The 57671-nt window shown below is 41.9% G+C and carries 58 protein-coding genes and 5 pseudogenes (2 of these 63 cut by a window edge); 43 read left to right on the forward strand and 20 right to left on the reverse strand.

The window, feature by feature from the left end:
• The 7 genes from C1721_RS12910 to C1721_RS12940 all read left to right on the forward strand — a co-directional run.
• A protein-coding gene (locus C1721_RS12910) for a PCMD domain-containing protein (RefSeq protein ID WP_102408654.1) crosses the window boundary here: on the forward strand, nt 1-699 show its 3' portion. 255 nt of this gene lie to the left of the window's left edge; only the last 699 of its 954 coding nucleotides appear in the window; its start codon lies beyond the left edge, outside the window; its stop codon occupies nt 697-699.
• Between the two features lie 81 nt (nt 700-780).
• Complete coding sequence (ligA, locus tag C1721_RS12915) at nt 781-2784, forward strand: NAD-dependent DNA ligase LigA (protein ID WP_102408655.1); 2004 nt, start codon at nt 781-783, stop codon at nt 2782-2784.
• Complete coding sequence (locus C1721_RS12920) at nt 2781-3293, forward strand: DUF6913 domain-containing protein (RefSeq protein WP_102408656.1); 513 nt, start codon at nt 2781-2783, stop codon at nt 3291-3293. Before ligA ends, C1721_RS12920 begins: the two co-directional genes overlap by 4 nt.
• A 52-nt stretch (nt 3294-3345) precedes the next feature.
• On the forward strand, nt 3346-4239 hold the full coding sequence (gene dapA, locus C1721_RS12925; protein WP_102408657.1) for a 4-hydroxy-tetrahydrodipicolinate synthase: 894 nt from the start codon (nt 3346-3348) through the stop codon (nt 4237-4239).
• Nucleotides 4240-4361: 122 nt separating this feature from the next.
• Nucleotides 4362-4844 (forward strand): RNA polymerase sigma-70 factor, encoded by a 483-nt coding sequence (locus C1721_RS12930; RefSeq protein WP_159063585.1) that lies wholly within the window; start codon nt 4362-4364, stop codon nt 4842-4844.
• Between the two features lie 49 nt (nt 4845-4893).
• Nucleotides 4894-5940 (forward strand): FecR family protein, encoded by a 1047-nt coding sequence (locus C1721_RS12935; RefSeq protein ID WP_102408659.1) that lies wholly within the window; start codon nt 4894-4896, stop codon nt 5938-5940.
• Between the two features lie 64 nt (nt 5941-6004).
• Nucleotides 6005-8713 carry a TonB-dependent receptor gene (locus C1721_RS12940; RefSeq protein WP_159063586.1) on the forward strand — a complete coding sequence of 903 codons (2709 nt, stop codon included), beginning with the start codon at nt 6005-6007 and terminating at the stop codon, nt 8711-8713.
• 13 nt (nt 8714-8726) lie between these two features.
• On the opposite strand, the gene C1721_RS12945 is transcribed toward C1721_RS12940, so the two are convergent.
• Complete coding sequence (locus C1721_RS12945; RefSeq protein ID WP_102408661.1) at nt 8727-10388, reverse strand: AMP-binding protein; 1662 nt, start codon at nt 10386-10388, stop codon at nt 8727-8729.
• A 78-nt stretch (nt 10389-10466) separates the two neighbouring features.
• Nucleotides 10467-10931 carry a NanQ anomerase/TabA/YiaL family protein gene (locus C1721_RS12950; RefSeq protein WP_102408662.1) on the reverse strand — a complete coding sequence of 155 codons (465 nt, stop codon included), beginning with the start codon at nt 10929-10931 and terminating at the stop codon, nt 10467-10469.
• A gap of 207 nt (nt 10932-11138) precedes the next feature.
• Here C1721_RS12950 and C1721_RS12955 point away from each other — a divergent pair, with 207 nt between their 5' ends.
• The 4 genes from C1721_RS12955 (at nt 11139) to C1721_RS12970 (ending at nt 16762) form a co-directional block, all read left to right on the forward strand.
• Nucleotides 11139-13352 carry a heavy metal translocating P-type ATPase gene (locus C1721_RS12955; protein WP_102408663.1) on the forward strand — a complete coding sequence of 738 codons (2214 nt, stop codon included), beginning with the start codon at nt 11139-11141 and terminating at the stop codon, nt 13350-13352.
• 18 nt (nt 13353-13370) lie between these two features.
• Entirely contained in the window at nt 13371-13580 is a 210-nt protein-coding gene (locus tag C1721_RS12960) for a heavy-metal-associated domain-containing protein (RefSeq protein ID WP_102408664.1), read from the forward strand.
• 3 nt (nt 13581-13583) lie between these two features.
• Nucleotides 13584-14234, forward strand: a complete 651-nt coding sequence (gene trhA / locus C1721_RS12965; RefSeq protein WP_102408665.1) for a PAQR family membrane homeostasis protein TrhA — start codon at nt 13584-13586, stop codon at nt 14232-14234.
• A 128-nt stretch (nt 14235-14362) separates the two neighbouring features.
• Entirely contained in the window at nt 14363-16762 is a 2400-nt protein-coding gene (locus C1721_RS12970; RefSeq protein ID WP_102408666.1) for a S9 family peptidase, read from the forward strand.
• Nucleotides 16763-16948: 186 nt separating this feature from the next.
• Here the strand turns inward: C1721_RS12970 and C1721_RS12975 are convergent, their stop codons facing one another.
• Genes C1721_RS12975 through C1721_RS12985 form a run of 3 tightly spaced genes read right to left on the reverse strand, consistent with a single transcriptional unit; the run spans nt 16949 to nt 21085 of the window.
• The gene (locus C1721_RS12975) at nt 16949-18268 is read right to left on the reverse strand and encodes a TldD/PmbA family protein (protein WP_102408667.1); all 1320 of its coding nucleotides are present in this window, start codon (nt 18266-18268) and stop codon (nt 16949-16951) included.
• A 35-nt stretch (nt 18269-18303) separates the two neighbouring features.
• Entirely contained in the window at nt 18304-19836 is a 1533-nt protein-coding gene (locus C1721_RS12980; RefSeq protein WP_102408668.1) for a TldD/PmbA family protein, read from the reverse strand.
• A gap of 7 nt (nt 19837-19843) precedes the next feature.
• Entirely contained in the window at nt 19844-21085 is a 1242-nt protein-coding gene (locus tag C1721_RS12985) for an anaerobic sulfatase-maturation protein (protein ID WP_102407430.1), read from the reverse strand.
• 215 nt (nt 21086-21300) lie between these two features.
• Between C1721_RS12985 and C1721_RS16125 the strand changes: the two genes are divergently transcribed.
• Nucleotides 21301-21807, forward strand: coding sequence for a site-specific integrase (locus tag C1721_RS16125; RefSeq protein ID WP_234347319.1), 507 nt, complete (start codon nt 21301-21303; stop codon nt 21805-21807).
• Nucleotides 21808-21948: 141 nt separating this feature from the next.
• A complete protein-coding gene (locus tag C1721_RS12995) occupies nt 21949-22215 on the forward strand; it encodes a DUF3575 domain-containing protein (RefSeq protein WP_234347649.1) in 267 nt (88 codons plus the stop codon).
• On the opposite strand, the pseudogene C1721_RS13000 reads toward C1721_RS12995, so the two are convergent.
• A pseudogene (locus C1721_RS13000) lies at nt 22178-22819 on the reverse strand (radical SAM protein); the annotation flags it as partial. The gene C1721_RS12995 and the pseudogene C1721_RS13000 overlap by 38 nt on opposite strands.
• A gap of 215 nt (nt 22820-23034) precedes the next feature.
• Between C1721_RS13000 and C1721_RS16335 the strand changes: the two are divergent.
• From C1721_RS16335 to C1721_RS13010, 3 genes and pseudogenes are all read left to right on the forward strand, one after another.
• Nucleotides 23035-23160 (forward strand): annotated as a pseudogene (locus C1721_RS16335) (hypothetical protein); the annotation flags it as partial.
• Nucleotides 23161-23337: 177 nt separating this feature from the next.
• A complete protein-coding gene (locus tag C1721_RS16340; protein ID WP_234347672.1) occupies nt 23338-23595 on the forward strand; it encodes a hypothetical protein in 258 nt (85 codons plus the stop codon).
• A gap of 86 nt (nt 23596-23681) precedes the next feature.
• Complete coding sequence (locus C1721_RS13010; protein ID WP_234347650.1) at nt 23682-23939, forward strand: DUF3575 domain-containing protein; 258 nt, start codon at nt 23682-23684, stop codon at nt 23937-23939.
• Here the strand turns inward: C1721_RS13010 and C1721_RS13015 are convergent.
• Nucleotides 23911-25011 (reverse strand): annotated as a pseudogene (locus C1721_RS13015) (anaerobic sulfatase-maturation protein); the annotation flags it as partial. The gene C1721_RS13010 and the pseudogene C1721_RS13015 overlap by 29 nt on opposite strands.
• A gap of 215 nt (nt 25012-25226) precedes the next feature.
• On the opposite strand from C1721_RS13015, the pseudogene C1721_RS16345 reads away from it, so the two are divergent.
• The 10 genes and pseudogenes from C1721_RS16345 to C1721_RS13060 form a co-directional block, all read left to right on the forward strand.
• Nucleotides 25227-25352, forward strand: a pseudogene (locus C1721_RS16345) (hypothetical protein); the annotation flags it as partial.
• A 177-nt stretch (nt 25353-25529) separates the two neighbouring features.
• A complete protein-coding gene (locus tag C1721_RS16350) occupies nt 25530-25787 on the forward strand; it encodes a hypothetical protein (protein ID WP_234347672.1) in 258 nt (85 codons plus the stop codon).
• 56 nt (nt 25788-25843) lie between these two features.
• Complete coding sequence (locus tag C1721_RS13025; RefSeq protein WP_102408669.1) at nt 25844-26404, forward strand: DUF3575 domain-containing protein; 561 nt, start codon at nt 25844-25846, stop codon at nt 26402-26404.
• A 16-nt stretch (nt 26405-26420) separates the two neighbouring features.
• Nucleotides 26421-27845 (forward strand): hypothetical protein, encoded by a 1425-nt coding sequence (locus C1721_RS13030; protein ID WP_102408670.1) that lies wholly within the window; start codon nt 26421-26423, stop codon nt 27843-27845.
• 56 nt (nt 27846-27901) lie between these two features.
• Nucleotides 27902-28834 (forward strand): FimB/Mfa2 family fimbrial subunit, encoded by a 933-nt coding sequence (locus C1721_RS13035; RefSeq protein ID WP_159063587.1) that lies wholly within the window; start codon nt 27902-27904, stop codon nt 28832-28834.
• A gap of 553 nt (nt 28835-29387) precedes the next feature.
• A pseudogene (locus tag C1721_RS16210) lies at nt 29388-29877 on the forward strand (KilA-N domain-containing protein); the annotation flags it as partial.
• Between the two features lie 72 nt (nt 29878-29949).
• A complete protein-coding gene (locus C1721_RS13045) occupies nt 29950-30246 on the forward strand; it encodes a nucleotidyltransferase family protein (protein ID WP_102408672.1) in 297 nt (98 codons plus the stop codon).
• A complete protein-coding gene (locus C1721_RS13050; protein WP_102408673.1) occupies nt 30230-30577 on the forward strand; it encodes a HepT-like ribonuclease domain-containing protein in 348 nt (115 codons plus the stop codon). The genes C1721_RS13045 and C1721_RS13050 overlap by 17 nt, the downstream gene beginning before the upstream one ends.
• A 410-nt stretch (nt 30578-30987) precedes the next feature.
• Entirely contained in the window at nt 30988-32637 is a 1650-nt protein-coding gene (locus C1721_RS13055) for a fibrobacter succinogenes major paralogous domain-containing protein (RefSeq protein ID WP_102408674.1), read from the forward strand.
• A gap of 281 nt (nt 32638-32918) precedes the next feature.
• Nucleotides 32919-33197 carry an HU family DNA-binding protein gene (locus C1721_RS13060; protein ID WP_102408675.1) on the forward strand — a complete coding sequence of 93 codons (279 nt, stop codon included), beginning with the start codon at nt 32919-32921 and terminating at the stop codon, nt 33195-33197.
• 101 nt (nt 33198-33298) lie between these two features.
• Here the strand turns inward: C1721_RS13060 and C1721_RS13065 are convergent, their stop codons facing one another.
• Entirely contained in the window at nt 33299-33523 is a 225-nt protein-coding gene (locus tag C1721_RS13065; RefSeq protein WP_102408676.1) for a hypothetical protein, read from the reverse strand.
• A gap of 174 nt (nt 33524-33697) precedes the next feature.
• Nucleotides 33698-34699 carry an N-acetylmuramoyl-L-alanine amidase family protein gene (locus C1721_RS13070; protein ID WP_102408677.1) on the reverse strand — a complete coding sequence of 334 codons (1002 nt, stop codon included), beginning with the start codon at nt 34697-34699 and terminating at the stop codon, nt 33698-33700.
• 157 nt (nt 34700-34856) lie between these two features.
• On the opposite strand from C1721_RS13070, the gene C1721_RS13075 reads away from it, so the two are divergent.
• Nucleotides 34857-35087 (forward strand): hypothetical protein, encoded by a 231-nt coding sequence (locus C1721_RS13075; protein WP_102408678.1) that lies wholly within the window; start codon nt 34857-34859, stop codon nt 35085-35087.
• Between the two features lie 73 nt (nt 35088-35160).
• Here C1721_RS13075 and C1721_RS13080 read toward each other — a convergent pair whose 3' ends face one another.
• Both C1721_RS13080 and C1721_RS13085 read right to left on the reverse strand, forming a co-directional pair.
• Nucleotides 35161-35724 (reverse strand): 3'-5' exonuclease, encoded by a 564-nt coding sequence (locus C1721_RS13080; protein WP_102408679.1) that lies wholly within the window; start codon nt 35722-35724, stop codon nt 35161-35163.
• Between the two features lie 73 nt (nt 35725-35797).
• On the reverse strand, nt 35798-37072 hold the full coding sequence (locus C1721_RS13085; protein ID WP_102408680.1) for a type IX secretion system plug protein: 1275 nt from the start codon (nt 37070-37072) through the stop codon (nt 35798-35800).
• Between the two features lie 132 nt (nt 37073-37204).
• Between C1721_RS13085 and C1721_RS13090 the strand changes: the two genes are divergently transcribed.
• The 7 genes from C1721_RS13090 to C1721_RS13120 all read left to right on the forward strand — a co-directional run bounded on the left by C1721_RS13090 (nt 37205) and on the right by C1721_RS13120 (nt 43622).
• On the forward strand, nt 37205-38554 hold the full coding sequence (locus C1721_RS13090; protein ID WP_102409469.1) for a Na(+)-translocating NADH-quinone reductase subunit A: 1350 nt from the start codon (nt 37205-37207) through the stop codon (nt 38552-38554).
• A 25-nt stretch (nt 38555-38579) separates the two neighbouring features.
• Nucleotides 38580-39788, forward strand: a complete 1209-nt coding sequence (locus tag C1721_RS13095) for an NADH:ubiquinone reductase (Na(+)-transporting) subunit B (RefSeq protein ID WP_102408681.1) — start codon at nt 38580-38582, stop codon at nt 39786-39788.
• A 9-nt stretch (nt 39789-39797) separates the two neighbouring features.
• The gene (gene nqrC / locus C1721_RS13100) at nt 39798-40607 is read left to right on the forward strand and encodes an NADH:ubiquinone reductase (Na(+)-transporting) subunit C (RefSeq protein ID WP_102408682.1); all 810 of its coding nucleotides are present in this window, start codon (nt 39798-39800) and stop codon (nt 40605-40607) included.
• Nucleotides 40608-40614: 7 nt separating this feature from the next.
• Nucleotides 40615-41244, forward strand: a complete 630-nt coding sequence (locus C1721_RS13105; protein WP_102408683.1) for an NADH:ubiquinone reductase (Na(+)-transporting) subunit D — start codon at nt 40615-40617, stop codon at nt 41242-41244.
• A gap of 26 nt (nt 41245-41270) precedes the next feature.
• Nucleotides 41271-41888: an NADH:ubiquinone reductase (Na(+)-transporting) subunit E gene (gene nqrE / locus C1721_RS13110; protein WP_102408684.1), complete on the forward strand. Its 618-nt coding sequence runs from the start codon at nt 41271-41273 to the stop codon at nt 41886-41888.
• Between the two features lie 28 nt (nt 41889-41916).
• Nucleotides 41917-43203, forward strand: a complete 1287-nt coding sequence (gene nqrF, locus C1721_RS13115; protein WP_102408685.1) for an NADH:ubiquinone reductase (Na(+)-transporting) subunit F — start codon at nt 41917-41919, stop codon at nt 43201-43203.
• A 200-nt stretch (nt 43204-43403) separates the two neighbouring features.
• Nucleotides 43404-43622, forward strand: a complete 219-nt coding sequence (locus C1721_RS13120; protein ID WP_102408686.1) for a hypothetical protein — start codon at nt 43404-43406, stop codon at nt 43620-43622.
• 396 nt (nt 43623-44018) lie between these two features.
• Here the strand turns inward: C1721_RS13120 and C1721_RS13130 are convergent, their stop codons facing one another.
• Nucleotides 44019-44474, reverse strand: coding sequence for a type I restriction enzyme HsdR N-terminal domain-containing protein (locus tag C1721_RS13130; RefSeq protein ID WP_102408688.1), 456 nt, complete (start codon nt 44472-44474; stop codon nt 44019-44021).
• Between the two features lie 47 nt (nt 44475-44521).
• Between C1721_RS13130 and C1721_RS13135 the strand changes: the two genes are divergently transcribed.
• From C1721_RS13135 to purU, 6 genes are all read left to right on the forward strand, one after another.
• Nucleotides 44522-45298: an AMP nucleosidase gene (locus C1721_RS13135; protein WP_102408689.1), complete on the forward strand. Its 777-nt coding sequence runs from the start codon at nt 44522-44524 to the stop codon at nt 45296-45298.
• Between the two features lie 11 nt (nt 45299-45309).
• The gene (holA, locus tag C1721_RS13140) at nt 45310-46332 is read left to right on the forward strand and encodes a DNA polymerase III subunit delta (RefSeq protein WP_102408690.1); all 1023 of its coding nucleotides are present in this window, start codon (nt 45310-45312) and stop codon (nt 46330-46332) included.
• Nucleotides 46333-47152: 820 nt separating this feature from the next.
• On the forward strand, nt 47153-47602 hold the full coding sequence (locus tag C1721_RS13145) for a helix-turn-helix domain-containing protein (RefSeq protein WP_102408691.1): 450 nt from the start codon (nt 47153-47155) through the stop codon (nt 47600-47602).
• Between the two features lie 61 nt (nt 47603-47663).
• Nucleotides 47664-48449 (forward strand): dihydroorotate dehydrogenase electron transfer subunit, encoded by a 786-nt coding sequence (locus tag C1721_RS13150; protein ID WP_102408692.1) that lies wholly within the window; start codon nt 47664-47666, stop codon nt 48447-48449.
• Nucleotides 48437-49348, forward strand: coding sequence for a dihydroorotate dehydrogenase (locus C1721_RS13155; protein ID WP_102408693.1), 912 nt, complete (start codon nt 48437-48439; stop codon nt 49346-49348). The genes C1721_RS13150 and C1721_RS13155 overlap by 13 nt, the downstream gene beginning before the upstream one ends.
• A 198-nt stretch (nt 49349-49546) precedes the next feature.
• Complete coding sequence (gene purU, locus C1721_RS13160) at nt 49547-50401, forward strand: formyltetrahydrofolate deformylase (protein WP_102408694.1); 855 nt, start codon at nt 49547-49549, stop codon at nt 50399-50401.
• An 88-nt stretch (nt 50402-50489) separates the two neighbouring features.
• On the opposite strand, the gene C1721_RS13165 is transcribed toward purU, so the two are convergent.
• Nucleotides 50490-51257 (reverse strand): exodeoxyribonuclease III, encoded by a 768-nt coding sequence (locus tag C1721_RS13165; RefSeq protein ID WP_102408695.1) that lies wholly within the window; start codon nt 51255-51257, stop codon nt 50490-50492.
• A gap of 129 nt (nt 51258-51386) precedes the next feature.
• Between C1721_RS13165 and C1721_RS13170 the strand changes: the two genes are divergently transcribed.
• The gene (locus C1721_RS13170) at nt 51387-52091 is read left to right on the forward strand and encodes an MgtC/SapB family protein (protein ID WP_102408696.1); all 705 of its coding nucleotides are present in this window, start codon (nt 51387-51389) and stop codon (nt 52089-52091) included.
• A gap of 6 nt (nt 52092-52097) precedes the next feature.
• Here C1721_RS13170 and C1721_RS13175 read toward each other — a convergent pair whose 3' ends face one another.
• From C1721_RS13175 to serB, 3 genes are read right to left on the reverse strand one after another with little or no spacing between them, the layout of a single operon-like run.
• Nucleotides 52098-52571: a C-GCAxxG-C-C family protein gene (locus tag C1721_RS13175; protein ID WP_102408697.1), complete on the reverse strand. Its 474-nt coding sequence runs from the start codon at nt 52569-52571 to the stop codon at nt 52098-52100.
• Nucleotides 52572-52586: 15 nt separating this feature from the next.
• Nucleotides 52587-52889 carry a Dabb family protein gene (locus tag C1721_RS13180; protein WP_102408698.1) on the reverse strand — a complete coding sequence of 101 codons (303 nt, stop codon included), beginning with the start codon at nt 52887-52889 and terminating at the stop codon, nt 52587-52589.
• Between the two features lie 23 nt (nt 52890-52912).
• Nucleotides 52913-54139, reverse strand: coding sequence for a phosphoserine phosphatase SerB (gene serB, locus C1721_RS13185; RefSeq protein ID WP_102408699.1), 1227 nt, complete (start codon nt 54137-54139; stop codon nt 52913-52915).
• 153 nt (nt 54140-54292) lie between these two features.
• Between serB and C1721_RS13190 the strand changes: the two genes are divergently transcribed.
• Complete coding sequence (locus C1721_RS13190; protein WP_102408700.1) at nt 54293-54832, forward strand: hypothetical protein; 540 nt, start codon at nt 54293-54295, stop codon at nt 54830-54832.
• An 18-nt stretch (nt 54833-54850) separates the two neighbouring features.
• Here the strand turns inward: C1721_RS13190 and C1721_RS13195 are convergent, their stop codons facing one another.
• The 4 genes from C1721_RS13195 to C1721_RS13210 are packed head-to-tail and all read right to left on the reverse strand — an operon-like array spanning nt 54851 to nt 57226.
• Entirely contained in the window at nt 54851-55258 is a 408-nt protein-coding gene (locus C1721_RS13195) for a hypothetical protein (protein ID WP_102408701.1), read from the reverse strand.
• A gap of 8 nt (nt 55259-55266) precedes the next feature.
• Complete coding sequence (locus tag C1721_RS13200; protein WP_102408702.1) at nt 55267-55635, reverse strand: GntR family transcriptional regulator; 369 nt, start codon at nt 55633-55635, stop codon at nt 55267-55269.
• On the reverse strand, nt 55632-56387 hold the full coding sequence (locus C1721_RS13205) for a hypothetical protein (RefSeq protein ID WP_102408703.1): 756 nt from the start codon (nt 56385-56387) through the stop codon (nt 55632-55634). Before C1721_RS13205 ends, C1721_RS13200 begins: the two co-directional genes overlap by 4 nt.
• A gap of 11 nt (nt 56388-56398) precedes the next feature.
• A complete protein-coding gene (locus C1721_RS13210) occupies nt 56399-57226 on the reverse strand; it encodes an ABC transporter ATP-binding protein (RefSeq protein ID WP_102408704.1) in 828 nt (275 codons plus the stop codon).
• A 442-nt stretch (nt 57227-57668) separates the two neighbouring features.
• Between C1721_RS13210 and C1721_RS13215 the strand changes: the two genes are divergently transcribed.
• Nucleotides 57669-57671, forward strand: the 5' portion of a protein-coding gene (locus tag C1721_RS13215) for a thioredoxin family protein (RefSeq protein ID WP_102408705.1). 498 nt of this gene lie beyond the right edge of the window; 3 of the gene's 501 nt are visible here — the first part of the coding sequence; its start codon is at nt 57669-57671; its stop codon lies beyond the right edge, outside the window.

Here is a 57671-nt window from a genome sequence, read left to right on the forward strand (position 1 = left end):
ACGGGAGTTGTTAAGACAAATACGTCTGTTTTTCCCGAACGTCGAGGCGATGGCTGGTGTGCCCGTTTGGAAACTCGCTTTGAAAGTGTAAAGGTTTTAGGATTGATTGATATAGAAGTTATAGCTGCCGGCTCTGTTTTCTTAGGCACTGTACATGAGCCTATAAGAGGAACAAAGAACCCTCAGAGCATGTTGGGAAATGGCGTTCCTTTTACAAAGAGACCGAAAGCCCTCCGGTTTGATTACAAAGTGAAGGCAGCCCCCGAAAAGAACAGAGTACGCAGTACCGGATTTAGCCGTAAGAGTGTGGTTGAAGGGCAAGATTCAATAGCTGTAATTCTTTTGTTGCAAAAGCGCTGGGAAGATAAAGAAGGAAATATATATGCTAAACGCGTTGGTACTATGGTACAACGTTATACGGCTTCTACTCCGGATTGGGTGGATAACGCCACATATCCTGTTTTATACGGCGATATAACATCTCTTCCTGATTATAAGCCTTATATGAGAATACAAGTTGAAGAACGCTATTCTCTGAATAAGGAAGGTAAAAGCGTCCCTATTAAAGAAATTGGCTGGGCTGAACCGGATGAGACGCCGACGCATATGGTATTGCAATTCGTTTCCAGCCATGGAGGTGCATATATAGGTTCTCCCGGAAATACTTTTTGGATTGATAATGTGAAGTTGATATATTAAATTAATTGAAAATAGGAAATGGAAAGTTGCTAATTTAAAGAGGTATTTGTATTTTCCCATTTTCAATTCTTATTTTTGAGTATGAAAGAGGTCGAAGCAAAAATAAAAGCTTTACGTGATGAGTTGGAGCAGCATAATTATAATTATTATGTGCTTTCAACCCCGACAATATCGGATCATGAGTTCGATATGAAGATGAAGGAGTTGCAGGCTCTTGAAAATGCTTATCCGGAATATGCCGATCTCAGTTCACCTACTCAACGTGTGGGGAGTGACTTATCAAAAGACTTTGAGCAGGTATTACATACCTATCCGATGCTTTCCTTGAGTAATACCTATTCGGAAGAAGAGGTCCGTGAATTCTATGAGAGAACGGAACGGTCCTTGAATGAACCATTTGAAATTATTGCCGAACTGAAATATGATGGCACATCGATTTCCCTTATTTACGAAGATGGACGTTTGGTTCGTGCGGTTACCCGTGGGGATGGGACGCGTGGGGATGATGTTACGACTAATGTAAAAACAATTCGGTCCATACCTTTGAAGTTACGGGGAAATGATTATCCACAAGATTTTGAAATACGGGGTGAAGTGTTGTTGCCTTGGGCTGAATTTGATCGATTGAATAAAGAGAGGGAAGAACAGGAGGAATCCTTGTTTGCTAATCCGCGAAACGCGGCATCCGGTACATTGAAACTACAAAATTCCAGAATAGTGGCTTCCCGTAGGCTTGATGCTTACTTTTATTATTTATTGGGCGAAAGCTTGCCGGCAGAAAGCCATTATGAGAATCTGGAAGTTGCTCGTTCGTGGGGATTTAAGATACCGGATGTAATTCGGAAATGCCATAGTTTACAAGATATATTTGATTATATAGCTTACTGGAATATAGAACGGAAGAATTTGCCGGTGGCAACCGATGGCATTGTATTGAAAGTGAATTCACTTCGCCAACAGAAAAATTTAGGGTTTACAGCAAAGAGTCCACGTTGGGCTATCGCTTATAAGTTTCAGGCGGAACGCGCGGTAACGCGTTTGAATTCTGTCTCTTTTCAGGTTGGGCGTACAGGTGCTATTACTCCGGTTGCTAATCTGGTGCCGGTACAATTAGCCGGAACTGTTGTTAAACGTGCTTCATTGCATAATGCTGATATCATAGAAGGCTTGGATTTACATATCGGCGATAATGTATATGTAGAAAAGGGAGGAGAGATCATACCAAAGATTGTTGGTGTTGATTTGGAATCGCGTTCTATTCTTATTGGCGATAAGGTTCGTTTTATCCGGATTTGTCCGGAATGTGGAACCCGGTTGATTCGTCCGGAAGGAGAAGCTGCTCATTATTGTCCGAATGAAACCGGGTGTCCTCCTCAGATTAAAGGGAGAATAGAGCATTTTGTTACCCGCAAGGCGATGGATATAAATATAGGGCCTGAAACAGTAGAAGATTTATATGATGCAGGACTTATAAAAGATGCTGCGGATTTGTATATTCTACAAATACCGGATTTATTACGTTTGGAGCGTTGGGCAAAAAAGAGTGCTCAAAATTTAATGGATAGTCTGCAGGAATCAAAAAAAGTTCCATTTGAACGTGTATTGTATGGATTAGGTATCCGCTATGTTGGTGAGACAATGGCGAAGCGACTGGCTGCATCTTTTCATTCTATGGAACAGTTGGAAAATGCGACTTATGAAGATCTTGTGAATGTGGATGAAATAGGAGAACGCATAGCTCGTAGTGTTGTTGACTATTTTAGTGAGGAACGGAACAAAAATTTGGTTGTTCGTCTTAAGGAATACGGGTTGCAGATGGCTGTTTCCGAAGAGTTATTATCCAATCGTTCGGATAAATTACAGGGTTTGACTATTGTTATCAGCGGTACTTTCTCAAAACATTCCCGGGATGAGTATAAAGCGATGATTGAGCAAAACGGAGGAAAGAACAGTACTTCTGTATCCGGTAAGACTGATTATATTCTTGCCGGGGAGAATATGGGACCGGCTAAATTGGAAAAAGCAGCAAAGCTTGGTGTTAAGATTATAAATGAAAACGAGTTTTTAAATATGCTATCCCAATGATTCTAACTAATTATTTTATAAAGAAGAAGATCCATTCTTTAATAAAGAAAGATCGTCACCGGAGTTTCCGAGGTCTGAGGGAGGCCCATCTTATTTTAGTAATATATGATGCGAAAGACCAGAAAGATATAGAACCTTGTCTTGAAACTTTCCGGATGATGCATAAGCAGGTGAGGACATTGGTCTATAATGAAAATCCGGTAGTGGCTGATAATGAATCCGGTTTGTTACTATGCCCCAAAAAGGATTTGAATATTTGGGGATATCCGACAGAAGAAATATGTAGTAAATTGAAAGATATCCGGGCTGATATATTAATAGACCTCACTAACTCTGATAATTATGCCATGCAGTACCTTATGTTACAACATCCCTGTAATTTTAAGGTTGGAGCGAAACGCAACGAGCAGGATTTATATGATCTTTCTATTACTGTAACAGAAAAGGATGATATTAAGCATTTATTCGGACACATATTATTTTATTTGCAGACAATCCGCTCTAAGTGATATAATTTCTTTATTTTTGCAGTGCTAAATAACAAAAAGGAATAATTTCCCCATGGCAGACATAAATTTAAAAGGAATGGGTGTGGCATTGATCACTCCCTTCAAAGAAGATGAAAGTGTAGACTACGAGGCGTTAGGCAAATTGGTGGATTATCAATTGCAGAACGGAACGGATTATTTGGTCGTGCTGGGTACAACAGCGGAAACTCCGACACTCACGGAAGAAGAAAAGAAAAATATTATCAATTTGGTTATAACAAAAGTTCGTGGCCGTATTCCTATTGTATTGGGAGTGGGAGGTAACTGCACACGGTCGATCGTTGATAAATTGAAGAATGACAATTTTGAAGGGATAGATGCTATTCTATCTGTTGTTCCTTACTATAATAAACCCTCTCAGGAAGGTATATATCAACATTATAAAGCGATAGCAGAAGCAACAACGTTGCCTATTGTATTATATAATGTTCCGGGCAGAACGGGGGTCAATATGACTGCGGAGACTACTTTGCGCATTGCCCGTGATTTTAAAAACGTGATAGCTGTAAAGGAAGCATCGGGCAATATTGCTCAAATGGATGATATTATTAAAAATAAACCGGCTAATTTCAACGTAATTTCCGGTGATGATGGCGTAGCATTTCCTCTTATTACATTAGGTGCTATTGGGGTAATCTCTGTTATAGGAAATGCTTTTCCGCGTGAATTTAGCCGCATGGTACGTTTGGCGTTGTCTGGCGATTATGACAGTGCCCGTACAATTCATCATAGTTTTACGGAATTGTTCAGTCTGTTATTTGTAGACGGCAATCCTGCCGGTGCGAAAAGTATGTTGAATGCTATGGGATTTATTGAGAATAAACTTCGTTTGCCTTTAGTACCTACGCGTATTGTCACTTTTGAGAAGATACGTGATGTATTGCGTCAGTTAAGTATTAAGTGCTAAAGATTCAATTTATACGGAATAATAAGGATTTCTGAAAAGCGGTGAAGATAATTAAGGTATTATCTTCACTGCTTTTTATTTGTCTGATATTAAGAATTATGTATACAGGGAAGCAAAGTAATATGAAAGACTTTGAGATAATTTTTAAAAGGAATTATCAGAGGCTTTGTATGTTTGCTTATCAATTTCTGGAAAATGCTGAAGACGCCCGTGATGTTGTAAATGATGTCTTTGAACAAGCCTGGAAAAATTATTCCTCTTTAAAAGAAGAATCTGTCGATGCTTATCTGTATTCAGCAGTAAAACATCGCTGTTTAAATTTTCTTGAACATAAAAAAGTAAAACATCGCTATATAGAAATAGTTTCTGTTTTTCAAGAAAATATAGAAACGGATTATGAAGCATACGAACAGTTGATTGAAAAAATTAATTCCGTATGTAGCCGTTTGCCGGATCGAACTCGTTATATATTAAGTCAATGTTATTTTCATCATAAGAAATATAAAGAGGTCTCCGAAGAGTTGGGTATAACGACTGATGCTGTGAAGAAGCATATTATGAAAGCTTTGCGGATTTTACGTGAATCTATAAATAAAAATCAATAAATCAGTCCCCTAAAGTGAATTTCAACTGTATATATAAGAAAGCGTGATTATGAGAAAAGAAAAAGACATCTCTGATGATCAGTTAGAGCATATTATTGATGCTTTAGAAGATCAACAGCCTGTAACTGATAAAGAAACTCAGGATATGGCTGAGCTTCTGCTTCATGCGGGAGAATGTTGTTCTTCCGGTATGTTTGACGCGGATTCTGCCTGGCAATCATTCAAACATAAGGCTAATAATAAGCGCCGTCGTATTTATGTGGCATGGAGTGCTGTTGCAGCTGCAATTTTATTGTTATTTGTTTACAGGTCGGTTGTATACTGGACTGATGATTTGCTTCCTCTTACTTTATTTACTGCTGTAGACGGACAGAATAATATTGTTTTAAATTATGGAAATGAAAATACAGTTATCATTGTAGATAGTTGTATTGATCTCACATCCGCTAAAAATGATAAACATATAAAATACTCCATACAAACTCCGGTAGGGAAGAATGTTCATGTTTTATTGCCGGATAGCAGTATGATACAGTTAAATGCTAAGAGCTCGTTAACCTATCAATTATCCGCTGTTTCGGGACAAAGGAATGTCACGTTGGACGGTGAAGGGTATTTTGATGTAAAAAGAGATACTTTGCATCCTTTTATTATACAGACAAGAGGCGTTAAAGCGAAGGTGCTGGGAACTTCTTTTAATATCCGTAATTATGAACGTGAACAACTGCATATTACATTAGTAAAAGGAAGTCTAGCTTTAGAAGATTCTAGCAATAGTCAAAAGATTATGAAACCGGGAGAAGATGCGGAACTCCTTATCAATGGCGATCTTTTGATAAAAGAGACAAAAGTAGAAAACTCCGTTTTGTGGACACAAGGCTACTTTGTATTCGACAATATTCCTCTTTCCGAAATGATGGCGGAAATAGGCCGTTGGTACAATCTTAACATAAAAGCTACGAATAAAGAAGTAACCACACGCCATATTCACTTTCGTTGTCATCGTTCACTTTCTATTGATACTATTGTTGACATATTAAATGAAGTAGGATATTTTAAACTGGAAAGAAAGGATAATACGATTTTTATAAAATAATTGTTCATTAATAGTACCCGATATTCATTTTGCCTGTATTACAGGTAAACGAATAATGAATTCTATGAAGAAAATCATCACATTGTTATTGTTAAGCTTATACGCTAATATTGCTATTGCTCAGGAAGAAATAAGAAATACAATAATATTTAACGGGAATCAGATTCCGCTCTCGGAAGCGTTGAAACAAATAGAGAAATCGACAGGTTGTACACTTGTGTTTTCCTATGACGACATACATGATTATGTAGTTTCAGTTTCTTTTGAAGAGAAAACGGTGCAAGATGCGTTGAATATTGTTTTAACGGACTTACCTTTTAAATACATTTATAAAGAAGGATGTTATATTATATCTAAAAATAAGCAGGCTCATGTTTCTGAAAAGTTGCAGACTTCTATGCCTCTCATTATTCAGGAGAAAGGTATTTCCGGTAAAGTAACTGATGATAATAAACAGCCTGTGGAGGCTGCTTTAGTCTGGTTAGTTAATCCGGAGACAGAGCAGTCTATAGCTCAGGCTATTACTGATGATTCGGGAAACTTCTTTTTACCTTGTATCAATAAAGAAATAAAACTTACGGTAACATGTCTTGGATATACGCCTTACGTATCGGAAATATTTAATGCATCAAAACCTGTAAACCGTCCGACAATTATTCTTTCCGAGAAGTCCGAAGTCTTGGATAATATAGTAGTAATAGGAGAGAAGTCCCGTCCTGTTATTGAACAAAAAGCCGGAAAGCTTATTTTTAATGTAGAGAACAGTATTAATGCTCAGGGTTCTAATGCTTTTGAAATTCTTCGTCAGACACCGGGAGTATCTGTGGATGAAGGCAGCAAGTCTATTAGTATTAATGGGCGTTCCGGAGTGTTGGTAATGCTGAATGGAAAACAAACTTATATGCAACAATCCGAAATTGTAGACTTGCTGAAATCAACATCTTCTTCCAATATAAAGATGATAGAAGTAATGTCTAATGCAACCGCACAGTATGATGCAGCCGGTTCTGGGGGTATCTTGAATATCGTATTGAAGAAGGAACGGGGAGCAGGTTACAATGTTATGGCAAATGTCGGCATGTCCTACTGGTTTCATGTCAAGCAGAATACTGAATTATCATTTAACTATAATAGAGGGAAATTGAATTTTTATGGAAACTATAGCCATGATTTAGGACATGTCGGACTTTTTTACGGAAGTACCAGGAAACAATCAGGTAAATTATTTGAAAGCCATTCCGATGATGTTGATAAAAGAAATATAGCTGCAGCAACATTAGGGCTTGACTATGAAATTAATAAACATCATTTGGTAGGAATACAGGCAAATGGAAACTTTTTATTTGGACCGGGTCTTATAGAAACCAATACGGATATATATAATTCCTATGATAAAGATCAGCTATTATATACAATCCGCTCTAAAAGTGATTATTATCATCAGGTAGCTGATCGTTATAATTTTAATGCAAACTACCGTTATGAAGTCCCGGATGAAAGATTATTTACTTTCGATCTGGATTATGGATTATTCCGTGGAAACTCTGGTAATTATCAACCCAATGAATACTATTCACCAATGCAGGTGTTGGATTCTGCGCAGAACTATCGTTCTACAGGGAATCGGGATATTGATTTGTATGCCTTATCTTCCGGTTATAAGCAGTCTGTCTGGTTGGGTGAATTGATGGGGGGAATGAAATTTTCTAATGTGTCTTCTAAAAATACGTATAGTTTATACGATGTACAGGAAAAAGAGGAGACAATAGATCAGAATATGTCAAATGATTTCCATTATATAGAGTCAATACTTGCCGGTTTTATAATGTACGATCTGAATATTTCCGACAAATGGTACGCAAATATCGGGGCTCGCATTGAATATACACATTCTAATGGTCATCTTATACCTCTTGCCGGAAGCATGAACCAGGAAAGTAATGTACGAAGGGATTATGTAGATTTCTTTCCTTCGCTGGGAATTACTTACAAACCTAAAGAGAAGCATACGATCTCGATTAGTTATGGAAAACGAATAGATCGTCCTGTTTATTCCGATTTGAATCCAATTGAACAACCGTTGGACGGATTGGCTTCATGGAAAGGAAATCCTTTTTTGATTCCCCAAAAAACACACCGCTTTAGTCTGCAATACCAGTATGATAAGACGTCTGTGGAACTGTCATATTCCCGTACGAATGATTACCGCGTACAAATTACAGATACCTTAGGGGTTGATAAAGTAATTATGGAACCTCAGAATCTGGGAACACAGGAATATTATGGAATGGCTTTATCGCAGTCACTGCGTTTCTTTCATGCCTGGGATATTAATTTTTCCGGCAGAGCATATCATCTGGATAACCGTATGGCTTTTGATGCTGAACGCTTTTACCATCGGAAACGTTGGGCAGCGGGGGTTACTCTCCAGACTTCTTTCCCTGTAATATGGGGTATCAGGTCGGAAATACTTGGTGTTTATGCAACTAAAAGGCTGGGAGGTTCTACGGAGGTGATGGGTAGCAATGGCTTGGTGAATCTGGGTTTCCAAAAGAAATTTATAAATGATAAAGCTATTGTAAAGCTATCATTTTCTGATATCTTCTGGACAAATAACTGGGATAACGTAAACAACTTCGGTAATTTCCAATCTAAAGAATATGGTTATGGAGAAACGCGTCAAATAAAGGTAAACTTTACCTATAAATTTGGCGGTAGCAACAAAAAACATACAAAACAGTCCAATGTCGATGCCGAGTTGAACCGTTTTTAAGCCAATCTTTTTATCATTCTTCGGCAGGTTGATATAAATACCTCTTAATACTACGCTTGGGAGTTTTTTCAAATTCTTCCTGATAAAGCTTGAAACAGGAAACTTTGCTATAAGCGGGCATTTCTTGATTCAATTGATCTATATTAGCTTGCATCAGTGTTTCTATTTCGGAATGTTGAATAGATGCTTTATCTACTTGTTCCCAATCCGGATAAATTAAAGCAACTAACTTCCCGTTTTGTGATATGATGATAGATTCCGCAACATACAGCATATTATTCAAATGGTCTTCAATCTCTTCTGGATAAATGTTTTGTCCGTTTGCCCCTAATATCATGCTTTTACTACGTCCACGGATATAAAGTGAGCCATCTTCGTCTATCGTTCCCAAGTCTCCGGTTCTCATCCACCCATCCGGCATCATCACGGCTTTGGTAGCTTCCGGATTTTTATAATAGCCCAGCATAACATTCATGCCTCTAACCAGTATTTCGCCAACTTCACTCTGAGGATCAGAAGAATCTATACGGGCTTCCATCCTGTCCACAATACGTCCTACAGAGCCTTGTTTAAATACATCCCATTGGGCATAAGAAACCAGTGGCCCGCATTCCGTCATCCCGTATCCTACTGTGTAACGGAAATTGATAGATTTCAGGAATGTTTCCACTTCTTTGTTTAAAGCGGCTCCGCCTATTACTATTTCACCGAATTCTCCACCAAAGGAAGCATTTAATTTTGCCGCGATCGTGTCGCGTACTTTCTGGTCTATATAAGGCACTTTTAATAATAGCTTGATAAGAGGCTTTTCCAGTTCCGGAAAGACTTTATTCTTTATAATCTTCTCGATGATCAATGGAACGGCAAGTATCAGTGCCGGCTTAATCGTTGCAAATGCCTCGGCAATTATTTTAGGGCTTGGTGTTCGTGTAAGGAAATGTACGTGACAACCTTTATTTACTGAGTTTAAAACCTCAAACGCCAGTCCGTACATATGGGCCATCGGAAGCATACATACAATATTATCTCCCGGATGGATAAAAGGCAAGTTATCGTATGCGAATTGTGTATTACTCCACAAGCTACGGTAAGGAATCATCACCCCCTTCGAAAAACTTGTCGTCCCCGAAGTATAATTCAGCACAGCCAGTTCTTCCGGTTTCTCTAAATGGTATTTTACATCGTTTGCCGTAAAAGAACGGGGATATTTCTTTCCGAAATATTCATTAATTCGCTCTCTAACAACTTTTACATTCTTATTTTTACTATGGATGATTGAGAAGTTATCCAGTAGCATGAACAGTTTAACATCAGGCATCATACCTTCATTCATGTTCTCCCAGTTGTTTGATCCGGCAAGAACGGCTTTCGCTTCCGAGTGATTAACGATATGATGTATATTATCCGGCTTAAATTCGTGAAGAATCGGTACAGCTACCGCTCCATAGGCTAAAATACCGAAGAAACATATAGCCCAATTGGACGAGTTTCGTCCTACAAGGGCTACCTTATCGCCTTTTTTAATGCCGGCATGTTCTAATATGATATGAAATTTCTCTATGCGTCGGGCTACATCTTTGTAATGATAGGTATGTCCGTTATAATCAGAAAAGGCCGGATAATCCCAGTGCTCTTTTATACTGTTTTCAATTAATCCTAAAAAACGATTCTCCATGTTACTTTGTTATATATTGAGAATAACCATATAATCGAAGCGAATGTTTGCAAAGATAGCAAAAATCACAAGTACTGATTACACGATTGCTTCTTCATCTGCAGCAATTTTCAATATGACCTTGCGCATATTTCCTTCGCCAATGCCCGGAGCATGACCATCTTCGGGGAAATAAATAACAAACTGTCCGGGATAAATCTTTGTATATGCAGTTGGCCTGTCCACATAAAATGTAATATCACTTTCTTCATTATACGGAACAGACTCTTCCGTTAATTCACATCCTGCTTTCCAACCAATCTTCTCAACGCCTAGCAAAGGCATTTGGATATCGATATATTTTTTATGTGTTTCTATGGCTGCATCTTCTTTCTTCTTACAAAATAGGCTTGTTACGGAAGCTGTTAAACGTTTTCCTTCCAATTCATATTTTCCGTCTTCCACTTTAGAAAAGTTGGTGGATTTAAGGTATTCAAAAGCTTGTTTGAACAAGGGATGCATATTCTCAAAACGCTTTGAGTTACATAGTGAAGCTAGTATCATGGCATAATCTTTTATAGGTTTGTTTTGATGACAAATATCGTAGTTGGACGTGTTAAATAATAGGACATATTCTACAAATAAAACTATTAATTAAGTACATATCTTAACAAGTGCGTAAATGTTTTTATTTTGTTTTAATGATAACTATTTTCCGTGTACCTTTGTTACTCTACATATAGGATAAAGATAATATAGAGATTATAAGGAATGAAAGACTTGGAAACAAAAGTACTTCCGGTATTAGACATGAGTTGTGCTGTTTGTGCCGGTAATGTTGAAAACACGGTGAAGGCTATGCCGGGTGTTGAAGAAGCTGTTGTAAACTTTGCCGCCAATACATTAAACGTTAAATATCATCCTTCCGTTATAAGTTTGCAGCAAATGAAGTTTGCCGTGCAAAACGCCGGATACGATCTGGTAATTGAAGAAAAAGATTCCGCTTCTATCCAGGAAGAAATGGAACATAAACGCTATAAAACACTTCGTCGTAATACAATCGGTGCGTGGGCGTTGTCTATTCCTTTGGCTTTACTGGGCATGGTGTTTATGCACTTGCCCGGAGCTAATTGGGTCATGATGATACTGGCATTGGCTATAATGGTTTTATTCGGCCGTTCATTTTATGTAAACGGTATTCGTCACGCTTTGCATGGAAGTGCGAATATGGATACATTGGTTGCGTTAAGTACTTCCATTGCTTTTTTGTTCAGTTTGTTTAATACCGTTTATCCCGGGTTCTGGTATGAGAGAGGGCTGGAACCGCATGTTTACTATGAAGCATCCGGCGTAATTATAGCTTTTGTCCTTCTTGGAAAATTACTGGAAGAGCGGGCTAAGAACAGTACTTCATCCGCTATTAAAGGATTGATGGGATTGCAGCCAAAAACAGCATACCGCATTAAAGATGGAAAAGAAGAAGAAGTGGCTATTTCATTGTTGCAGGTAAAAGATGTGCTAAGCGTCCGTCCCGGCGAAAAGATTCCTGTAGACGGTACAGTATTACAAGGTTTCTCGTCTGTGGATGAGAGCATGTTGAGCGGAGAACCTATTCCAGTGGAGAAGACAACCGGCGACAGGGTATTGGCCGGGACAATTAACCAGAAAGGGGCTTTTACAATGGAAGCTACAGGCGTGGGTAGCGCTACCGTCTTGGCTCAGATTGTGCAAATGGTGCAGGCTGCTCAGGGTAGCAAAGCTCCGGTGCAACGCATTGTAGACAAGATAAGTGCTGTTTTTGTTCCGGTAGTAGTAGGACTGGCGGTTATTACGTTTATATGCTGGTTGCTGATAGGGGGAAGCGGGTATTTTTCCTATGCCTTGCTTTCTGCTGTCTCTGTTCTGGTAATTGCCTGTCCGTGCGCGTTAGGCTTGGCTACGCCTACTGCCCTAATGGTGGGGATGGGAAAAGGAGCGGAGCACCATATCTTAATCAAGGATGCTTTCGCTTTGGAGAATATGTGTAAGGTAAATACCGTTGTATTGGATAAAACGGGTACTCTGACGGAAGGTGTTCCTGAAGTAACCGATTCTTTCTGGCCTGTAGAATCATCACAAAAATATTTGGATATCCTTTATACGGCGGAACTGAAATCGGAACACCCTTTGGCTTCGGCCATTGTCCGTTCTGCGAAAGCATCCGGGGCACAGGCTTGTGAAGTAGATAGTTTCGAGAGTATAACGGGGCGTGGTGTCCGCATGGATGTAGATGGAGTTACCTATTGGGTAGGCAGTTCCGGTTTGTTGGAAGTGTTTGGTGCTACGGTTTCACATTTTACATCAGTACATATTCAAAACTGGCAACAGGAAGGAAAAAGTATCGTATATTACGGCTACAATAATGATTTGCTTGCCGTTATGGCAATAGCAGACCGTATTAAGCCCACTTCGGCGGAAGCTGTGGATAAACTGGCTAAGATGGGAATAGATGTCCATCTGCTTACGGGAGATGGATTGAAAACAGCGGAATCGGTTGCCGGCCAATTAAACATACATCATTATAAAGCTGATGTGTTGCCAAATGACAAAGAGGAATATATAAAGAAATTACAGGCAGAAGGAAAGAAAGTGGCTATGGTTGGCGACGGAATTAACGATTCGCAAGCCCTTGCCCGTGCCGATGTAAGTGTGGCAATGGGCAAAGGTACGGATATAGCCATGGATGTGGCAATGGTCACACTTATAACATCCGACTTACTGTTGCTGCCTGAGGCAATACGTCTTTCCAAACGTACGGTGCAACTTATTCACCAGAATCTGTTCTGGGCGTTCATCTATAACTTGATAGGAATCCCGTTGGCTGCCGGAGTGTTATTCCCGGTAAACGGCCTGTTGCTGAATCCGATGTTGGCAAGTGCAGCTATGGCATTCAGTTCGGTGTCTGTCGTTTTGAACAGTTTGCGGTTAAAGTGGAGTAGAATATAAACATTAAATAATAGTATTATGTCAGTAATGAAGTTTAAAACAAATGCCAAGTGCGGCGGTTGCGTAGCTGCCATTGGCGACAAATTGAATAAGATAATGAGCCCGGATAACTGGTCTATCGACTTGTCGAAACCGGAAAAGGTGTTAACCGTTACGGCAGAGCTTCCTGCTGCAACTATTATTAAAGCGGTAACCGACGCCGGCTTCAAGGCCGAACAGTTACTATAAAGAATGGCAAAACAAAGACAAACCTACGAAGAAGAAGTAGCAAATGTATTTACCCACGGTGCCGGTATGGTCTTTGGGGCGGTAGCCTTAGTCGTCTTAATACATAAGGCGGTTTGTAGTGGCGACAGGTGGGCTGTGGGCTGTGTAGCGGTGTATGCGGTGTGTATGACATTGTCGTATGTAACTTCCACCTTCTATCATGCCTCTGCCCGTGCGCGCCGGAAGAGGTTATTGAGGCGGTTCGACCATAGCGCTATTTACCTTCACATAGCCGGGACATACACCCCGTTTACATTAGTTGCTTTACGCAATGAGGGATATTGGGGATGGAGCTTGTTTGCCACGGTTTGGATTGCCGCGATAATAGGCGTATGGCTCAGCTTCCGCAAGATGAAGAAGAAGGACCACCTGAAAACTATTTGCTACCTGGCAATGGGATGGGTGGTTGTTATTGCATTCAAGCCTTTGGTGGATGTCTTCCGGCAAACGGATTCTATGGATGTATTGTACTGGCTTATTGCCGGAGGCCTGTCGTATACGGCGGGAACAGTCTTTTTCTATCTGGATAACCATAAGTATATGCACCCTGTTTGGCATATTTTTGTACTGGGAGGGTCTATATGCCATTTCTTCGCTATATATAGCTTGATATAAATCGTCCCGATCATTTTGCCAAATCATCCCGATGTTTTTATAAAATCATCGGGATGATTTGCGTTTTCTTTGCTGCTGCCATTATTATTCCTACTTTTGGAGGATAGAAATATAAAACCCATTATTATATGAAGAAACAAATACTATTCATGCTGCTGGTTAGCGGCATGTGCCACTTTCAGGGGGCACGATCACAAGAATCATATTCTTCTGATGTAACGCCGAACTATACGCTGGCACAACGTTTTACGGAAGACAAACTAAAGAGTATGCTTTTCTCTACAACCGTAGACCCGCATTGGTTTCAGAAAGGCAACCGGTTCTGGTATGAATATAAGACGACAGACGGCACCAATTGGTATGTTGTAGACCCGGCGGCAAAGTCGAAACGCCCGTTGTTCGACTTGGATAAGCTGGCCGCCGAAGTTACCGAGACGATGAAAACACCCTTTACTGCCCGGCATATCCCGATACAGAAGCTGGAAGTGCAGGCCGATGGCAGCACCTTTACGTTTCAGGTGAAGACGCCTAAAGACTCCGCCTGGTTCTCCTACAACTATGATACACGCAAGCTGACGGAACTGAAAGATAAGAAAGAAGACAAGTACCCGGAATGGGCCTCTATTTCGCCGGATGGCAAAACCGTTGTATACGCAAAAGACATGAACCTCTACCGCATGTCGCGCGAAGATTACGAGAAAGCGAAAAAAGACGAGAACGACAAGTCTATTGTAGAGATTCCGCTCACTACCGGTTACGTAAAGAGCTTCGGCTTCGGTGAACCCCGCAGCCTGCTGAATACCGATACGCTCTGCAATGGGAAACGCCGTTATCCGGATGATTTGGTATGGTCGCCCGACTCCCGTCGTTTTGCCATTACGCTGGCCGACAACCGTGCCGTTAAGGAGCTATGGGTTATTAACTCCATGGCCGAGCCGCGTCCTACGTTGGAGACCTATAAATACCAGATGCCGGGCGAGAAAGAATCTCCTGTAGAGTATCTCCTCCTGTTCGACCTGAGTGACAATTCTTATAAAGAGATAAAGACCTCCGCCTTCAAAGACCAAACCCTGCAAATAGCCCGCAAGCCCCGGTTGGAGAAACAGCGTGACATGAAGGAGCAGTCCCGTTGTTGGTTAGGTGACAGCAACCGCTTCTTCGTGACCCGTTCCAGCCGCGATTTGCACCGGATAGACATCTGCTCCTATACGATAGGCGATGAGGCCGTCCGTCCTGTTATAGAGGAACGGATGAACACCTATATGGAGGTCCGTCCGCTGGCGGCTATTAATAACGGAAAGGAGCTGGTGCATTGGAGCGAACGCGACGGATGGGCGCACCTTTATCTGTATGACGACCAGGGGAACTTGAAGAAGCGCCTTACTTCCGGCCCCTGGCATGTGGATGAAATACTGAAAGTGGATGAGGCAAAACGTGTTGTCTACTTTCTTGCCAACGGCAGGGAGAAGGACGAGAATCCTTACTACGAACACCTTTACCGGGTAAACCTGGACGGCAGCGGACTGCAACTGGTATCGGCCGGCGATTACTTCCACGCAACCCGTATGGATGACGACTGCGCTTTCTTTGTAGACAACTATTCACGCGTTAATACCGTTCCGGCGTCGGACTTGTACGATAATACAGGGCGCAAAGTGATGTCTTTGGAGAAGAGCGACTTCTCACAGATGTTTGCCGCCGGCTATCAGTTCCCCGAACCTTTCAAGGTGAAGGCCGCCGATGGCATTACCGATTTGTACGGCGTGATGTACAAGCCTTTCGACTTCGACAGCACGAAAGTATATCCTGTTATCGACTACGTCTATCCTGGTCCGCAGGTAGAAGCTACCGTGTATCCGTTCAAGTCGATGACGCCGCGTACCGACCGCCTGGCCCAGGCCGGCTTTATCGTTATCTCGGTAGGCAACCGTGGCGGACACCCCAGCCGTTCCAAATGGTATCATAACTTCGGGTACGGCAATTTGCGCGACTACGGCCTGGCCGACCAGAAGGCTGCCATCATACAGCTGGCAGACCGCTATAAGTTTATCGACATCCACCGCGTAGGTATTCATGGGCATTCGGGCGGCGGATTCATGTCTACGGCAGCTATCCTGCAATATCCGGACTTCTTCAAAGTGGCTGTTTCGTGTGCCGGAAACCATGATAATAAGATCTATAACCGTTGGTGGAGTGAAACGCACCACGGCGTAAAGGAGGTGGTAACGGATAAGGGAGACACTACCTTTGTGTATAGCATAAAGAGCAATCCCGAAATAGCAAAGCAGTTAAAAGGCCACCTGATGCTTATCCACGGCGATATAGATAATAATGTACATCCGGGCAATACGCTCCGTGTGGTAGATGCTTTGATCCGCGCCAATAAACGCTTTGACATGCTTATCCTTCCGCAGCAACGTCATGGCTTTGGCGATATGAACGAGTATTTCTACTGGCGGATGGTTGATTATTTCTCCCGCCATTTGCTGGGTACGTCGGATACTTCGGTAGATATTCCGGAGAGATAACGGAGGGGTTTTAATTCCAGACTCTCTGGAGTTATGCTTGCAGGGTGTCTGGAGTTATAAGTGCAGAGTGTCTGGAGTTATAACTCCAGACACTCTGTAATTATCAGCAGAATAAAGAATCGCCTTACCGCACGAACCTGTTTCGTGTAGTAAGGCGATTTTCTTTCGTCTATACGTAGCTGTTGTTTACAGTCCGCTAAAGTCTACATCATTGAACAGTAGTGACGGGATGCGCCATCTGGAAGACATGATCGGGTCGTTACCGGTTTCCGCCAGGTTGTTCCATAAGGTAAGCATGTTGCCTGTTACGTTCATTTCTGAGATAGGCTGTGCCAGCTTGCCCTTTTCAATCAGGAAGCCTTCTACGCCATATGAAAAGTCGCCGGTAGTGCTGTTGCAATTACCGCCGTTGAATCCGGTAATCAGAATGCCTTTGTCTACCGAGGCTATCAGGCCGTTTACATCGTTGCTCCCCATTTCCATCGTGAAAAGGGAAGGAGAGGAGATGGTAGGCTCAACGCCCATCTTGTTGGCCGAATAAGTATCGATGTAATACGTCTTCAATACGCCGTTTTCAAACACAGGCATACGTTTGGTGGCAATACCTTCGTTGTCGAAATACCGCGCGCCGGCCGATTTGATAAGGTGCGGTTCGTCTATCAGGGTCATCCTGTCGCCCAATACCTTTTGATTCAGCTTGTCCAGCAAGAATGAGTTCTTTTGCTGGATGGAAGACCCATATAACGCGTCGATAACCGGCGAGAGCAGGTCGGACGAATTCATGTTGTCTACTACCATCCGGTATTTGCCGGAAGCCACTTTCTTCTGTCCTAACTTGCGTAGTACGCGTTCCAACGCCTTCGTGCCCAGTCCGTCTTTTACCAGGGTGTCGTAATACAGGGAAGAGTCGTACCAGAAAGATTCCGGGCGGGCATCGCCTTCGCCTTTGATGCTTATGCCGGCTACCAGGTCGAACGACGACTTGGATGTTTCCCCTTCAAAGCCGTTGCTGGCTATCATGTATTTGTAGATTTCTTCATCACTGTAAGTGGAGTTGGCCGAGATGATACGGTCGTCTTTACCCATCATTTCGTTGCATACGTTCATGGCCAGCGCCACCTTGTCGTCCGGCTGTATGGACGCGAACTTCGGGTCCATTAACTGCAGGTCCGCCCCTGTACCTTTGTAGTAACGTGAAGGGTCGGGCAGGGCACGGGCTTTGTCTTCCGCCAGATAGCGGGTAGAGTCTATGCCGTTGCGGATGAATGCTTCCAGTTCCTTTTTATCCAGGCGGTTGGTAGAGTATGACCCGTAGCGGCCGTCTACGAACAGATGGATGACCAGGCTGTTTTCGGAAGCTTGCTTCAAACGGTCTATCTTCATATCCCGTACTTCGATGGTACTGTTTGAACCGTTGTAAAGACTTACTCGTGAGGCCTGGCAACCATTTTTCAGCGCAAATTCCATGGCCCATTGTGCCAGCTTTTTATTATCTTTTGTTATCATAATCTTTTCAAATTAACTGTGATTCGCATCTCTTTTTAGTTCTCGCCTCCTACGGTAAGTTTGCTTACCAGCGCGGATGGCATGCCGCAGGTTACCGGGCATGATTGTCCGTCTTTTCCACAAGTCCAGGTACCGTTGTCCATCTTGTAATTGTTGCCCACCATCGTTATATCGGCCAGGGCTTTCGGTCCGTTACCGATAATGTTAATGTCTTTGATAGGCTGTGTCAGCTTGCCGTTTTCAATCAGGTATCCGTCTTTTACGAAGAACGTAAAGTCGCCGGCGCCAATCTGAACCTGGCCGTTTGTGAAGCTCGAAGCATAGATGCCTTTCTTTACGGTAGAAATCATCTCTTCCTCCGTTACATTGCCTGCTTCCATATAGGTAGCGCGCATACGCGGTATAGGCATCTGGCGGAACGATTCCCGTCGTCCGTTTCCTGTAGACGGTATGCCGTAATACTTGGCGCTGATGCGGTCGTGCAGGTAACTTGTCAGAACGCCTTCTTTTACAATATAAGTTTTCTGTCCCGGTATGCCTTCGTCATCTATATTGACCGAACCGCGGTTGAACGGAATCGTTCCGTCATCTACAACGTTGATGTGTTCGTTGCAAACTTTCTTGTTCAGCTGGTCGGAGAAGATGGAGGTGTTCTTCCGGTTGAAGTCTGCCTCAAAAGCATGTCCTATCGCTTCATGCAGCAGGATGCCCGAACCGCCTGCACCCATCACCACCGGCATTTCGCCGCCTTTAGGCTTGATGGCCTGGAAGAGGATAGCTGTTTTGTCTACCGCTTCCCGGGCTATTGTGTCTATGACTTCGTCGGTCAGGAATTCCGCTCCCATACGGAATGCGCGTGAAGCATAAGAGTTCTCTATTTTCCCGTTGTCTTCCATGATACATACGGCAGCCAGTGTTACCATAGGCCGGTAATCATAGTACATCTGTCCTTCGGAGTTGCAGAACAGGATGTGTGAAGTAGTGTCTCCCAATGAAGCCATTACTTTATGTACCCGTTTGTCGAGGGCGAATATCTTATCGTTCAGCTTTTGAAGATAAGGCTTTTTCTCGCTTACGGCTATCTCGTCCCACGGTGTCTGAATCGTATAATAATTCTGTGCGATAGTTTCTTCCGTCAGGTTTACCGGGCTTTTTGCCGCCGAGCCTGTTGCGATGCGTGCTGCCGTACGGGCGGCTTTCAGCATTTCGTCCATGGTAACGTTTTCCACATAAGCATATCCGGTTTGGTCTCCTGCCAAAACACGTACTCCCATACCGAAATCAATATTGGAAGCGGCACGGTTTACTTCCCCGTCCTGCAAGCCTATATTATTCCGGAAAGAATGTTCAAAGAAAAGATCGGCATAATCTCCTCCCTTTTCCAATGCTGCGGTCAGCACTTTTTTCAAATCACCTTCGCTTACACCGAAATGGTTCAGTGCGAATGAGATACCGGCGGCTTTGTCTGCCGCGCTACCGGTACAACTGCTTAAAAAAGAGGGTGCAGCCAGTGAACCTAGCATAACCATACCTCCTGTCTTGATAAAATCACGTCTGTTGTATTTCATATTGTTTTTATAAGTTATTCTTATTCTCTTTGGCCCATTGCATCACATTTGCCGGAGGACGCTGTGCCAAAAGTTCTTTCTTCATGAAGTCCATATAGGGTGCAACGTGGCGGAAGAACTTTTTATATCCTTTGCACAGGTAATTTAATCCGGCTTCTCCGTTGGCGGTGTGCATAAAACGGTTCTTGGGGCATTCTCCGTTGCAGGCAAACAGGTATTCGCATTCTTTGCATTGCGCAGGCAGCTTATCGTGCTTGTCTGTTCCGAACTTTAATTGGCGTTGGCTGTACATCATTTCGGTAAGCGTCTGTGTCCGGATGTTACCCAGTTTGTATTCCGGAAATACGAAGTGGTCGCACGCGTAAACGTCTCCGTTGAACTCCATCACGCCGGCATGTCCGCAATTTCTGGCAAGGGTGCATACGCCCGGTTGTTCCCCCACCCAGTTGGCAAGCGTGGAGTCGAACAGTTGGATGTAATAGTTGCCTACGTCTTCCTTCAACCATTCGTCGAAGATGGCACATAAAAAGTCTCCCCATTTCTCCGGGTCTACCGAGAAAGAGGCTAACTCGATGTTCGCATCTTCCTGTTCCGGCGATGTTAGTTTAGTTCCGTTATTATGTTGCAGCAAACGTTCTACGATAGGGGCGAACTGGATATAATGACAGTCCATTTCCTTAAAGAAGTTGTAGAAGTCCAGCGGATAGTCTACATTATAATCGTTTACTACGGCCATGGCATTGTATTCTATTTCATGTTTTTTCAGTAGTTCAATACCTTTCATCACTTTGTAGAAAGAAGGAAGTCCTTGCCGGTTACGGCGGTATTCGTCGTGAAACTCTTGCGGGCCGTCTATTGAAACCCCTACAAGGAAATTGTTTTCTTTGAAGAAGCGGCACCAGTCGTCATTCAACAGCGTACCGTTTGTCTGGATGCTGTTGTCTATCTGACGTCCGCGGGCGTATTTACGTTGTAACTCCAATGCTTTTTTATAGAAACTGATAGGACGCATCAAGGTTTCTCCGCCATGCCAGGTGAAAAGAACTTGTTGCATGGTTTGGCATTCGAGATATTCCTGAATAAATTTTTCAAGCAATTCATCGGTCATGATGTGGTTCTTGACCTCCGGATATAATTTCCCTTTTTCCAGATAATAACAGTATTCGCATGCCAGATTGCAGACAGAGCCGACAGGCTTTAACATCACATATACAGGTTTAGCGAATGGCGATATATAGGGATTATTCATGGATACTATATTAATAATGTATGTATTGGACGCAAAGTTATGAAAAATATTGTCAGCATGAAACAAAAGTTTTGCCGGGAGTGAACAAAATTCCATACATTTGTTTTTAGCAGTATTAAAAACAAGAGAAATGGAAAACGATTTGTTGGTTTATTCGTCCGGTCTGATCGCTTTGAGGCGTTCGTCGGGCAAGGAGAGTACGGCAGACCTGTACCGTGGCCTGTAACCGCCTGAGGGCTTTTACGGGTGGCGGGGGTCTGCCTTTTTCATGTGTTACCCCCGTGTTTATCGAGCGTTTCGCTTCGAGCCTCCGCCATGAAGGCCTGGCTGTTAACAGCGTGAACAGTTACCTCAGTTGCTTCCGCGCCATCTATAATGCGGCGGTGCGTGAGGAGTTGTTTGTCCCGGAGAGGAATCCTTTCCGCTTCCTGCGCCTCCGGCGTGAGCTTACCGCCAAGCGCGCGCTTCCGCTATCGTCGTTGCAGGAGGCTTGCCGTCTGGAAATCGGCGGGTCGGAATTGTCCCGTTCGCTGGACTTCTACCTGTTCAGCTTCCTTTCCTGCGGCATGCCTTTTGTGGATATGGCGCACCTGACGCGTGAGAATATCGTGGGCAACGGAGGCTTTCAGGCAGCATGTGCCTGTTTCGGTCATCAGCCAGGCTTTGGGCCATACGTCGGAGAAGACCACGCGTATCTACCTGGACCAGTCGGTGCTGAATAAAGCGAATAACAGGATAACGAGATCGATAGCCGAATTGGTGGGGAAGACGGGATAACATACCTTATTTTGTAAATAAGGGAAAAATGTGTTGTTCCTGTAAAAAAGGGGTAAATGAACAAATTCGGTCTATTGTTGATAATCATGCTTTGCCTGACTTTAACGCCACTCAGAAGTCAGCACGTTTCCTTAAAGAGCAACCTTCTTTATTGGGCCACCACTACGCCCAATATGGGCTTCGAGTTCCGGTTGTCGGACCATGTGAGCCTGGATGCCTGGGGCGCTTACAACGCGTGGGTGTTCAACAACGGGATGTCGCTGAAACACTACCTCGCCCAGCCCGAAGTCCGTTACTGGCCCTGCCAGACGTTCNAGTTCCGTTATTATGTTGCAGCAAACGTTCTACGATAGGGGCGAACTGGATATAATGACAGTCCATTTCCTTAAAGAAGTTGTAGAAGTCCAGCGGATAGTCTACATTATAATCGTTTACTACGGCCATGGCATTGTATTCTATTTCATGTTTTTTCAGTAGTTCAATACCTTTCATCACTTTGTAGAAAGAAGGAAGTCCTTGCCGGTTACGGCGGTATTCGTCGTGAAACTCTTGCGGGCCGTCTATTGAAACCCCTACAAGGAAATTGTTTTCTTTGAAGAAGCGGCACCAGTCGTCATTCAACAGCGTACCGTTTGTCTGGATGCTGTTGTCTATCTGACGTCCGCGGGCGTATTTACGTTGTAACTCCAATGCTTTTTTATAGAAACTGATAGGACGCATCAAGGTTTCTCCGCCATGCCAGGTGAAAAGAACTTGTTGCATGGTTTGGCATTCGAGATATTCCTGAATAAATTTTTCAAGCAATTCATCGGTCATGATGTGGTTCTTGACCTCCGGATATAATTTCCCTTTTTCCAGATAATAACAGTATTCGCATGCCAGATTGCAGACAGAGCCGACAGGCTTTAACATCACATATACAGGTTTAGCGAATGGCGATATATAGGGATTATTCATGGATACTATATTAATAATGTATGTATTGGACGCAAAGTTATGAAAAATATTGTCAGCATGAAACAAAAGTTTTGCCGGGAGTGAACAAAATTCCATACATTTGTTTTTAGCAGTATTAAAAACAAGAGAAATGGAAAACGATTTGTTGGTTTATTCGTCCGGTCTGATCGCTTTGAGGCGTTCGTCGGGCAAGGAGAGTACGGCAGACCTGTACCGTGGCCTGTAACCGCCTGAGGGCTTTTACGGGTGGCGGGGGTCTGCCTTTTTCATGTGTTACCCCCGTGTTTATCGAGCGTTTCGCTTCGAGCCTCCGCCATGAAGGCCTGGCTGTTAACAGCGTGAACAGTTACCTCAGTTGCTTCCGCGCCATCTATAATGCGGCGGTGCGTGAGGAGTTGTTTGTCCCGGAGAGGAATCCTTTCCGCTTCCTGCGCCTCCGGCGTGAGCTTACCGCCAAGCGCGCGCTTCCGCTATCGTCGTTGCAGGAGGCTTGCCGTCTGGAAATCGGCGGGTCGGAATTGTCCCGTTCGCTGGACTTCTACCTGTTCAGCTTCCTTTCCTGCGGCATGCCTTTTGTAGATATGGCGCACCTGACGCGTGAGAATATCGTGGGCAACGGAGGCTTTCAGGCAGCATGTGCCTGTTTCGGTCATCAGCCAGGCTTTGGGCCATACGTCGGAGAAGACCACGCGTATCTACTGGACCAGTCGGTGCTGAATAAAGCGAATAACAGGATAACGAGATCGATAGCCGAATTGGTGGGGAAGACGGGATAACATACCTTATTTTGTAAATAAGGGAAAAATGTGTTGTTCCTGTAAAAAAGGGGTAAATGAACAAATTCGGTCTATTGTTGATAATCATGCTTTGCCTGACTTTAACGCCACTCAGAAGTCAGCACGTTTCCTTAAAGAGCAACCTTCTTTATTGGGCCACCACTACGCCCAATATGGGCTTCGAGTTCCGGTTGTCGGACCATGTGAGCCTGGATGCCTGGGGCGCTTACAACGCGTGGGTGTTCAACAACGGGATGTCGCTGAAACATTACCTCGCCCAGCCCGAAGTCCGTTACTGGCCCTGCCAGACGTTCNTCCGGCTTCTCCGTTGGCGGTGTGCATAAAACGGTTCTTGGGGCATTCTCCGTTGCAGGCAAACAGGTATTCGCATTCTTTGCATTGCGCAGGCAGCTTATCGTGCTTGTCTGTTCCGAACTTTAATTGGCGTTGGCTGTACATCATTTCGGTAAGCGTCTGTGTCCGGATGTTACCCAGTTTGTATTCCGGAAATACGAAGTGGTCGCACGCGTAAACGTCTCCGTTGAACTCCATCACGCCGGCATGTCCGCAATTTCTGGCAAGGGTGCATACGCCCGGTTGTTCCCCCACCCAGTTGGCAAGCGTGGAGTCGAACAGTTGGATGTAATAGTTGCCTACGTCTTCCTTCAACCATTCGTCGAAGATGGCACATAAAAAGTCTCCCCATTTCTCCGGGTCTACCGAGAAAGAGGCTAACTCGATGTTCGCATCTTCCTGTTCCGGCGATGTTAGTTTAGTTCCGTTATTATGTTGCAGCAAACGTTCTACGATAGGGGCGAACTGGATATAATGACAGTCCATTTCCTTAAAGAAGTTGTAGAAGTCCAGCGGATAGTCTACATTATAATCGTTTACTACGGCCATGGCATTGTATTCTATTTCATGTTTTTTCAGTAGTTCAATACCTTTCATCACTTTGTAGAAAGAAGGAAGTCCTTGCCGGTTACGGCGGTATTCGTCGTGAAACTCTTGCGGGCCGTCTATTGAAACCCCTACAAGGAAATTGTTTTCTTTGAAGAAGCGGCACCAGTCGTCATTCAACAGCGTACCGTTTGTCTGGATGCTGTTGTCTATCTGACGTCCGCGGGCGTATTTACGTTGTAACTCCAATGCTTTTTTATAGAAACTGATAGGACGCATCAAGGTTTCTCCGCCATGCCAGGTGAAAAGAACTTGTTGCATGGTTTGGCATTCGAGATATTCCTGAATAAATTTTTCAAGCAATTCATCGGTCATGATGTGGTTCTTGACCTCCGGATATAATTTCCCTTTTTCCAGATAATAACAGTATTCGCATGCCAGATTGCAGACAGAGCCGACAGGCTTTAACATCACATATACAGGTTTAGCGAATGGCGATATATAGGGATTATTCATGGATACTATATTAATAATGTATGTATTGGACGCAAAGTTATGAAAAATATTGTCAGCATGAAACAAAAGTTTTGCCGGGAGTGAACAAAATTCCATACATTTGTTTTTAGCAGTATTAAAAACAAGAGAAATGGAAAACGATTTGTTGGTTTATTCGTCCGGTCTGATCGCTTTGAGGCGTTCGTCGGGCAAGGAGAGTACGGCAGACCTGTACCGTGGCCTGTAACCGCCTGAGGGCTTTTACGGGTGGCGGGGGTCTGCCTTTTTCATGTGTTACCCCCGTGTTTATCGAGCGTTTCGCTTCGAGCCTCCGCCATGAAGGCCTGGCTGTTAACAGCGTGAACAGTTACCTCAGTTGCTTCCGCGCCATCTATAATGCGGCGGTGCGTGAGGAGTTGTTTGTCCCGGAGAGGAATCCTTTCCGCTTCCTGCGCCTCCGGCGTGAGCTTACCGCCAAGCGCGCGCTTCCGCTATCGTCGTTGCAGGAGGCTTGCCGTCTGGAAATCGGCGGGTCGGAATTGTCCCGTTCGCTGGACTTCTACCTGTTCAGCTTCCTTTCCTGCGGCATGCCTTTTGTAGATATGGCGCACCTGACGCGTGAGAATATCGTGGGCAACGGAGGCTTTCAGGCAGCATGTGCCTGTTTCGGTCATCAGCCAGGCTTTGGGCCATACGTCGGAGAAGACCACGCGTATCTACTGGACCAGTCGGTGCTGAATAAAGCGAATAACAGGATAACGAGATCGATAGCCGAATTGGTGGGGAAGACGGGATAACATACCTTATTTTGTAAATAAGGGAAAAATGTGTTGTTCCTGTAAAAAAGGGGTAAATGAACAAATTCGGTCTATTGTTGATAATCATGCTTTGCCTGACTTTAACGCCACTCAGAAGTCAGCACGTTTCCTTAAAGAGCAACCTTCTTTATTGGGCCACCACTACGCCCAATATGGGCTTCGAGTTCCGGTTGTCGGACCATGTGAGCCTGGATGCCTGGGGCGCTTACAACGCGTGGGTGTTCAACAACGGGATGTCGCTGAAACACTACCTCGCCCAGCCCGAAGTCCGTTACTGGCCCTGCCAGACGTTCGAGGGCCATTTCTTCGGCTTGCACGGCCATTACGGCCACTTCAATATGGGTAATATCCCTTTCATAACGGCCATGAGTGATTACAATTACCGTGGCGAGCTTTACGGCGGCGGCCTGACCTACGGCTACCACTGGATTCTAGGACGCCACTGGGGACTGGAGGCATTTATCGGCGCGGGCTATGCCCGTATGACTTATGAGAAATATGTCTGCTACGACTGTACCGAGGTGGTCGCTTCCTATAAGCGCAACTATTTCGGCCCTACTCGTGCGGGCGTTTCCCTGATCTTCTTTATCCATTGATCCCCCCGATAGCGAAATGAAACAGATACTGCTCTACATATTCTATATGATGGCTTGCCTTCCGGCTTTGGGGGGCGAGGCAGTCCCTGTCCGCATCACGCTCTTGAAAGCGGAGGTCGGGGAGGACGACAGCGTATCTGTCCATCTTCGTATCCATTTGCAGGATATCCGCGTTCCTTCTTCGCGCAGCCTTGTGCTCGAGCCTTGCCTGGGCAGCCTTCTTGACGGTAAATGCCTCGCGTTGCCTCCGGTTGTTATCAGTGGCCACCGCCGCGCCCTGTACGACAATCGCCGGCAGGCTGTCACTCCTTCTCCGGAGTATGCCCGCCCTTATACGCGTATCGTGAGCCCTAAAAAGGGAGGATCTTACCGGGTCGATTACAGCGTGTGCGTGCCGTTTACTACGTGGATGCGTAATGCGGGTTTGACGCTCAACCAGTCGTCTCACGACTGTTGCCACAGCCGCCCCCTGTCTTCGGTGCGCCTGGCCGAGAACCTCGGCCTCGTTCCCCCTTGCGTCAAGCAGGCGGGCGATCCGGACGCCCGCGCCCTCCGGGCTTATGCCTGTTACAGCCGTGACATCCGTTTCGTCATCCCCGAGTCCGAGCCTGTCAAGTTCCGTACCACTACGGGCGTGGTCTATATAGATTACCGTCAGGGCAGTGCAAAGATCGATCCCCGCTACGGCAGCAACCCGTGGGAACTGTCGGATGCCGACAGCCTGTTCATCCGCCTTCGTACATTGGGTATCACCTCCTTCCGGCAGATAGGCATCACCGGCTACGCGTCCCCCGAGGGAGCTTACTTCGACAACGAGAAGCTGGCTCGCCGGCGTGCCGAAGGGTTCAAACGTTACATAGCGGACCATTACGACGTAAAGGATTGCCCCATGTCTTGCACCTGGGTTGCCGAGGACTGGGACGAACTGCGCCAGTTGCTCACCGATAACCCCCGCCCGTACACGAAACAGGTCTTGTTCATCATGGATAACTACGGCGTCTTCGAGGGGCGCGAGGCGTACCTGATGCAGCTGGACGGCGGCAAGGTGTATAAAGAACTGCTCAAGGAATTCTTCCCCCGCCTTCGTCGCGTGGAGATACGCGTCACGTACGAGTTGCCTGCGTTCTCGGACGCGGAGGCCGCCGAGCTGTTGTACACGCATCTCGAGCAGCTGAGCCTTGCCGAGATGTACCACGTGACGCGTTATTACCCTCCGGCCACCGAACAGCACCGCGAGGTCTATGTGATCGCCGCCCGTACGTACCCCGACAACGTGGCCGCCCAGATCAATGCCGCTGCCGCTTCGCTGTTGTTGGGCGATGGCGCTACCGCCCGCGAGTTCCTGGAGCAGGAGAGCGTGCAGGCCGACCGCTGTGCCGACTCCTGCCGTGAAGTCCTGCGCCAGCTGATGATAGACGACAGCATGGAAACCGAGCCATGACCTATCCCTCCATTGGCATATTGGCATATTACCTCATTGGCACATTAGTCTTGGCCATGAACGGTTGCGACATCTCCTCGGAGCTTCCGGATTGCGATTACAACGCCCGGTTGGAATACTGGTACGTGTATACCGGCGGTGAGAACGAGTTGCCCGATTACGTGGACAGCATGGAGGAGTACCTGTTCGACTCCGACGGCATCCTCCGTCATGTCAAGCACCTTCCGGCGGACAGCTTGCCGGCGCATACCCTTGTGGTAGCCCCCGGCGTTTATACGCTGGTCAGTTGGGCGAACCTGGACGGGCGCAGCGAGATAGCCCCGGCGGTCATCGGCCAGACCCGGCTGGGCGACATCCGCCTGAAACACGCCTCCGCCACTCAAAGCAAGAGCCAGGCGGGCGCTTACCTGGATAACAACGAGCGTCTTTATTACGCCACCGACATACTGGAAGTACCCCGCTCGGGTATCGTCCGTAAGCGGGTGAACACCACCCATTCGCATGCCGTGCTGAAAGTGACGGCGCAGTGGGTGAGGGACACGCCTGCCAATACGGGCGACTTTTCCTTCACCCTGCGCGGGTTGCCCAGCGCTTATGGCTTTGGCATTGCCGAAACAGTGAACACCGCCGTGTCCGGTTTCAATACCGGGAACGGTACGGTCTATTATATCCCCCGTATGGTGGAAGTCCCTTATGTGGACCACCGTGTGAAGGCGTCTATGCGCCCGAACCGCACCGTAACGGGCGACCTGGTAACATACAGGTATACTGACGACACAGACCTCTTTTTCCGTATCTGGGCAGGTGACAGGGCCTTGATCCGCGAGGTCAACCTCTCACAGTTCTTCCGTGAAATGAGCGTTCCCCTCTCGCGCAACATCCGTCAGGAGTTCGCCATCACGGTACGTATAGACGGCGACAACATCTCCGTCCTCTTCACCGGCGTTTCGGACTGGGAAGACGGAGGAACGATTGGAGGAAGCATGTAGCCACCGGAGGTGGCTAGTAGTTGGTAGAAAGTAGTTAGTAGAGAGTAGAAGAAAGTAGAAAGGATTTAGTAGTTTCTCCCTTCCCCTAATTCTCCTTCTTTCTCTCAACGAGCGAAGCGAGTGATTCCTACTAACTACCAACTACTAACTACTAAAAAAACTACTCCTAAAAACATAAAAACAACATAAATATGAAACACAACCTAATATCCCCCTTCCTCCTCCTGGCCTGCCTGCTTGCAACAGCCAGCAGATGCAGCGAGACGGAGATAGACGGCGGTGGTCAGCCCGAAGGGGCTAAGACCGGCCTGGCCGCATGGCAGCAGCCTATGAAGGGGGCAGGCCGCTTTTCCCTGTCCTGGCGGACTTGATCCGCCATCGCATCCTAAGCAGTATTCCTGTAATTAGTATGAGTTTGCGGGTCAAGCCCGCAATGACAGGAAGAAGGTAACCTATAAAGCCGGTAGCCCGCTGAGTATCTGGGGATATGGGAGCAGGTCTATAATAAGGAGTTTAATTATGGCGAATTCGCCACAATTAAAAGTAAGTCCGTGCGGCGGATATAATAAAGAACTGGATCAGGAACAGGTCTACTCTTGAGTTTCTAGGCACATGGGAGATGATGTATAACCCGGACTTTAAAGTGGTCGAATTCGACCACTTTAAATGGAAGCAGCCCCGCTTCCATTTGTCTTAAGTGTTACCATATCCATACGGATGCCGTCCGTCAGTGTCTGGTTCCGCCGGAGTTGACGGCAGCGCAGGTTTCCATGATCTATGCCAGCGAAGCCGACGTGCTGAACGTGGCCATGTTTGGCATGACAGCCCGTGAATGGCGCGAGCAGCATCCCGACTTAAAAGGGAATATCCGCGACTATGCGTCTATCAACGAATTGATCTGCCTCTCCAACATGGAGAATCTGAACGCGGTGTTCATAGACGAAGGCCAGAGCCAGAAAGACCGCCTCCTGAAACTCAACCGCATCGCCATCTCGCAGATGAAAATCCTGGAAGACACCGGCAACCGCCGCTTGCTAAAGTAAAGCAGGAGGCAACAGGCAGTTTGTTTATTTGGTGGAGATTATCTACATTTGCGATGAACAATGCATTGCTTTATGAAAACGTCTATTCTTAATAAGCTATCAGCCTTTTTCTCCATGCAACCTGTCCAGAAAGCATGGCTGTTCGGCTCTTTCTCCAGAGGTGAAGAGACGCAAGAAAGCGATATTGATATACTGGTTCAGTTTCAACCGGATGCCAATATCACACTCTTTAAATATGCCGGCATGGTGGAGACGCTCCAGAAACTGCTGAAACGTAAGGTCGATTTGGTGGAAGAAGGACAGTTGAAAGACTATGCCAGTGAGAGTGCAAACCGCGATAAACTATTGATCTATGAGAGAGAAGCCTAAAGACGAAAGCCGCCTGCTTCACATGATTGAGGCAATCGACAATATTATGGAGTTTACGCAGGATGTGGACTCTGAGTCTTATAAGAAGAATAAGGTTCTGCGTTTTGCCGTGATAAAGAACCTCGAGATCATTGGCGAAGCAGCTTATCTGCTTACCAAAGAGTTCCGCGAGGCTCACAGCGAGGTGGAATGGCATGTGATAATAGGCATGCGCCATGTCCTTGTTCACGGATATTACCGGATCAGAGACGAAATAGTCTGGGCAACAATCACTCAGGAATTACAGCCACTGAAAAAGCAAGTGATGCAGATACTTGAATCCAACGGCTAAATGTAGCCGGAGTTTAGTTATCATATTCTTATTTCCCCCGCCATGCCAACAGATAAAGAGTTCTTTGACATGGTGGGGGAAATTATTAAGAAGGGGCAGGTGCAATTATGAAGATAACACACCCCCTTCCCCCTCTCAAGAGGGGAGGGAAGTTACCATCAGCCGCACTTTCCCTAGCTACCTCATCTCACACAGATAACACAGATGAAACAGAGTTACGCAGATAGTATTATTAAAGAGAATAAATAATCTGTGTTCATCTGTCCAATCCGTGTCATCAGTGTGCCATGAGATAGCCCAGCCCAATATAATTCCCCCCCGATGTCATACTATAGATACCTGAGCTTTTTGTTTGTAGCAGGAAGCCCCGGTGAGACAGATGAATTGTATAACATTAAAACAGAAACGAAATGAAACAAATATCAACCATCCTCCTCACGCTGGCGGCCCTGTGGCTGTCCGGGTGCAGTGTGGAGGAGTTAGAGCAGAACAACGGCAATCCGCTGCCCGGAGGCGTCACCCGCCTCTCGGCGGCTATTGCCATGGGTGCTCAGACGCGGGCGGTGGGCGACAAGCTGACCGACGCTACCGACAACGAGAAGCGTATAGACCGCCTCGCCTTCGTGGTACACACCGAGGCCGAGGGCATGCAGGTCTACCCGCCTCTTAAGACGGGCGAAGACGAGAAGGACTTCCCCAATAAAGTGAAGCTGACCAACAATGGCGACGGCTCATACTCCGCCCCCACCGCCATAGAGGTAACCGGCACATTCCGCGGCAAGCCCGTTACCCGCCAGATACCCTTCGAGGTGCTACAGGCGGACGGCCTCACCCGCAAAGCCGTGCTCATCGTGCGCAACCATCGCTACCTGGTGCTAATCAAGCCTGCGCCCGGCCTTACCGACATTGCCTACGAGGTGAAGGTGGACGACTGGAACGCGGTAGACACCATCAACGTGCAGCCCGACCAAACCCTGCTGCCCGTCTACACAGCCTACGAATGCGCAGCGGCCACGAAGACTTACGGTATCATCCCGGACACCAAGCCCATGCCCGACACCATCGTAGTGCCCTCTACTGGTGCAACCATCAAGTTTACCGCCAGTTGCCCGTTTGATACCCGTATTACTCTGGGCTACGCTTCTGCGGAGGACGGCAACGGCTGGCTTACCGCCACCGCCCCCGTGCTTGTACCCACCACCAAGGCCACTACCGAGCCTACCTACCAGCGGGAGTACACCGTAACGGTGTCTGCCAATACTCTGGACGCCACCCTTGTAAACCGTGGCTACATCTACGTTGCCAACGGCGGCAACGGCTCTGCGGTGGATACCATTACGGTATATCAAGGGGCTGATATTGCCTACGCCGATACCCGCTTTGCAGCGGTAACCTTAGGCTCATTAGATGGCAAGGAGCTTGTTTGGGCGCCGATTAATGTAGGGGCAACGGAGATTGCGACGGATATTGACGATCTTGGCACAAGCGAGGTTTATTCTTATTCCGAAGAAGTGATAGCTAAAATTTTCCCGCAATGCGGTTACTTTTACCAGTGGGGCAGGAATGTGCCGTTTAAGTTCGGGACGAAGCTTAATGGTGGGCCTGTACTGGAGGATAATCTACCTGCATATGCGGAGGCTTGTCAAAATACAGGAGAGTATGCTAATATTTATATCTATTGTGGAAACGCTTGGTTTAAGGATTATCCTTCATCAACAGGCGGTCTATCTCCACTTTTAACCGATAAGAAATGGCCTCGTGAGTATCAGCCTTGCCCTGCCGGATGGCATGTTCCTTCCAAAGATGAATGGATGGTGCTTGCAAAAGTAAATCCTATTGCATCGAAAGGAGTATATATATATGATGGGAAATTATCTATGCCGAAAGTGGGTTCTTGCTTTGCTACTAAATGGAGCTCTGGAGGACGAGATTTTGTATATTGGTCATCAACTATATCAGATGATATCTATCCTTATTCTATTTATAACGCTTCTTCTGCATCAAAAACGTGGCCTGTATCATCTGCTTTGCCCGTCCGCTGCGTAAAAGACTACGAATAAACAAATAACAACATTAAAACATACAATCATGGCTGAATCAGCAACAAACAAACTATACGCCGCCCTTTACGACAACGTGCTCACCGAGCAGGAGGGTGACTACACCGCGAAACCCAAGTCTACAGGCACGGTGTATTAGCGTACCGGTAGATTGCCGGCGAACCAGGCTTTGGCCTCACGGCACAGCAGGCTTTGGCCTCACGGCGAATCTAAAAAGCGTTCTTTGACATGGTGGAATATGATTTTTAACAGGGAAGCTGCTTTTTGGTACGGATATAATAATGAATAAACAAGAGATGGTACAGGCCCTATCGGAGCGCACGCGCTTGAAGCAGCAAGACTGCCTGCGCATGCTCAACACCTTCATGGAGCTGCTGGGCGAGGAGTTGGGCCGGGGAGGCCGGGTAGGGTTTCAGGGCTTCGGCACGTTCTGCGAGTGGAAGCAGTCCGGGCGTCCGGGCCGCAACCCGCGTACAAAAGAAGAAGTAATGATCCGTCCCCGCACCAGCGTAAAGTTCAAGCCCGGCCTCGACCTGCTTGCCCGCCTTAATGGGAAGTAGGTGGAGGGGGGGGACTTATAAAAAAAAGAAGCTGACTAACTTTTATTGTTAGACAGCTTCTTATAAAATTAATCACGTACCCTTTTTAGGAGATCATCAGACTAGCCTTTCATATAATTAATCAGACCCTGTCTTGTTTGCGAGTCTAATCCGTTATAAATAGCCTCTCCCAAACTAGAGAATAGAGCAGGTACAGCATCATTGAATTCTTTCCACTTGTCGTCAATGTAAGAACCATCCAAACCAATCTTTATGCTATGCATGTATTGGCTAAATTTGTCTTTGTCTACTTGGTTTAATACCAAAATGTCATCTTGCTTTCCCATAATAAAATTTTTTTAATTAATAATATATTGATTTATCACGATGTAAAGATAAATCGGCCATACTTGAAAGAAAACTTTATTTTCTGAGATGATGCAATATGTCTCTGGATTGGGTAAATGAGCCTATGAATCAGATATTATACAAAAACAGAATCTGTTTTAGGTTCTCCTCAATTATCTTTTCTTCATAGATTGTTTATAGTCGGCGATGAACCCTTCGCACAGCCAGTTTGCCAGTGCTTGCCGGTTATCACTGAGTACCAAACGCTTTTGATCGTCGCTATTCTGTATGTTTCCTAACTCAACGAAGGCTGATACCGGAACGGTATGATTCAGGACGTAGAGGCTTCGTTTTTCTACAGTTCCGGTAAAACCTCGTCCGGGCTGATGTTTTTTGTATTTATGGTTAAATGTGGAACGGAGGGTTTTGGCCAGCCGCTTGCTTTCTTCGCTTTTCAGTGAATGATAGAAGAACACATCGGTTTGTTTTCCTTTGTGCCGGCTGTCTACGTGGATAAAGAGTGCCCGGCGGTATTTCTCCTTGTCTTTTTTATTCAATGCGTTTATCTTGGCACAGCGTTGTTCCAGTCTTCTGAACTGGCTGAAAGGGATGGGGCTTCCCATGCAGGTTTCCCTTTTGCTGTTGTTCAGGTATTTCTGATTACGTATTCCGTCTTTTGCATCTTGTATGATGATATGTACTTTTGCTCCTCGCATCATCAGGTTTCTGGCCAGACGGAGCATGATGTCGTAGGCGTATTCGTCTTCGTGTAATTCAATATTTCCAACTTTGCCGATAGCTCCCGGATCAGGGCCTCCATGACCACTAACCAGATAGAAACATGCGTCTTTTAGTTCGGATGATATCTGGTTGTATTTTGCATATTCTTTACCAAACAGAGGCTCGTAATTCTTTTGTTTGGTAGCGGCCGTTTGGCTCTGCAAAGGCGGAAGCGTATATTTTACTCCTAAACGGAGCGTGTTGTTTTTGCCCAGCTTGTCTTTATTCAGTTTTATAAATTGCTCGTGATACTCTTTGCCTGTCCGGTTGTGGCGTTTCAGAAACGTACTGATGCCTTCGCCTGATTTCGGCGAGGCTTTTTCTTGAGCTGTTAATGTATAGCTCGATATGAATAAAAGGATTATGAATGTAAATATTGAGTTCTTAAAAACCATACTCTGTTTGTAAAAGTGTGGTGTAAAGATAAATAATTCTGCGTTAACGGGAGTAAAAACAGCCTGTTAAAAGGTAAAAGGCGGGAACTATATTGGCCTGTTTCCTGTTTCATATGAACAAGAATTTAAATATATAACCATTTAAAATGAAATAGTTATGAAAGATGTACTTTTAGGAATAGGTTTAGGCGTAGTTATTGGATATGCTCTTCGCCGCATGCAAGACCATGGTGATTTTAAGTGTTTGCATGATGATATTGACCGTTTTGCCGACAAAACAAAAAAGACCATCCGGCACGTCGTGGATGCCGGAGTGAATCAGGCGGAATATATTAAAGACCGCGTGGAACATGTTGCCGGGGCTGCGAAAAGCGGAGCAACCAATTAAAAGAGATAACTACTGTTTTTTATAATGGGGCAACCTGTGGAGAGTATCTTTCCGCAGGTTGCTTTTCTTGTTTTTATCGGGTAAGTCTTTTGTATATTTCTTTTGTTATATAGATGTCGTAAGAGGCATCGTGGAGCTTGGACGTATCTAAGTCTATCCCTAAGGTCCGTGCTACTGTTTCCTGTTTGAAATCAATCATATCCGGACGCTTCTCCGCCAGGTGTTGAGTGGCCAGTACCATTACATCTATAGAATTAACCCAGAACCAGGAGTAAAAAAACTTATCGTTGTTTTGAACAAAGAAAGCTTTGAGGAAATGGTTGTCGAAGGCGGCGTTATTATAGCCAATGAGGAAGAACTTGTCTTTTTTATCGAACTTGTCTACATACCTGGAAAGCATACTTACGAATTTGCTGTATACTTCTTCCATTCGAGGATAGGCCAGTATTTGTTCTTTTGTAACATTACATACTTGTAATGCTTCTTCTTCGATTTCACATAAGGGATTCGGACGTACGTTAAAATTGAATGATTCTTGTGTTATTCCGTCAATAACAACTTCACCGCTGATTTGATGGATGCCGTTACGCCAGTGTTTGATACCTGTCGTTTCCAGATCGAAGAATAGTTGTTTCATAGTATTTGTATATATAATATATAATGTATAGGAAAATGGGAGAGTTTAGAAACTCTCCCGCAAAGATATTCATTTAATTAAATATCTGCATAGCATTCTTTACGGAAGTGAAACCAATTAGCCGGTCGTAACGTGCTCCCATAGGTTTATAATATACATATATGGTATATTCGTTTTCTGTTTGATAAAAGTTACCTTCAACCGGCCCTGTTTCTCCTGCAGTCTGTCCGTTTGGAACAAAGAGGTATTGGTAGTTATAACTGCCTTGCTTTAATAAGACCGCTTTTTCGTAGCAATTGGTTTCGGGATTGTAACTCATTTTACTCTTTTCGTCTAATACATTATTATATAATTCTCCGTTAAGGTAGAGATTCCCATTTGGGAGAAGGTCGCAAGCCTGCGTGAAATGGACGATATAATAATCGGCTTCCGTATCAGGATCATTGCAGTTGCTGCAACGGATAAAGAAACGTCCATCCTGATCCTGGTCGTATTGGTAACTTTCGCTGTTACGCTTATAATCCGTCATTAACTCTACATTATAATAAGGATTATGGAAGGAGATACTTTCTATGTGCATTCCGTTATACTTGTTGCTTAGAAATTCCATACGGCGGTATTCGTTTCCTGCCTCAAATATCAGGTTGCGATTATTTGCATAGGTAATCTGATTCTCCAGGATAGACATTGGTTGCAGGCCGGTTACGGCATTGTCTCGACGATTGTCCTGATAAACCCATAGTTTCAGGTCTGTTTGAGGATAAGGAATAGGGAAGTTCTTATTGTTAATAGTAAAACTTACCTGCTGATGACTTTGATTGGTATCAATGTCCGTATTGCCGCTTACAGACGCGGAAAGTCCGACCATCGGTTCTACTAAAGAAAAACAAGCCGTGAAAACGATTTCACCCGGATTGTCTTCTTTGTAAACAGTCATGGCATAGTTTCCGGATACTTTAGGCTGTACATCTTCATTGGGTATGAGTAATCTGTAGTTTGTGTACTGTACGGTTGTCCCCATGGAATTGGCAAAATCATCAATAGTCATACCCTGGAAACCGTTCATATATTCAATAGGAGAGAGTATGGATTTCGTCCAGTCCGCATTACAGTGGATAAGGGAGTAGGCATAACGAACCCCTCCCTCGTTTAGCGCATCGAAATTGATTTCGATACGGTCGTCTCCATTGAGAACAATGCACGGATTGGAAAACATTTCTCCGGCAACCTTTACCTGGAGCGTTTTTATTTGTTTGCTACTGACGTTTGTATAATACGTCGTTTGTTGTGCATTCACCGGTACTGCAATGAAACAGAACAACAATATGAGAGTATTAAAAGCTTTCATTTTCTTTATTATTTCTATGACGATGCAAAATTATGGAATTATTTCTCTATTTATTTTCTTTCACCTGCTTTAAAGCATAAAAAAATGTTTACTTTTGCAGGAAAATTACATATAAACAATTTTAGTTGTATCATGGCAAATGTGATTAAGATTAAAAAGGGTTTAGACATTAATCTGAAGGGCAAAGCTTCGGATGTACTGTTAAGCGGAGGAAATAGTGCCACGTATGCTATTGTCCCCGATTATTATAACGGTATTGTCCCTAAAGTTGTTGTCAAAGTAGGTGATAAAGTCAAAGCCGGTTCTGCATTGATGATTGACAAGAACCGTCCCGAAATCAAGTTTGGTTCGCCGGTAAGTGGTGAAGTAACTGCCGTAAACAGAGGAGAGAAGCGTAAAGTGCTTAGCATAGTTGTGAAGCCGGATGCGCAGATCGAATATGAAGATTTCGGCAAAAAAGATGTAGCTTCATTAAATGGTGAAGAAGTAAAGGATGCTATTTTGAACGCCGGTTTGTGGCCTTGTATCAAGCAACGCCCGTACGACATTGTATCCACTCCTTCTGAAACTCCGCGTGACATCTTTGTTTCTGCTTTTTATTCTGCTCCTTTGGCTCCGAATTTTGACTTTATTGTAAAAGGCCAGGAAGCCGATTTTCAGACAGGTTTGAATGCTCTTGCCAAACTTACTACCGGTAAGGTTTATGTAGGGATAAAAAAAGGATCGTCTATAAAAGTAAATGGTGTTGAGACGTTTGAAATGGAAGGTCCGCATCCTGCAGGGAATGTAGGCGTACAAATTAATCACATAAAACCCGTAAATAAAGGTGAAGTTGTCTGGACGGTAAATCCGGCGGATGTAATTATGATCGGACGCTTATTTAATAAAGGTGTTGCCGATTTTAGCCGTATGGTTGTTATTACCGGTTCGGAAACAACAGAAAGAGGCTATATTAAGACGATAGCGGGCTGTACGATTGAAAGCCTTGTTGCCGGAAAGATATTAAATAGCAATGAGCATATTCGTATTATTAGCGGTAATGTATTATCGGGAACAAAGGTCTTGATGGATGGCTATCTGGGAGCCTATGACAATCAGATTACAGTTATTCCGGAAGGTGATGAAACTCATGAGTTTTTGGGTTGGGGCGTTCCCGGATTTAATAAATACAGTACCAGCCATTCTTACCTGACCTGGTTGTCCGGTAAAAATAAGGAATATGTTATTGATGCCCGTATCAAAGGAGGTGAACGTGCCATGATCATGTCTAATGAATATGATAAGGTATTCCCTATGGATATTTTCCCCGAATATCTGTTGAAGGCAATTATCGCTTTTGATATTGATAAGATGGAAAATCTGGGTATTTATGAAGTAGCTCCGGAAGATTTCGCTTTGTGTGAATTCGTAGATACTTCCAAGATCGAATTACAGAAGATTGTACGTAATGGTCTTGATCTGTTGTATAAGGAAATGAATTAATAATAACATTAAAACATAAAATACATTGAAAGCGTTAAGGAATTATCTCGACAAGATTAAGCCTAACTTTGAGGAGGGCGGCAAGCTGGCGATGTTCCGTTCTGTATTTGATGGTTTCGAAACATTCTTGTTTGTTCCGAATACAACATCAAAATCGGGCGTACATATTCATGACAGTATTGACTCAAAGCGAACAATGATAGTTGTTGTAATCGCTTTGTTGCCTGCTTTGCTTTTTGGTATGTATAATGTCGGTTATCAGCATAACCTTGCAATAGGAGCTGACCCGGGATTTTGCATGACATTTATTTATGGTTTTTTGGCAGTGCTGCCTAAAATCATTGTTTCGTATGTGGTAGGTCTGGGCATTGAATTTATGGTAGCCCAGTGGAAGAAAGAAGAAATACAGGAAGGATTCCTGGTATCAGGTATTCTTATTCCGATGATTGTTCCGGTAGATACTCCATTATGGATGATTGCTGTAGCTACAGCATTTGCCGTAGTGTTTGCGAAGGAAGTATTTGGCGGTACAGGATATAATGTGTTTAATGTAGCTTTGGTAACTCGTGCATTTTTGTTCTTTGCTTATCCGGCTGCCATGTCCGGCGACCAGGTATGGGTTCGTACGGCTGATACGTTTGGCATTGGCGCAGGCCAGGTTGTTGACGGTTTTTCCGGAGCAACGCCTCTCGGACAAATTGCTGTAGCTTCTAAAGATATGATCGGTTCGTTCCAGGCTGTTGATGTTTTAGGACAACCGGTTACAACAATGGATGCTTTTTTAGGGTTAATACCGGGCTCTATAGGTGAAACTTCCGTATTGGCTATTCTTATTGGTGCGGTTATTTTACTGTTCACCGGCATTGCCAGTTGGAAAACGATGATTTCCGTATTTGTAGGTGGAGCATTTATGGCTGCAATCTTCAATATGATCGGTTCTACGGTGGCTATGGCAGTATCTCCTTTAGATCATTTATTCTTGGGAGGTTTTGCTTTTGGTGCTGTATTTATGGCAACAGATCCTGTAACATCTGCTCGAACAGAGACGGGAAAATATATTTATGGTTTCCTTGTCGGTGCCATGGCTATTATTATCCGTGCATTGAATCCGGGTTATCCGGAAGGTATGATGCTCGCTATCCTGTTGATGAATGTATTTGCTCCGCTGATTGACTATTATGTTGTTGAAAGCAATATTACACGTCGTCTCAGCCGTGTTAAATTGAATAAATAAGCAAGGAATATGGCTACAAAGAAATTTAAGTGTAAGGTATGTGGCTATGTCCACGAAGGAGATAAAGCTCCAGATGTATGTCCGATTTGTGCAGCTCCTGCTTCTGAGTTTGAAGAAATCAAGCCGGAAAAGAAAGGATTGGACAGAGATAGTAATGTATATACAGTAGTATATGCAGCTGTGATGGTTGTTTTGGTTGCTGTTTTGCTGGCATTTACATCTCAGTCATTACGTAGCTATCAACAGAAGAATGAAGAGAACGATAAGAGACAACAAATCTTGCGTTCAATCAATATCGTAGTTTCTTCCAATGAAGCGGAAGCCAAATATAATGATTTGATTAAAGAAGCATTCCTGGTAAATGAAAATGGAGAGAAAGTAGAGGGGGATGCGTTTGCTGCTGATGTGGTAAAGGCCGCTTCTGAACATAAGTATCCTGTTTTTGTTGCTAATGTGGATGGCCAGACTAAATATATCATGGCATTGCATGGTGCCGGTTTGTGGGGGCCACTTTGGGGATATATTTCGGTTGATGGTGATAAAAACACCGTTTATGGAGCCGATTTCAGTCATCAGGGAGAAACTCCGGGTCTTGGCGCTGAGATTGCTAAACCTGCATTCAGTGGTGAATTTAAAGGTAAGAAGTTGTTCATGGATGGAACGTTCAAGTCTATTGCCGTTGTTAAACCGGGAAAGAGTGTTGCCGGACAAGATTATGTAGACGGCATTTCGGGTGGTACAATCACAAGTAAAGGTGTTGACGCAATGTTGTTCAACAGTTTGAGTGGTTATGTTAAGTTTCTAACCTCACAAAATTAAGTAGAAGATGGGATTATTATCTAATAAGAATAAAGAAGTTCTGTTAGGCCCGCTTAGTGCAAACAACCCGGTTGTCGTTCAGATGTTGGGTATTTGCTCTGCGTTGGCTGTAACATCAAAACTGGAGCCGGCTATTGTAATGGGTATTTCCGTTACGGCTGTAGTGGCATTTGCCAATGTGATTATATCATTGATCCGTAATACAATTCCTAACCGTATCCGTATTATCGTGCAGTTGGTGGTTGTAGCTGCTTTGGTAACAATCGTTAGTGAAGTATTGAAAGCATTTGCTTACGATGTGAACAAACAACTTTCCGTATTTGTGGGGTTGATTATTACCAACTGTATTTTGATGGGACGTTTGGAGGCTTTTGCTTTAGGTAACGGACCTTGGGAATCATTTTTGGATGGTATAGGTAATGGATTGGGATATGCTTTGATTCTGATAATTGTAGGATTTTTCCGCGAATTATTAGGATCAGGAACATTACTTGGTTTTCAGGTTATTCCGGAAGCTTTCTACAAGCTGGGCTATGTGAACAACGGTTTGATGATTTTGCCTCCTATGGCATTGATTGTAATCGCTGTGATTATATGGGTTCATCGTTCCAGAAACAAGGAACTCCAGGAAAATTAATGCAAAACGATTAAATTAATAATAGAATGGAACAATTATTAAGCACATTCGTCCGCTCAATTTTTGTAGACAACATGATTTTTGCATACTATCTGGGTATGTGCTCGTTCGTGGCTGTTTCCAAAAATGTGAAGACTGCTTTAGGATTAGGTATAGCAGTGACATTCGTACTTGTATGTACGCTGCCGATTAACTATATGCTTGAAAATTATGTATTGAAAGAAGGCGCATTAAGCTGGCTAGGTCCGGATTTTGCGGATGTAAACCTGAGTTTCCTTGCATTTATTATTTTCATTGCCGTTATTGCTTCTTTCGTACAGTTGGTGGAAATGGTTGTTGAGAAGTTTTCTCCTTCCCTGTATGCTTCCCTTGGTATCTTTTTGCCGCTGATTGCTGTAAACTGTGCTATTTTGGGTGGTTCTTTGTTCATGCAACAAAAGGCATTTCCAAATGTCGGCGTTGCAACTGTATATGGCTTAGGTTCTGGTATCGGATGGTTATTGGCTATCGTTGGTATGGCTGCTATCCGTGAAAAGCTGGCATATTCGGATGTCCCCAAAGCATTGAAAGGTCTTGGTATTACTTTTATCATTACCGGTTTGATGGGTATGGCATTTATGTGCTTCTCAGGTCTTAAGATTTAAGTATTAACGCATTAAATAATATATAAAGATGATTTTATTAATGTCGGGCGGACTTACAATCGCAGCCAGTGCAGTTGTTTTCTTATTGATTACGCTGATTCTTGTTGCTGCGCTTTTGTTCGCGAAAGCAAAATTAGTACCCTCCGGTAATGTGAAACTGGAGGTAAACGGGGAAAAAGAAATAGAAACTCCGATAGGTGGTACGCTTCTGGGTGCTTTGCAGAGCGGCGGTATTTTCTTGTCTTCTGCTTGTGGTGGTGGTGGTAAATGTGGCCAGTGCCGTGCTCAAGTAATAGAAGGTGGTGGCGAAATACTGCCTACCGAAAAAGGTTTCTTTTCCCGTAAGCAGGTAAAAGACCATTGGCGTTTGGCTTGCCAGTGCAAGGTGAAGGAAAATATGACCGTTCAGGTTCCGGATGAAGTATTCGGCGTAAAAGAATGGGAATGCGAAGTTATCAGTAACAAGAACGTAGCTACTTTTATCAAGGAATTTATTGTTGCATTGCCGAAGGGGGAACATATGGACTTCCTTCCGGGTTCTTATGCCCAGATTAAAATCCCTGCATATTCAATGGATTATGACAAGGATATCGATAAGAACCTTATTGGTGATGAATATATGCCTGCATGGAAGAACTTTGGTTTGTTTGGTTTGAAATGCCAGAATACCGAACCGACTATCCGTGCTTATTCTATGGCTAACTATCCGGCGGAAGGTGACCGTATCATGTTGACTGTACGTATCGCCACTCCTCCGTTCAAGCCGAAACCACAGGTTGGATTCCAGGATGTAATGCCGGGTATCGCATCTTCTTATATCTTTACCCTGAAACCGGGTGATAAGGTAACGATGAGCGGGCCTTATGGTGATTTCCATCCGATTTTCGATTCTAAGCGTGAAATGATGTGGGTTGGCGGTGGCGCCGGTATGGCTCCGTTGCGTGCCCAAATTATGCACATGACGAAAACTTTGAAGACTACAGACCGCAAGATGTCCTATTTCTACGGAGCCCGTGCTCTGAACGAAGTATTCTATCTGGAAGATTTCTTGGAAATAGAAAAAGAATTCCCGAACTTCACATTCCATCTGGCGCTTGACCGTCCGGACCCGGCTGCTGATGCTGCTGGTGTGAAGTATACTGCTGGTTTTGTTCATCAGGTGATATATGATACTTATCTGAAGGATCACGAAGCTCCGGAAGATATCGAATATTACATGTGTGGACCTGGCCCAATGTCGAAAGCTGTAGAAAATATGCTTGACAATCTGGGAGTGCCTCGGGAAATGTTGCATTTTGATGACTTTGGTGCATAAAAGAGTATATAATCTTTTGTTTATTACGGGGAAAGAAAACAATCTTTCCCCGTTTTTGTTTCTTGGAAAAAGCTCAGTTGAAATAGATTTATGAGAAAATGAGAAAATAAATTTCTTCATTTTGCAATAAAGTAAAATATAATGCAGCGTTTTGCGTTTAAAAAGCATCTAAGCTAATGTAGTATTTAAATGAAGTAGACATGAAGCCGTTGATATTATCTTTTTTTGCAGTGTTATTAGGTTATTCTTTATTTTTCGATAAGGAAGAGGATGTAAAGTTACGTACTCCGGAACAAGTTTTATTGGCTTTCCCGGAAACTAATAGTGTAGAATCCAAATCGGATTCTATTGAATTATATGCAAGAAAAACAAATAAAACTTTCCTGAATATGAAGGAATGGGATGGTTTCTTCTTTTAAACGTATATTTTGTAGAGAAAGATTTGTTTATTAAATAAATATTATTATGTTTGCTGCCGTGTAACCAGATTAAATACTCGGAGAATGCAAAATTTTTCTATTCAATATATACAGAATTTCTGGAAAGATGTTTTTTTGTCTATTATGCAACGTTTTATTTTGAAGATTCGTTTAGTTCTCCAAAATGAAACGTTTTTTAGTTTGAAGGTATCGTCTATTTATTGTTTTTCCCCTTGTGAGGTCTTATCTTTTCCTGCTTACAGAAAATATCAATTTTATCATCCGTTTGGTTGGTTGGGCTGAGAAACTCTTATCTTTCGAATTTGCTGAAAGATAAGGGGTAATGAACTTTTTTATGTATAAGTAATCTGTCTTTATTAAAGGTAGAATTGTTTATTATTCCTCTAATTTATTATATTCCGGTATCTCTTTTAAAAAAGAATAGGTTTGAGTGTTGTAGTCTATTTTACAACAAAAATGATTTATTCCATTACTTACGGTTAAATATTTTACGCGTAAAGACATATTATAGCGTGCAATTTGATCAAATACATTTTTAGTAATTTCAATATGAGGGGCCTTATATTCTACAATCATTAATGGGTTTATAAAGTGATCGTAAATTATTGTATCGCAACGTTTTGTTGTGTTGTTTAGTTTTATGGAAATTTCATTAGCTATTAATTCGTGAGGGTATTTTTTTACTACAATCAAATAATTTATAAAATGTTGCCTGACCCATTCCTCCGGAGTGAGAGTTACATATTTACGCCTTATTATATCTAAAATCAGACGCTTTCCTTCTTTTTCTGTTACTTTGACGGCAAATGTTGGTAAATTTAATGGGAGCATTTATTATATTTGCTGATTAATATTTATACCACCAAAGGTAGTTATTTATGAAAACAAAACAAGAAATAGTAGAAAATTGGCTTCCCAGATATACAGAACGGAAGTTGGAAGATTTTACAAAATACATACTTCTGACGAATTTCACTAAATATGTGGAAATATTTGCGGATCACTTCAATGTCCCTATTCTGGGACTTAAAAGTTCTATGCCAAATGCTTCAGCAGAAGGATTGACAATAATAAACTTTGGCATGGGAAGTGCGAATGCGGCTACTATAATGGATCTGTTATCGGCTATAATGCCAAAAGCCGTATTGTTTCTCGGCAAATGTGGAGGATTGAAAAAAGCGAATAATTTAGGTGATTATTTACTTCCTATTGCGGCTATTCGCGGAGAAGGTACTTCGGATGAATATTTACCACCGGAAGTACCCTCATTACCTGCATTCTCAATGTTACGAGCTATTTCATCGGCGATTCGTGATTATGGACGTGATTATTGGACAGGAACTGTATATACGTCAAATCGTCGCGTATGGGAGTATGATAATGATTTCAAAGATTATCTTCGTTCTACGCATGCAACAGGGATTGATATGGAAACGGCAACACTTCTAACGGCCGGTTTTGCTAATCAAATACCAACAGGGGCCTTGCTTATGATTTCGGATAAGCCTATGGAAGAAGGTGGTGTTAAAACAGAAGAAAGTGACCGGCAAGTAACGCAGAAATTTGTTGGAGAGCACGTGATATTAGGAATAGAGGCTTTGCTGCAAATTATAAATGGAAAGAAAACGATACGTCATATTCGTTTCAGCTGGTAAAAGATTAGACTATGGCTAAAAAGGTATATAGTTTTGATGAAATTTGTAGAGATATAGTCGCTAAAAAATTCTTACCTGTTTATGTATTGATGGGCGAAGAGCCATTTTTCATGGACCAGATTACGGATTTATTGATAGATAACGTATTGGATGAATCGGAAAAAGACTTTAACCAAATTATCATGTATGGGGCTGACACTGATGCAACGTCTATTATTAATGCAGCTCGTAGATTTCCAATGATGTCTAATTATCAATTGATTGTAGTTCGGGAAGCTCAATTAGTCCGTGATATAGAGTTATTGTCTAATTATGTAAAGAAGCCTTTAAGTTCAACAGTCCTTGTAATAAATTATAAATATAAAAATCTTGATCGTCGAAAAGCATTAGCAGCGGCAGCGGATACTAGTGGTGTTTTATTTGAGTCTAAAAAGATTCCTGATTATAAAATGCCTGCGTTTATTGTATCATTGATGCAGCAACGTTCTATCAGTATTGATATGAAAGCCTCTCAAATGCTCTCAGATTTCCTTGGAAACGATTTAAGCCGCCTGAATAAGGAATTGGATAAGCTGATAATTTTAATGCCTGAAAAGGGCTTAAAACGCATCACACCCGAAATGATTGAGGAAAATATAGGCATAAGTAAGGAATATAATAATTTTGAGCTAATAAAAGCCCTTGCAACTAAGGATATTTTAAAAGCTAACCGGATTATTCAATATTTCGAGAAGAATTCAAAAAATAATCCTATACAAATTACCCTCTCTGTTTTATTTAATTATTTTTCCAACTTATTGATTTGTTATTATACGAAGGATCGTTCAGAAACGGGGCTTATGACTGCATTAGGCTTACGAGGTACTTTTCAAGTCAAAGATTATATTTTAGGATTAAAAAGTTATTCTGCAATGAAAGTTTTTAATCTTATAAATGAAATTCGAATTACTGATGCCAAATCGAAAGGAGTGGAAAGTAATTCAATTTCCGATGCAGATCTATTAAAGGAGCTTCTGTATAAAATATTGCATTGAGTCTTTCGTTTTTCTTTTCTAAGAGAGAAAAGGAACTATTTTTCTAGAATAGAGTTCTAATTGGTTGTGTAAAATCTCTTTTTCTTTTTGTTTTTCAGTTATTTATGTCATTATTTACTTCGCGAGATTTTAATATTTTCTTTTCTCTGTGTCTGTGTTCACAAATATCTCCAAAATTTGAATGTTTAGTCTTTATTTTTTAATATAGATAGAAGAAAGGGACATAATGTCATCTTAATAAACAAAATCAACTCATTTATTGATCACATATGTTTCATTTGTAGGTTTGTTACAAATGTAATCAATCGATAATCATACATATTGTAAACACTTATTTGTTTACAAAAGTGTTATACCGGATTCTTGTTATCTTTGTATAAAGATGGTAACATTTGTATCTGCAATGATCATAATACATTGTTATCGACCTATTTTCTTATTATAAAACATTATAAACCAGTTATATTCAAAAGATATTTAATCTATTTCATTAATATATGATATATACATAGTGTATATAATTGTATATGCATAACTATAGTGGCTTTTATATTGTTTTTATTTATTGTTATGCAGTGATTTAGTGTAATTATCTAAAGTATTTATTCGAGACTATATTTCCATTTTTACATAGGTGTTACATATGTAAAGTATATGATTCTATATTATTAAATACATCTGTATACTTTACAGTTATCAAAATAAATTGCACAATTGAAAACAAATGTCTATATTTGTATTCTATTACATTTGTATCTATATATGAATGTAATCGGACATATTGACAGCTTATTGATAATGAACCAATAGTCACTAAACAATGAGAGAACGTATTGTAAAAATTATGGAACGAGAAGGATTAACCCCTTCTAAATTTGCAGAAGCTATCGGTATCCAACGTTCTGCTATATCACATATTCTAAATGGAAGAAATAATGTGAGTCTAGATGTGTTGACTAAAATATTGGAAAGGTTTACTTATGTAGAATCAGACTGGCTTCTTTTTGGTAAAGGCGAAATGATCCGAGAACATGTGTTAACACAACCTGATTTATTTATAAATACGCCAATAAATTCGTCCAAAGTTACAGATGATTCAGAATATCGCAAGGAAATCATAATTGAGAAGCCTGTTTATGCTTGTAAACAACCTGTAATAGAGCCAATTGTATACCCGGAGAAGCCTAGTAAAAAAGTAAGCAAAATAATGATATTCTACTCGGATAATACGTATGATACTTTTGTTCCGGAAAAGGACAAGAAAGAATAGCTAAGCTTTTGATATATACATTATATTCATGTATCTTTGTACTCAAATTGAGTAGTCATATATGAAGAAGTATATTTTAGATATGAAGGTTTCTGAGAATCATCGCCTTCATAAAAACTATTGCCTATTGAAGTTAACCTCAGATCAGCAGTTGCCAGATATGATTCCCGGGCAATTTGTGGAGGTTCGCGTAGATAACTCTCCTACGACATTTCTTCGTCGCCCTATTTCCATTAATTATATAGATAAGGAAGCAAATGAATTATGGTTATTGATACAATTGGTTGGTGACGGTACTAAAAAAATGGCAGAATATAGGATTGGAGATATTGTAAACATCCTATTGCCTCTTGGTAATGGTTTTACAATTCCTAAATCTGAACAAAAAAAGGAAAAATTATTATTAATTGGTGGTGGTGTCGGAACAGCTCCGATGTTATATTTAGGGGCTATATTGAAAAATGCAGGTTTTGAACCTACATTTTTGTTAGGCGCCCGATCGAAAGATGATCTATTACAAATAGATCAGTTTGAGCGTTTTGGTACTGTTTATGTTACAACGGAAGATGGTACTTTGGGAGAAAAAGGATACGTTACCAATCATTCGATATTAACGGATAAACATTTTGACCGTATTTACACTTGTGGACCGAAACCAATGATGATGGCTGTTGCAAAATATGCCGCTTCCGAATCCATAACATGTGAAGTCTCTTTGGAAAATACGATGGCATGCGGTATTGGAGCTTGCTTGTGTTGTGTTGAAAAAGACAATCAAGGCCATCATGTGTGTGTATGTACTGAAGGACCTGTATTTAATATAAATAAGTTGACATGGCTGAGTTAAATGTAAACATAGGCGATTTACAGTTGAAAAATCCTGTAATGACGGCATCCGGAACTTTTGGATATGGTATAGAATATGCTGATTTGATAGATATTACCCGCCTTGGTGGTATATTTGTGAAGGGAACTACTATTCAACCTCGTGAAGGAAACCTTTATCCTCGTATGGCGGAAACACCATCAGGGATGTTAAATGCCGTAGGCCTTCAGAATAAAGGAGCTGATTATTTTGCCCAGCATATTTATCCGGAAATAAAAGATATTGATACACACATGATTGTAAATGTGAGCGGTTCTTCGGTCGAGACTTACATTCAATGTGCGGAGAAGATTGCCGAATTGGATAAAATACCTGCAATAGAGCTAAATATTAGCTGTCCGAATGTAAAACAAGGAGGCATGGCCTTTGGTGTTACGTGCGCCGGAGCATCGGAAGTGGTGAAGGCCGTCCGTAAAGTTTATCCAAAAACTTTGATAGTAAAGCTTTCCCCAAATGTAACAGACATTACTGAAATAGCCCGGGCGGTGGAAGCAGAAGGTGCTGATTCTGTTTCACTTATTAATACAATGCTTGGTATGGCAATAGATGCAGAAAAGAGAAAGCCTATACTGTCTACTATAACCGGAGGCCTTTCAGGACCATGTGTGAAACCTGTAGCTTTACGTATGGTATGGCAAACTTACAAAGCCATTAAAATTCCTATTATTGGTTTAGGAGGTATTTCCAATTGGAAAGATGCTGTGGAATTTATGCTGGCAGGTGCAACAGCTATACAAATAGGAACTTATAATTTTGTAGACCCTACAGTTTCAGTCAAAGTCATAGATGGCTTAAATGAGTATTGCGATCGTCATGGTTTTAAATCTGTAAAAGAATTGATCGGAGCGCTTGAAGTATAATTAATATTCCAATTATAGAAGAAAGAGAGTGATTTTTATGTGTCATAAGATCACTCTCTTTTTATTTGATTAATAGATTTATGTCAACTTATTTAGTTGTATTGAAAACTTTTTGTTTTGTAATGATTTGTTTTATTAATAATATGCTACATTTGTCGCATGTAAATATTAATTATGAAGAATTAAAAACAACCAGTTATGAGTACTGCAAAGTTATTGTTACATTGTCCGGATACACCTGGAATTTTGGCAGATGTAACCAACTTTATTACGGTAAACAAGGGTAATATTATTTATTTGGATCAATATGTAGACCACGTAGAAAATATCTTTTTCATGCGAATAGAGTGGGAACTAAAAGATTTTTTTATACCAAAGGAAAAAATACATGAATATATTGATACACTATATGCCCAGAAATACAATATGAGTTTCAGGTTATATTTCTCGGATGATAAACCACGGATGGCGATCTTTGTTTCAAAGATGTCTCATTGTCTGTTTGATATGCTGGCACGTTATACGGCAGGAGAATGGAATGTTGAAATACCTTTAATCATAAGTAATCATAAAGATTTAGAGCCTGTTGCAGAGAGATTCAGTATTCCTTTTTACCACTTTCCGATTACAAAAGAAACAAAAGAAGAACAAGAGCAGAAAGAATTGGCTTTGCTGACGGAATATAAGGTGAATTTTATTGTCTTGGCTCGTTATATGCAAGTTGTTTCAGAGCAAATGATTAATGAATATCCGAACCGTATTATAAATATTCATCATTCTTTTCTTCCGGCTTTTATGGGTGCAAAACCTTATCATGCTGCTTTTGAAAGAGGTGTGAAGATTATTGGTGCAACTAGTCATTATGTAACGACAGAACTCGATGCCGGACCTATTATTGAGCAAGATGTAGTACGTATAACTCATAAAGACACTATCAGTGATTTAGTCAATAAGGGAAAAGATCTGGAAAAAATAGTATTATCCCGTGCCGTTCAAAAGCATATAGAACGAAAAATTTTGGCTTATAAAAATAAGACAGTTATTTTTAATTAGTGAGATTCTCTTTGTCGTAAAAAAAAGTTCCTTTCGGAAGAAATTTTAATTTCTCTCGAAAGGAATTTAATTTTCTCTTGGATAGACCTTATTTCTCTTTTATTTCTAATACAGCCGGACAGTGGTCCGAATGGACTGCATTATTCAAAATATAAGCATCTTTAAGTAATGGTTCCATTGCTTTAGTAACCATACAATAGTCTATTCTCCATCCTTTGTTTTTGGCTCTGGAATTAAACCGGTAACTCCACCATGTATATTCTTGTTTTTCTGGATGCAGGGTCCGGAATGTATCAACGAAACCTGCCGATAAAAAACGTGTCATCCACTCCCTTTCTTCCGGAAGGAAACCACTGTTGGTTGCATTACGTATAGGATCATGAATATCAATAGGTTCATGGCATATATTATAATCTCCGCATAAAATTAGTTTAGGACGAGATTTTGTCAACTCAACAACATAATTTTGAAAATCTTCTAGCCAAATCATCTTAAAACCTTGTCTTTCATCGCCGCTTGTACCAGACGGGTGATATACGCTTACTACAGAAATATCTCCGAAATCGGCTCGAATAAAACGACCTTCATTATCATATTTTTCTATTCCTATGCCATATTCAACATGATCCGGATTGATTCTGGTAAGTATCGCTACGCCACTATAGCCTTTTTTCTGGGCACTGAAAAGGTATGATTTATATCCAAGATTTTCAAATGCTTCAGCAGGAAATTGATCGGGTTGAAGTTTGGTTTCTTGTAAACAAAGTACATCTGGCTGTTCTTGGGCCAACCATTCGGGTAAACCTTTTCCTACAGCGGCTCTTAAGCCATTTACGTTATATGTTATAATTTTCAATTCTTATAAGTTTTAAAAGTGAATAATGTTCTGTTTCAAAGATACAAACTTTTGACCATTTTATGTTGTTTTAAATCTATATGGAATATAAATTATATCTATATATTTGTGATAAAATATAGAATAAGCATGTTTGAAGAACTACAAGATATATTAAATAGTACTGCGATAACTCCCTCTACTGCAACTATTAGGCTAGCCATTAGCTTTTTACTCGGTGCAGTTATTGGCATAGAACGTCAATTTAGAAGACGTGATGCCGGTATGCGTACATTTACGCTAATATGTATGGGATCTGCGGCTGCCATGCTAATATCTATATGGATACCTCAGAGTTATCCTAACTTTTTGAATGGAGATCCGGGGAGAATTGCTGCACAAGTATTAACCGGTATCGGTTTTTTAGGCGCAGGAGCCATTATACAAAGTCATGGCAGTATTCACGGACTTACTACGGCAGCCTGTATTTGGGTGATGGCCGTTATTGGATTGGCAGTAGGAGCGGGAATGTTTTTAGCCGCATGTATAACAACTGCTTTCGCCTTATTCGTATTAATCTCATTGGAGCGTTTGGAGAAAAGAATGTTTCTGGATGGAGTTAATAAAATACTTACTATTACATGCTCAACATCTACTCCCGATTTGAAAGGTATACGTCGTATTTTGGAAGAGAAAAATATTTTTATTGTAAGCCTTTCTTATGAGCATAACTATGAAAAAAATATATCTATAATTACCTATAAGGTAAATGTAAAATCCAAGTCCTCGTACAGTGATTTATTCTCAGAAATACGAAAACTTGGATATATAACTCAAATTAAATTATTAGCATAAGGAGATTTATTCCAATTCTCCTTTCAGCATTCGTCCGGCTATTCGTGCAGCATCTTCAATATATTTACTGCAGGGACGTTTTGCGTAATATTCAGATGTACGTTCTTCCGGAGTTGGTTCTGTAGATGCCGCCGCTGCTGCGGGTAGAAGTTGGCGACAGATAATTGTTTCATGTTTTTCTTTAAATAGAGCAGCCATTTTCTGTACCATGGCATAATTTCTTGTACGTGCTTCTTTATCATGTACATCTAATACCGGGTATTTGAAACCTGCAAGCATAGACATGGCACTGATTGTTCCGCATACTTCTCTCATACGTCCCATGCCACCTCCAAAAGATACAGACATTTTTTTAGCCATATCTAAATCCATTTCAAATATGTCGGCATAGGCCAAAAATACAGATTGGGCACAATTATATCCGGCTGCAAAGTTTTCAGTGGCTTGCTTTACACGTTCTTCAACATCAAAGTCTTTCATAATAGGATAAGATACTTAAAACTTATAGTCAACGCATGCTCTGTCAGCTTTTACCGGTCCGATAATGCCTTTTGATACGGCAACATGCTCAGGATGATTAGCATATGTGTTTACATCTTCCAGTGTGTCTAACTCTGTTGTAAGTATAATATCCCAAGTTTCTGCCGGATTGATATTAAAATCTACATGAATAAACCGTAAAACATCAATCTTGTCGATCAGCGCTTCCAACTTTTCTTTAATTTCTTGCATTTTAGCTTGTTTTTCGGCTGGAGTAGAAAACTCTGTCAGCTTAAACATCACAATATGTCTAACCATAATTCTTGTTATTTTTTTGATTATTATATTTTCTCGTCTAAGTACGAATCTTTATATCCTAAGAAGTATAAAATACCATCCAAACCAATTGTTGATATAGATTGCTTGGCTGTTGCTTTTACTTTGGGTTTTGCATGGAAAGCAATACCCAGTCCGGCAGCACTGATCATTGGAAGGTCATTTGCTCCGTCACCAACGGCAACCGTTTGGCGAATATCCACATTCTCTACCTGAGCTATCAGACGAAGTAATTCGGCTTTACGCTTACCATCCACAATATCACCAATGTAGTTACCTGTAAGTTTTCCGTCCACAACCTCTAGCTCGTTAGCATATACATAGTCTATATTATACTTTTGTTTTAAATAATTACCAAAGTATGTAAATCCTCCGGATAGAATAGCGATCTTAAAACCAACCTTTTTAAGAATACGCATTAATCGGTCTACTCCTTCAGTTATAGGCAGGTTTTCCGCAATCTCTTGCATGACAGAAACATCCAAACCCTTCAATAAAGCACAGCGCTGGCGGAAACTTTCGCAGAAATCAATTTCTCCCCGCATTGCAGATTCTGTAATAGCTTTTACTTTATCGCCTATACCGAATCGCATCGCAAGCTCGTCAATAACTTCTGTTTCAATTAATGTAGAATCCATATCGAAGCATATCAAACGGCGCATGCGTCGATACATACTTTCTTCTTGAAAAGAAATATCCATTTCCTGTTCAGATGAAAGCTGCATAAAGTCGGCCTTCATCTGCTCTTTATCCTTAGGTGTTCCGCGTACGGAAAATTCTACACTAGCTTTAGGTGTACGGGCATTTTCATCCAAAGGAATACGACCTGTAAGACGCTTAATATCATCTATATTCATGTCTTGTTCTGCTACAATACGCGAAACGCCTGCAATCTGTTTGGCGGTCAGCTTACGTCCCAATATAGTAATGATATAGCGGTTTTTACCCTGCATGCTAACCCATTTGCTGTATTCTTCTTCGGAAATAGGGTTAAAGCGGATATTTACATCCAGTTCATAACTCTTAAATAAGAGTTCTTTCAATATATCACCCGAATTACCTTCTGTACTTTGGAACAAAATACCCAATGATAAATGATTATGTATATCAGCTTGCCCGATATCAAGAATAACGGCATTGTTTTTTGCCAATATTTCTGTTAAGGCGGCTGTTACTCCGGGTCGATCTGTTCCGTTTATATTAATCAGTATTATTTCGTCTTTAGGTATCATAATAAAAATTTATCGGGCAAAGGTACATAAGAAATAAAGAAATATATGATATTATATTAAACAATTTTCCCTATATTTGTTTTATCACAGTAGAGTATCGTTTAACTGAGAACCTGGCAACCTTAATAAGTCCTGACCGGCAGGCAAATGAAAATGAGAATCCAATTTGAAATTAAGGAAAAGTTGCCTGAAATAATAGCAGAAGTATTACATTCAGACAAATGGCTGACTCTTGTAAAAGAAGAAAAACAGGGATTAAAACGAGTTACTATTAAAGACCCGTATTTTGACTCGGAAGCTTCGGTTGACATTTGGGAAAAAGAAGTCCATATTACAACGGCTTGGTCTAATTACACATACCGCATTTATACCAGAGGTGATTCGGTGTGGTGTGAATATATTGGGGCTTACCGTGGTTTATTGGAACAGAATCTTTTACCAATAATAACGCCTAAGGAAAATATTCTTGATTCGGAAGTTTTGGATAGTTCTTTGTTTGGAGATAAGAAAGATTCTTTACGTAATTATAGTACAGAGAATCTGAAATTGAAAAACTTCCGCCGTGACAACTTTCAAGGAGAAAGTGTCTTGGCTTCTCCACAAGATCACCCTAAAGTTGTGTATGATGAATTTATCAATGAAGGCGTACCGTTGCCTCCACTTGAAGACATAAAGAAAAAGTCTGGTAATTAATTACCAGACTTTTTTGTTTTATCTTATCCATATTTCCTGATCGTTCAATATAATCTTTTTGAGATTGTTTATTCGTATGTGGAGTGTAAGATTTTTATCTTGTCCGGACTCTATTGCACCTTTAACAATCAATGTAGAATCTCTTCCACTCACTTCAGGCAAATACTGTTTTGTCCCCTTGTAATATAAGTAAGTGAAATCATTTTTTGTGCTGAGAGTAGGTGTTCTATAGACCGGAATGAATGTCGTATCAACTTTTATATCATCAGGTTTCAGGGTCGGATTATCTATCTGTAAAACTTTTATGTAACCAAAATCGGTGTAAGACTTGTCTACGGGAATAAAATTCGATATACCGAAAATAAGTAATGGTACGAAGTATAATATTGCCAGCAAACTGAAAAATATAATATTGCTTCGTTTCATAATTGTATTTATTTAGTTGTAGATATATATAATGTATAAGCTTTTGTAAGTTCGTCCAAACCTACGCCAAGCAATTGCATTTCCTTAAATACGGCGGGAAGAACTTCGTCTACAAATTGATTATGACGCATTTGTCGTATTTTGTGTTCAGCTTCCGGAGAGATAAAGTATCCGATACCGCGTTTATTATAGATAATATTGTTGGTCTGCAAACGTTCAAAAGAACGCATTACCGTATTCGGATTCACTTCCATTTCCACTGCCAGTTCCCGCACGGAGGGAATACGGCTATCTGTCATATATTCTCCGCTCAATACCCGGTCGCAAATACGATCGGCTATCTGTATAAATATGGATTGACTTGTATGATAATTCATTTCAGTTCCTTTTCTTTAAGTTTCAGATATGCAACATATAGTATGATAACAGAGGAAATAAACATGACGGGAGCAAAGCCTGTCAATACAATTTTTTCGATAACCAAAAACGGATAAATTCCGGCATATGTATTACAGTTTATAGTACAAAAACCTATGTAGTGATAATACTTCATGATCACATACGCTGTACCTATTATCAAGCCTGCCGATAGCAGGAAACCGCAAACAACATAAACGAAGGCATGCTTTGGAAATGTAACGAATGCGAGGAATATCAATGTTATCGTAAAAGAGAGAAAACTCAGAATGTTTATATTTGAGATATCACGGCTACTTATGTCGTCCAGAATTGTCGAAATATCGATCACCTGGTAACCCGGAATAAATAGAGATATGCAATAAATACTAATCCAGAATACAGATATAAAAATCAGAAAAATGATAAATCCTGTTATCAATAATGTAAGGAATTTTTCCAGTGAGCTTGCCGGTAATGTAAGGAATAAGCCCTTAGAATGGTGTATTCTTTTAGAAATAATGGAAAGGTAGAATATGAAACAGGCCAACAGGCCGAAACGCAAATAATAGTATTGTCTTTCAACTACATGTTCCATTCCTTTATAAACACATAGGAAGAGAATAATTGTGCCAATAAGTGCTATGAGGAAATATCCCAGCATTTTTTTATACTCTATCCAATCCCTGCGTAATAATAATCCTATGCGGTGAAAACTAAAACTTGTATTCATGTTCGTATGCTTTATTTGTTGAACAATTTTGTTATCTCTTGTGGATAAATAGTAGCTGCATTAAACAGAAGTTCCAATGATACAGGCGTTTCCTCTTTGTTTTCTCGCTCTGTAACTCCAACGGTTCCTATTGGCGAAGGTTCGGAATATAATGTTTTTTCCTCCGGCTTAACCTGTCCGAAATAGAGTTTGTTACTAATTTCATTTAATGTATTATTTATTAGAATATGCTTATGATCCAAGATGATAACTGTATCGATCAGGCTTTCCAGGTCTCTTACTTGATGAGTAGATATAATAACAGTCTGGTCTTCTTCTATTAACGAAGCTACTAGTTTACGGAATGTCGATTTAGACGGAATATCTAATCCGTTTGTAGGTTCATCCATTAGCAAGAGCGGTGTGTGGGCAGACAAAGCCAGTGTAATAGCAACTTTTTTGCGTTGCCCTTGTGACATCTTGAGTAAACGGTCGGAGAAATCTACTTCAAATGAATCCAGACAAGCTTTCCATATATCCTGGCTAAAAGTAGGGTAGAAGGGTGCGTACATTTTCATATATTCATAGGCTGTTACGTCCGGCATCGAAATTTCTTCAGGTAGGATAAAAATTTGTTGTAGGAATTTAGCATTCCTTTCGGATGGTTTCTCTCCAAGAATAAGACACTCACCTTGGTCGGGAAAAACTTGTCCGCTTATCAGGTTGAGTAGCGTAGTTTTTCCTTCTCCGTTTTTGCCTAATAAACCACAAATATGTCCCGGAGTAACTTCCAGATTTACATGTTCTAATACATGCTTCTTGTGGTTATAACTGAATGAAAGCTCTTTAAGTGTAATCATATTTGATATTGTTTTAGTGTGTTAGTTTAATAGTACACTGCAAATATAGAATATGTTTTTGAATAAACAATAGGGAAGATTATTTTTTCATTATTTTTTATTCGCTGATTTAGATTCTTATCTGTTTTGATTGGGATTAAAAAGACAGAAGGGAAAATTGTCTGTTCCGGGTTTTAAATTAGTAAATTGCTGAAAAATATGTTGCAGAACAGTTAATTTAATACCCGTAAATGCGATAAAACATATAAAAAAGCTTGCAATTTAGAAGAAAATAGATATATAATTTGGTCGAAACAGATAATTGACCTTATATTTGCCCCTGTTAAGAGCAGAGTATTGATTTCTTAGAGAAGAAATTGGCTTTGTTTACTTCCTGAAAATCAGGAGTCGGAGGTTTCTCTCAGGAGGATACGCCGATTAAGTTTAACGTAAAATTGACATTATG

The sequence above is a fragment of the Parabacteroides bouchesdurhonensis genome (genome assembly GCF_900186615.1).
GTDB classification, from domain to species: Bacteria; Bacteroidota; Bacteroidia; order Bacteroidales; family Tannerellaceae; genus Parabacteroides; species Parabacteroides bouchesdurhonensis.

Bases quoted from the DNA above. Each gene is read 5' to 3' on its own strand.
- ligA (WP_102408655.1), top strand. From the start codon at position 781: ATGAAAGAGGTCGAAGCAAAAATAAAAGCTTTACGTGATGAGTTGGAG.
- C1721_RS12920 (WP_102408656.1), top strand. From the start codon at position 2,781: ATGATTCTAACTAATTATTTTATAAAGAAGAAGATCCATTCTTTAATA.
- dapA (WP_102408657.1), top strand. From the start codon at position 3,346: ATGGCAGACATAAATTTAAAAGGAATGGGTGTGGCATTGATCACTCCC.
- C1721_RS12930 (WP_159063585.1), top strand. From the start codon at position 4,362: ATGAAAGACTTTGAGATAATTTTTAAAAGGAATTATCAGAGGCTTTGT.
- C1721_RS12935 (WP_102408659.1), top strand. From the start codon at position 4,894: ATGAGAAAAGAAAAAGACATCTCTGATGATCAGTTAGAGCATATTATT.
- C1721_RS12940 (WP_159063586.1), top strand. From the start codon at position 6,005: ATGAAGAAAATCATCACATTGTTATTGTTAAGCTTATACGCTAATATT.
- C1721_RS12945 (WP_102408661.1), bottom strand. From the start codon at position 10,388: ATGGAGAATCGTTTTTTAGGATTAATTGAAAACAGTATAAAAGAGCAC.
- C1721_RS12950 (WP_102408662.1), bottom strand. From the start codon at position 10,931: ATGATACTAGCTTCACTATGTAACTCAAAGCGTTTTGAGAATATGCAT.
- C1721_RS12955 (WP_102408663.1), top strand. From the start codon at position 11,139: ATGAAAGACTTGGAAACAAAAGTACTTCCGGTATTAGACATGAGTTGT.
- C1721_RS12960 (WP_102408664.1), top strand. From the start codon at position 13,371: ATGTCAGTAATGAAGTTTAAAACAAATGCCAAGTGCGGCGGTTGCGTA.
- trhA (WP_102408665.1), top strand. From the start codon at position 13,584: ATGGCAAAACAAAGACAAACCTACGAAGAAGAAGTAGCAAATGTATTT.
- C1721_RS12970 (WP_102408666.1), top strand. From the start codon at position 14,363: ATGAAGAAACAAATACTATTCATGCTGCTGGTTAGCGGCATGTGCCAC.
- C1721_RS12975 (WP_102408667.1), bottom strand. From the start codon at position 18,268: ATGATAACAAAAGATAATAAAAAGCTGGCACAATGGGCCATGGAATTT.
- C1721_RS12980 (WP_102408668.1), bottom strand. From the start codon at position 19,836: ATGAAATACAACAGACGTGATTTTATCAAGACAGGAGGTATGGTTATG.
- C1721_RS12985 (WP_102407430.1), bottom strand. From the start codon at position 21,085: ATGAATAATCCCTATATATCGCCATTCGCTAAACCTGTATATGTGATG.
- C1721_RS13025 (WP_102408669.1), top strand. From the start codon at position 25,844: ATGAACAAATTCGGTCTATTGTTGATAATCATGCTTTGCCTGACTTTA.
- C1721_RS13030 (WP_102408670.1), top strand. From the start codon at position 26,421: ATGAAACAGATACTGCTCTACATATTCTATATGATGGCTTGCCTTCCG.
- C1721_RS13035 (WP_159063587.1), top strand. From the start codon at position 27,902: ATGAACGGTTGCGACATCTCCTCGGAGCTTCCGGATTGCGATTACAAC.
- C1721_RS13045 (WP_102408672.1), top strand. From the start codon at position 29,950: ATGAAAACGTCTATTCTTAATAAGCTATCAGCCTTTTTCTCCATGCAA.
- C1721_RS13050 (WP_102408673.1), top strand. From the start codon at position 30,230: ATGAGAGAGAAGCCTAAAGACGAAAGCCGCCTGCTTCACATGATTGAG.
- C1721_RS13055 (WP_102408674.1), top strand. From the start codon at position 30,988: ATGAAACAAATATCAACCATCCTCCTCACGCTGGCGGCCCTGTGGCTG.
- C1721_RS13060 (WP_102408675.1), top strand. From the start codon at position 32,919: ATGAATAAACAAGAGATGGTACAGGCCCTATCGGAGCGCACGCGCTTG.
- C1721_RS13065 (WP_102408676.1), bottom strand. From the start codon at position 33,523: ATGGGAAAGCAAGATGACATTTTGGTATTAAACCAAGTAGACAAAGAC.
- C1721_RS13070 (WP_102408677.1), bottom strand. From the start codon at position 34,699: ATGGTTTTTAAGAACTCAATATTTACATTCATAATCCTTTTATTCATA.
- C1721_RS13075 (WP_102408678.1), top strand. From the start codon at position 34,857: ATGAAAGATGTACTTTTAGGAATAGGTTTAGGCGTAGTTATTGGATAT.
- C1721_RS13080 (WP_102408679.1), bottom strand. From the start codon at position 35,724: ATGAAACAACTATTCTTCGATCTGGAAACGACAGGTATCAAACACTGG.
- C1721_RS13085 (WP_102408680.1), bottom strand. From the start codon at position 37,072: ATGAAAGCTTTTAATACTCTCATATTGTTGTTCTGTTTCATTGCAGTA.
- C1721_RS13090 (WP_102409469.1), top strand. From the start codon at position 37,205: ATGGCAAATGTGATTAAGATTAAAAAGGGTTTAGACATTAATCTGAAG.
- nqrC (WP_102408682.1), top strand. From the start codon at position 39,798: ATGGCTACAAAGAAATTTAAGTGTAAGGTATGTGGCTATGTCCACGAA.
- C1721_RS13105 (WP_102408683.1), top strand. From the start codon at position 40,615: ATGGGATTATTATCTAATAAGAATAAAGAAGTTCTGTTAGGCCCGCTT.
- nqrE (WP_102408684.1), top strand. From the start codon at position 41,271: ATGGAACAATTATTAAGCACATTCGTCCGCTCAATTTTTGTAGACAAC.
- nqrF (WP_102408685.1), top strand. From the start codon at position 41,917: ATGATTTTATTAATGTCGGGCGGACTTACAATCGCAGCCAGTGCAGTT.
- C1721_RS13120 (WP_102408686.1), top strand. From the start codon at position 43,404: ATGAAGCCGTTGATATTATCTTTTTTTGCAGTGTTATTAGGTTATTCT.
- C1721_RS13130 (WP_102408688.1), bottom strand. From the start codon at position 44,474: ATGCTCCCATTAAATTTACCAACATTTGCCGTCAAAGTAACAGAAAAA.
- C1721_RS13135 (WP_102408689.1), top strand. From the start codon at position 44,522: ATGAAAACAAAACAAGAAATAGTAGAAAATTGGCTTCCCAGATATACA.
- holA (WP_102408690.1), top strand. From the start codon at position 45,310: ATGGCTAAAAAGGTATATAGTTTTGATGAAATTTGTAGAGATATAGTC.
- C1721_RS13145 (WP_102408691.1), top strand. From the start codon at position 47,153: ATGAGAGAACGTATTGTAAAAATTATGGAACGAGAAGGATTAACCCCT.
- C1721_RS13150 (WP_102408692.1), top strand. From the start codon at position 47,664: ATGAAGAAGTATATTTTAGATATGAAGGTTTCTGAGAATCATCGCCTT.
- C1721_RS13155 (WP_102408693.1), top strand. From the start codon at position 48,437: ATGGCTGAGTTAAATGTAAACATAGGCGATTTACAGTTGAAAAATCCT.
- purU (WP_102408694.1), top strand. From the start codon at position 49,547: ATGAGTACTGCAAAGTTATTGTTACATTGTCCGGATACACCTGGAATT.
- C1721_RS13170 (WP_102408696.1), top strand. From the start codon at position 51,387: ATGTTTGAAGAACTACAAGATATATTAAATAGTACTGCGATAACTCCC.
- C1721_RS13175 (WP_102408697.1), bottom strand. From the start codon at position 52,571: ATGAAAGACTTTGATGTTGAAGAACGTGTAAAGCAAGCCACTGAAAAC.
- C1721_RS13180 (WP_102408698.1), bottom strand. From the start codon at position 52,889: ATGGTTAGACATATTGTGATGTTTAAGCTGACAGAGTTTTCTACTCCA.
- serB (WP_102408699.1), bottom strand. From the start codon at position 54,139: ATGATACCTAAAGACGAAATAATACTGATTAATATAAACGGAACAGAT.
- C1721_RS13190 (WP_102408700.1), top strand. From the start codon at position 54,293: ATGAGAATCCAATTTGAAATTAAGGAAAAGTTGCCTGAAATAATAGCA.
- C1721_RS13195 (WP_102408701.1), bottom strand. From the start codon at position 55,258: ATGAAACGAAGCAATATTATATTTTTCAGTTTGCTGGCAATATTATAC.
- C1721_RS13200 (WP_102408702.1), bottom strand. From the start codon at position 55,635: ATGAATTATCATACAAGTCAATCCATATTTATACAGATAGCCGATCGT.
- C1721_RS13205 (WP_102408703.1), bottom strand. From the start codon at position 56,387: ATGAATACAAGTTTTAGTTTTCACCGCATAGGATTATTATTACGCAGG.
- C1721_RS13210 (WP_102408704.1), bottom strand. From the start codon at position 57,226: ATGATTACACTTAAAGAGCTTTCATTCAGTTATAACCACAAGAAGCAT.